The sequence below is a fragment of the Veillonella sp. genome, assembly GCF_018364065.1.
Classification (GTDB): Bacteria; Bacillota; Negativicutes; order Veillonellales; family Veillonellaceae; genus Veillonella_A.
This window is the reverse complement of record NZ_JAGZMO010000003.1, coordinates 230,686-288,356: the sequence shown is the minus strand read 5'-3', so window position 1 is coordinate 288,356 and position 57,671 is coordinate 230,686. Positions and strand designations below refer to the sequence as shown.

Sequence of the window (57,671 nt, the reverse complement as noted above, 5' to 3'; positions counted from 1 at the left end):
TTCATGTGAATCCCTCCCAAAAGCGAATTTCTTTTCGCAATGATTTCTTCTATAGTTAGGTATTCTCTATAGACCCGAAAAAATCCTTTTTTTATTTTATAAATTTAATTATTTTTCATAAAATTTACAGGTGCTCCGTTTCTCAAAAGCCGTTGCCCCTCATTTGATTTTTCCGATACATCTATTATAGAGTAATTGCCCCCGTTTGTACAATTCCCTGGTGTTGAATGCGGACGCCTTCCACTAGTTTCAACAACTCTTCTGTGCTCACATCCATGCCGGCCGGTGCTAATACACGTGCCACCACGACTTCGCCTTTATCAGTCAAAGTAACGTAGGCACCGAACTTCGTACCTTCTCCGGATGCGCTATTCAAAAGACCGCCTACAAGAACGCCCGTATTATGGTTGTCGATCAATGTACGATATACATCTAATTTAGCGCCGTAGTTTTTAACCAGCTCTTCCACATAGTAGTCGCCCATTTGCTGGCGTGCCGCCATCGTTGGATAGGACATGCCGCGTTCAATCGGAACCGATTGTTTCATCGGGAATAGGCCCACTTCAATGCGCATATGATCCTTCGTCAACACAGCCCCGGTGGTAGCGCGAGTGACAACTTTAAAACCGCTTGGTTTGATAAAGCTGATGTCTTCGCTAATTTCCAAATTACCCTTCGCTTTATATTTATCCTTCGTCAAGGTAAACGAAGGAACCAACGTTTTTACAACGCCTTCGCTCATAAAGTTCTGGTACTTGGTCGGATACATCATCGTCAATGTGTAACGATGGGTCGGATCTTCCTTCATGATAAACTCCGCATCAAAGAATGTGGATCCTGTCGCATTGTCGCCGCCTTCACGAACGAAGGAATCCCAGCGAGCTGTCGTAGCGCCCTTGAAGTCGAACAAGTCGCCGTCCAATGTATAACCGTTCAAGTCAGGACGATTTTGACGCCACAAGCTTACATACTCTTCTTTCGTCATGTTCGTAACGGATTTGTTATACCAAGTGGTATTCCACTCTTCCAGGGACACATTGCCCTCTACCGGATTGTCTCGTTTCGTAAAGGAAATGAGGAACGGTTCCGCAATGGAGCTTTCCGCCACGTTGAAATAGTAACCGCTTTCTTTCGTGCTGTCTTCCTTTTCCTGTGTAGTGTAACGACCATTAGTTAAACGCCATGGAATCACGATGGAATAGCCTTCGTGATTGTCGCGAATTTCCGTATCCATAATAGTGGCATAGGATTTATATGCAGCCGGCAAGGAGTTTTCTTCGTGAGCGCCCCGGGCTTCAAATACCTGCGACTCCAAAGCGGCCTTGCTCGTATCATACGTTGGCAGGCTGCGGGCCGAACTAAAGGACATAACACTTGTTAGCGCCACGGCCGCCAATGCTGCCGCACCTATTTTCCAGGATTGTTTCATCGGTTTTCCTCCATACACAAAAAGCGCTCACTTATAATAAGCAAGCGCCTCTTTATTCAATAAGATGCTTTGCCTTTTTTCTCTATGTTATAAATTATTATATCATATAAACATTATAACAGGGATTGAAAAAGGCTTTTATACATTTATAGCATAGCTTTCAAATTCAAGTTATACAAAACATCCTACCTTCATCACGCTTGCATGTATGCTCGCGTATATTTTACAGCATCGATTCCAAGAAGGCTTTCGTGCGGTCTGATTTCGGATTGCCGAATACTTCTTCCGGCGTTCCTTCTTCCTGGATAACACCGTCGGCCATGAAAATGATGCGGTCCGCCACTTCGCGGGCAAACGCCATTTCATGAGTTACGATAATCATGGTCATTTTTTCTTCCGCCAACTGTTTAATAGTGCGGAGAACTTCGCCGGTCAATTCCGGATCCAGCGCCGATGTAGGTTCGTCGAATAACATGATGCTCGGATTCATGGCCAAGGCGCGGGCAATGGCCACACGTTGCTTCTGACCGCCCGATAATTTAGCAGGGTACACATCTTTCTTTTCCCACAGACCTACTTTTTTCAGCAAGGCTTCTGCAATCGGTGCAATCTCCGCCACCTTCATGTTTTTTACCATTTGCGGTGCGATTAAAAAATTGTCCCATACAGTCATGTGCGGGAACAAGTTGAAAGACTGGAACACCATGCCCATTTGAAGGAGCAGTTTCTGCAACGTTTTCTTGTCCGCGTACACTGCGTTGCCGTCACCTTCCGTAGACGCCATGATTGTTCCGTTTACTTCAATGGTGCCGCGGTCAATCACTTCCAATTGACCCAAGCAGCGAAGGAAGGTAGATTTACCGGAACCGGACGGACCGATAATCGCCACCACTTCCCCTTTATCCATGGAGAGGGACACGTTTTTAAGAACAGATAAGCCTTCAAAGCTTTTTTCAATATTTTCCATGCGTATAAAGCTCATTGTAAGCCTCCTATTCGTCATAAACGGCATAGCGTTTTTCTAAGTAATTAAAGATGTTGGTCAATACGAATGTCATAACCAGGTAGAACACGGCAGCTACGATAAATGCGGACGTATCAAAGTCGCGTTGTACGATGCTGCGGGTAATACGAAGTACGTCGTTCATAGCTAAAATATATACTAAGGATGTATCTTTGAGCAAGTTGATTGTTTCATTGGCCAATGGAGGGAGCACGCGTTTGATCACCTGAGGAAGGATAATTTTACGCATTGTCTGTACATACGTGAAGCCTAATACCTTAGCCCCTTCATATTGCCCCTTCGGAATGGATTGGATGCCGCCGCGGAAGATTTCACATAAGTAGGCCGCATAGTTAAGCACGAAGGAAATGAGTGCCGCTGACGTGTCATCTAACTGAACGCCGATATAAGGAATGAATGGCAAGCCGTAGTAAATAAATAAGATCTGAAGCATTAATGGCGTGCCACGCATAACATATACGTAAAGGGACATGATCTTACGCACAATCCCGATTGGGGAAAGGCGCAAGAGAGCCGCTAAAATGCCGAATGGTACGGATAGTACGAGTACTACCGAAAACAATGACAAGGTTACACCCAACCCGTTGGCAATAACAGGCGTAATCTTCAATAAATAGTCCATGAAACTGACTCCTTTCAAAGAAAGAAAGGAGGTAGGATACCTCCCTTCTCAAGCTGTTTATTTACGTCCCCGCAAATTGGTTACAGCGTGTACGCCGTAGTATTACGAGTTTGCTTATTTAAAAGCATCTTTATTAAGCATAGTTGTTGTGCCGAACCATTTTTGTGCAATCTTATCGGCTGTACCGTCATTCATCATTTCTTTGAGAATGCCGTTGAATTTATCTCTTAATGCAGTGTCTTCCAAACGGAAACCAACGCCTACTTTGTCGTCGCTGTATGTGCCGTTAGCTACGCGGAACTTACCGGCGTTCTTAGTCATTGTGTACTGGCCTACGATAGCGTCAACTACGAGTGCATCGATACGGCCCAATTCCAAGTCCATGAAGGCATTTACGAAGTCGCCATATTTCTTAACTTCTTTGATACCGCGTTCTTGCGCATCTTTTTCAAGGATTGGTTCTACGCTGCTGCCCTGCTGAGTACCTACGACTTTACCTTTTAAATCATCTTTTCCTTGAATAGCGGAGTCGTTACGAACGATGATGATTTGTTGATCCAATAAGTATGGAGTGGAGAACAAGATGTTCTTTTCACGATCCGGAGTAATTGTTACGCCGTTCCAAAGAGCATCGATACGTTTGCTCTTAAGTTCAGCTTCTTTGCTGTCCCAGTCAATCGGTTTGAATTCCACTTCCATGCCTGCACGCTTCGCCGCTTCTTTCGCCAAGTCGATGTCGAAGCCTACCAACTCACCTTTGTCATCACGGAAGCCCATTGGCGGGAAGTTGTCATCTAAGCCGATAACAATTTTCTTCGGCAGCTCGCCGCCACCGTTACTGCTTGTATTAGAACCGCATCCTGCGGTAAATGCTACTACTGCGATTGTTGCTAAACCCATTGCTAACCATTTTTTTAATTTCATGATGTTCTTTCCTTTCTCAATTTCACAGTGTACCTTACTTGGTACCCACTGTCTACACTAAAATGTCGCTCTTACATTACATCTCGTTTTGCATACATACAAAGGCATGCATATATTGTTGTAAATCTTCATGTATTCCCCAATGATGATGGTCTACCATATGCCTCACCGCCTTCTTTCTGTACACTCACTATCATTAGAAATGGTTTGCAAACGGTAATAAAAAAATAGGTCCATTTGCTTATGGACCTATTGTACTTTATTTCGCTAAAGTTGTAAAGCGCTAAAATGACATTTTTTCACTTTTATTGCGTCTTTATGAGAATATGTTATATGCACTTCGCTCATAACTCTGATATCTTTCAAGAGTCACCACTTCAAGCATGTTTTCAATCGCTGCTGCGTCAGCCACAGCCTCAACTATCGCCGATATAATGATTGTTACATCAGCCACTTTATTTAATCGTCGCTACCGCTCACATGACTACGCTCATCGATAATCTCCAGGAGTTTCATCTTATCGCTGTATTTCATAAACTGCAGATCAACCACTACGATTAAAATCCCTCCCTGTTCGGTCACCATATGGATTTCCTCCCAGTTGGCCGTAAAACCGATGATACGTTCGTAAGGAATGTACGTGTAGTAATCATCACCGTGCCAGAGCATATCAATACGCTCCCACACGTTGGCGGGACGACGACGGATGACCAGTCCCTTGGCGGCCACGTACGCCAGCGGTCTGCGCTGACGGCTCATGCGCCAAATGCAGAAAAATATAATAATATAATCCATCGTTATGTGCGACCACGTACCACCGCGCTGTGCATTCCACAGCGACCAGGTGGCAAGTCCCCCAAAGATTAACCACATGACCCAGGATACTACGATATAATCGCTAAAAGAAGTTTCCACTTCGCCGCAGGGATAGCGGTGCGACACTTCATCCATATCCATAGTTTCCTCCTTCCGCCAACTATAAATGCACGCTTATACTTGACGCTTTAAATATATTTTTTGTTTCACATACACAAATCAATCCACTAACACTCATTTATGTATATAAAAAATCCACTAACATGCTTATTATGTGCATAAATCAACTCATAAATACTTTATATATATTATACGCCTTTTGAGGTGTATATTCCTTCTTATAAAGTATATAAAATTATTCAATCTGACAAACAAGCCGATATATATGTAATATATCGGCTCGTTCATTATAGTCATATGTATTTTTGTATAAGTTTAAAATAGCTGTGCTTCAAGCAAAGTACAAACATCTTATTATTTGCGGTGTAAGCCCATAGCCAATTCCACTTCGCGGTATGTTTTGCTTGCCTTTTCGCGCGCTTTAAGAGCACCTTCGTCCAAGATAACATCCAGTTCAGGGCTGTTGATGAGTTCGTTATAACGTTCATGAATTGGACGTAATGTATCAACTAACAGCTCAGCTACATCTTTCTTGAATGTGCCATAACCCTGGCCGGCATAGCGGGATTCGATCGTTTCATAGGAATCTTTCGTAATGGCCGCATAGATGCCCATCAAGTTGGAAATGCCCGGTTTATTTTCTTTGTCATAGTGAACGGAGTTGTCCGAGTCAGTCTGGGCCCGTTTAATTTTCTTAACAATTGTTTTTTCATCATCCAAGAGGCGAATAGTAGCCATCTGATTGTCATCAGATTTACTCATTTTCTTGGTTGGTTCCTGCAAGCTCATAACGCGGGCACCGCCAATGCCAAGCTTAATTTCAGGAATGGTGAACACTTCGCCGTATACACGGTTGAAGCGCTGCGCCAAGTCGCGAGTCAATTCCATGTGCTGCTTCTGGTCTTCCCCTACAGGCACATAGTTAGTTTGATACAGCAAAATGTCTGCCGCCATGAGCGGAGGATAGGTCAAGAGGCCGGCCGGAATGGAATCGCCCCGTTTTTGCGATTTATCTTTGTACTGGGTCATACGTTCCAATTCGCCTACATAGCTGATGGTGGTCATAATCCAACCCAAACGTACATGTTCAGGCACTTCGGACTGCACGAACAAGGTTACTTTTTTAGGGTCCAGGCCTACTGCCAAGTATAAAGCCGCCAAACGACGGGTGTTGGCAAATAATTCTTTCGGATCTTGAGGTACCGTAATCGCATGCTGGTTAACGATGCAATAGTAGCATTCATCCGAATCCTGAAAATCTAAAAAGTTACGAAGAGCGCCCAAATAGTTACCTAATGTCAACTCACCGCTTGGTTGAATCCCTGAAAATATTACCGCCATAATAATCCTCCTGTTATAAATAAAAGTGGCCGCACGAGTCGGCCACTTTCATACGCTCGGCAGTCAATGCCGTATATTACTACTCAAAGTATCAGCAATACAGTATAGGTGACCTGCTGCAACTCACATGTGCACGGTTCATTATATATACTATATCACATTCTGACTTATTCTACTGTTACAGATTTAGCCAAGTTTCTTGGTTTATCTACATCGGCACCGCGAGTAATGGCTGCGTAGTATGCCAATAACTGCAATGGCACAACGGCCAAGATTGGTGCAGTGTATTTGTCGGAACGTGGAACGAAAATCGTGTGATCCACATATTTTTCCAATTCTGTATCGCCTGCAAGACCTAAGCCGATAACAACAGCGTCACGAGCTTTTACTTCTTTGATGTTGCTCATCATCTTTTCGCGAACGTCTTCCTGTGTAGCCAAGGCAATTACAGGTACGCCTTCTTCGATAAGAGCCAAAGTACCGTGTTTCAATTCGCCGCCTGCATACGCTTCCGCATGGATGTAGGAAATTTCTTTCAATTTCAAGGAACCTTCCATAGCTACCGCGTAGTCAATGGAGCGGCCCAAGAAGAATGCATCTTCACGGAAACCGTAGTTTTTAGCGAACGCTTTAATATCGTCAACGGTTTCGAAAATTTCATTGCACAATGTTGGCAATTCATGTAAATCCGTTAAGATTTTTTCACGAAGTGCTTCGTCAAGTTTGCCGTTTAATTGGCCCAAGTATACTGCCAACAACAAGAGTGCCACTAACTGAGTGGTGTACGCTTTTGTAGATGCTACAGCGATTTCAGGGCCGGCCCAGGTGTAAACTACCTGATCCGCTTCACGGGCAATGGAAGAACCTACTACGTTAGTTACTGCCAAGGAACGGGCACCACGGCGTTTAGCCTCTTTTAAAGCGGCCAAGGTGTCGCTGGTTTCACCGGACTGGCTGATTACGATAGCCAAGGTGTTCTTATCAGTCAATGGATCGCGGTAACGGTATTCGGACGCAATATCCACTTCTACCGGAATGCGAGCCAACTGCTCGATGTAGTATTTAGCTACTAAGCCTGCATGGTACGCAGTACCGCAAGCAGTAATCAGAATGCGGTTGATGGATGCCACATCGGCAGGTTCCCAACCGAGTTCTTTATAAATAACTTCTTTATTATCTTTAGAGATACGACCGGTCAAGGTGTCGCGTATAGCCTTAGGTTGTTCGTAGATTTCTTTCAACATGAAATGTTCGAAACCGCCTTTTTCAGCTGCTTCCGCGTTCCAAGTTACATGGAATACCTTTTTGTTGATCGGATTGCCTTCGCGGTCAGTTACTTTTACAAAATCTTTACCAACGATAGCAATTTCACCGTCATTCATGATGTATGTTTCACGAGTGCGGTTGATGATAGCAGGAATATCGGATGCGATGAAGTTTTCACCTTTACCGAGACCAATTACCAACGGATTATCCTTCTTAGTACAGATGATGCGGCTTGGATCGTCTGCACATAAAATAACGAGAGAGTATGACCCATCGATGCGTTTAAGCATACGACGTACAGTCCCTTCGAAGTCTCCGTCATATAAGTCGACTAATAAGTGAGCTACCACTTCTGTATCAGTTTCGGATTTGAAATGATATCCTTTTTTCAAAAGTTCTTCTTTAATCGGCAAGTAGTTTTCTACGATACCGTTGTGAACAACTGCAAAAAGACCTTTTTCATCTGTATGAGGGTGAGCGTTCATATCAGATGGGCGACCGTGAGTAGCCCAACGAGTATGACCAATCCCTACATGCCCCAGATTAGGATCCGCTTTAACAATAGATTGCAAATTAGCCAAGCGGCCAACTTTTTTCTGCACTTTAATTACATTATTTGCACCGATAACAGCAATACCTGCAGAGTCATATCCGCGGTATTCAAGCTTTGATAAACCATCCATCATGAACGTCGAAGCGTCCTCAAAGCCAATATATCCAACAATACCACACATGGTTGTTTTCCTCCTTAAAAATAGACAAGAATGTGCTTCCTGCAAGCTCTTTGTTCCTTTGTCACCAAAAGGACTTTGCTTCTTGCATGACGACTGAAGCATGCCGAGAGGCATCCGCTGATCTTCGATACTCCTCTTCCTCGTCTACTGATTGAGCTGTCTCTCATCAGTGCCTGCGCTATTCGCCTTTACGAATTTGGTAACCTCCTTTTCTTATGTTTCGACAGTCTAGTGTACCTCCATTGCTATATCAACGACTCACCGGCTAATTAATACCTGTTTCATCGCATGATATGCGGCGGGATTTATCTATCCCGGGTGGGGCACTCCTATATTATAACGGATATGTCAATATATTGTAAAGAAGGGGCCCGAAAGCCCCTTCCCCACTGTATTTATATGCTATTATTCGTCAGCCAAGCCCTGTTCGCGGCCGATTGTTTCCGCAATGGTGTGGCATAAGCGTTCCAGCTGTTCCTGTTCAGGACCTTCCGCCATTACGCGAATAAGAGGTTCTGTACCGGATGGACGCACCAAAATGCGGCCGTCCTCGCCAAGTTCGCGAATCGCTTCGGAGATTTCCGCCTGAATGAGCGGATTTTCTTCCCAACCTGTCTTAGTCACAACGCGCACGTTGATGAGAAGTTGCGGATATTTCACCATGATGCCGGCCAACTCGGACATGGTTTTGCCGGATTCTTTCAACACGCTCAACAACTGTACGGCTGTCAACAAACCGTCACCGGTTGTATTGTAATCAAGGAAAATAACGTGGCCGGACTGTTCGCCACCGATGGAGTAACCGCCTTCACGCATTTTTTCCAACACGTAGCGATCGCCCACTGCTGTGGAGTAGGTCTGCATACCCATTTCCTTAGCCGCCTTATGGAAGCCGATGTTACTCATTACGGTGCCAACAATCATATTGTCGTGCAATTTATTCTGCTCTTTCAAATGTTTAGCGCAGAGGAGCATAATCTGGTCGCCGTCCAAGGTATTCCCTTTTTCGTCGATGAAGAGACAACGGTCCGCATCACCGTCATTAGCCACCCCAACGTCAGCACCGTGAGCGAGTACCGCTTCACGAAGGCCTTCCATATGAGTGGAGCCTGCATTTTCGTTAATATTAACGCCGTCAGGAGTTACATTGATAGCGATAACTTTAGCACCGAGGCGCTGTAAAATTTCAGGGCCTACAGTAGCTGCCGCACCGTTGGCGCCGTCATACACAACAGTTAAACCTTCAAGAGATACGTCGATTGTGGACTGTACGAAGTCTTCGTATTCACGAGCCAATTCCTGAGCCTGAATAATACGGCCGATGTCGCCGCCGATAGGGCGTGGTAATTCGTTTTCACCACTCTTACGACATAATTCTTCCAACTCATCTTCCACAGCGTCCTGCAATTTGTAGCCTTCGCCGTCGAAGAACTTAATACCGTTGTCAGGGAATTTATTGTGAGATGCAGAAATAACTACACCGGCATCCCATCCGTGCTTGCGCACCAAGTACGCCACAGCCGGTGTTGGAATAACGCCGGCAATTACTACATCGCCACCAACGGAGCAAATGCCTGCAGCCAATGCATTTTCCAACATAGCCCCTGAAATACGGGTATCACGGCCGATTAAAAATTTCGGTCTCTTTTTTGAACGACTAAAGTAAGACGCTGCCGCCCGTCCCAAATGATACGCTAGCTCCGGCGTCAGAAATTCATTCACCACGCCGCGTACACCATCAGTTCCAAACAATCTAGCCATTACTTATTCTCCTTCCATTGCCTTTAAAGGCTTGTATTCAGCCATAATACCAATTGCGGTTTCGGCTCCGTCTAATGCGGCACTCATAATGCCGCCTGCATAACCGGCCCCTTCGCCCATAGGATAAAATCCCTTTGCGGAAGGCGACTCGCGGTCTTCATCACGAACAATACGCAATGGCGACGACGTACGCGTTTCCACGCCGGTCATACATACATCAGGATTATCAAAGCCTTTAATGCGCCGTCCGAAATACGGCAAGGCCCGTTCCATAACGTCCGTTACATAGGTTGGCAAACATTCATGTAAGTCCGCCGGTACTACATCAGGGCGATACGAATAGGCTTCCGCCTTCGGCATCGTCCCGGATTGACCGGTCAAGAAATCGCCTACAGTCTGCGCCGGCGCCTTATAGGTACGTCCGCCCAGCACATAGGCTTTCGATTCCCATTCACGCTGGAAAGCTACGCCTGCCAACGGATGTTCGCCGAAGTCTTTCGGTCCTACTGTAACTACAATGGCGCTATTTGCACGACCGCTGTCGCGGGCATACAAACTCATGCCGTTTGTTACCACATGTTCTTCTTCCGAAGCGGACGCTACCACTTCGCCGCCCGGGCACATACAGAAGCTGTACGCCGTGCGATCTGTCTCTTTATCGTGATATACGAGAGAATATTCTGCGGCGCCCAGTCCCAGCTCTGCCGGTTCTACCCCATATTGCGACAAATCGATGAGCGACTGATCATGCTCAATGCGCACACCGATGGCAAAGGGCTTGCTCTCCATAGAAACGCCTTTTTTATATAGCATTTCATAGGTATCGCGCGCACTGTGACCTACGCCGGCCAATACTATGGAAGTTTCTATAATTTCAGAGCCGTTTACTTCTACGGCTGTCACATGATTATCTTTCAGTATTACATCTGTTACTTTCGCTCCGAAGCGCACCGTGCCGCCCCAAGCGATAATCTGTTGGCGCATAGCCTTTACCATGCCGCGCAGCACATCGGTACCCACATGCGGTTTATGTTTATACAAAATCTCTTCCGGTGCACCGAATTGCACGAAGTACGTGGCAATTTCATGGAGTCGCGGATGTGTAACACGAGTCGTCAACTTCCCGTCGGAGAACGTGCCCGCACCGCCTTCGCCGAACTGTACGTTCGACTCCGCCTTAAACGTACCGTCCTTCCAGAACGCTTCCACATCCTCGGAGCGTTGGTCCACATCCTGACCGCGTTCCAACACGATTGGACAGTATCCTTCGCGGGCCAGGTAAAATGCCGCCAACATGCCGGCCGGGCCAAAGCCCACTACAACCGGACGATGCGAAAGTGCTTGCAGTCCGTGAACAATCGGATCCGGTAATTTCGGCTCCATTACACTTATATTTTTGTCACGATGAAGCTTTTTCATAACTAACGCTTCATCCTGCACTTCCAGGAATAAAGTATATACAAAGGAAATATGCGGTTTCTTCCGCGCGTCTACGGCGCGGCGCACCACGTGGATGCGCTCCAGCTTTCCTTTAAGCACAGGATACTTATGAGAGATCAATTCCTCCAGTGTCGCTTTTTCCTTTACATCGATACGAAAATTAATCAGTCTTAACATCAGTATCTCCTAAATATTTTTTCATAATTTCTACTACTACATGAACTCTTGCCGGATTGGCGTTGTACATATCGCCGGACAATACATCGTAGTCGCCCTCGATAGTATTTGTCTGGTTAGCCAATGAAATCGGCACAGTTTTCACATCCGTAAGGCCTTTAATGCTGCTTTCCTTACCGCTGATAACTACCTGCTGCGGTTCAACGGATACGCTCTTAACTACGTAACCGTCAGGCACGGAGCCTACAAAATTAGGTGTTACTTTCAAGTTCTTTTCAAAACGGATCTGTTCCAACGTAATTTGAGCCTGTCCCTGATGTGGTGTGACTGTTACGCCTTCCACCTCATGGCCTACTGCATCGACAGCCACCAAGTTGCCGGACGCTGTAAAGTTAGCTCTCCGATCGGCCATCTTAACGCGTAATACCACATGGGCCACTTTGTCCACCCGATCCTTGGCACCGCTAATGGATAACACTTTAGGCACTGTATCTATGCTCTTAATGGCAATATCATCAGGCACTTTACCCGTCTGCTGCACTTCTAGCGGCATTTCACGCACGTGGTACTCGTCAATAGTAACAACGGCGGAGTCCGGCGTAATGCTTACCACATTCACACCGCCCGGTGGAACGAATTCAATCGACAGGTTCACCTGGCCCGGCGATATGTCACTCACATCTACATAGGCCTTCAAGGCGCTTTGGTTAACGGCCAAAATGCTGTTTCGAGGTCCCTGTAAATGCACCTTTACTTCTTTCGGCATATTTTCAATTACATAGTCGGAGCTGAGTCCCTGTACTTCTACAGGCACGGTGTAGGTAATATCTACAATCGGATTTTGTTCTTTCATAACGAAGAACCAAAGGAGAATCGCCCCGAGGAGCGATAAAATCTTGGCCACCCAGTGGCCCTGTATTCCTTGAATAAATCGCATCATTTTGAAATCCTCCATTTCCGCAAGAAGGATAACGTCGATTTTGGACGGTCCATAAAGGCGCGCAACGATTCACGGAGTTGTTCTTCCGGTAAATGACGGTAAATGTGTCCGCCATAGGTATAGGAAATTTTACCCGTTTCTTCGCTGACTACTAAAATAACGGCGTCCGCCTGTTCACTCAAGCCGATAGCGGCGCGGTGACGCGTCCCCAACTCTGTGCTGAGCGAGCGGTCCTGTGTGAGCGGCAATAAACAGCTGGCCGCCATAACACGGCTGTTGCGAATCACTACGGCCCCGTCATGAAGAGGTGTATTCGGAATAAATATGTTATTTAAAAGTTCACGCGATACTTTCCCATCGATTTCAATGCCCGTGTCGATAATTTCACCGAGGCCCACTTCTCGTTCAAAAACGATGAGCGCACCGATGCGTTCACGGGACATAACCTTTGCAGCCGCAATGACTTCGTTCAAAGTCTTGTCGATTTCCTCTTCACTTACATTCTGTGATTTGGAGAATAATCGGCCACGGCCTAATCGTTCCAAGGCGCGGCGCAATTCCGGCTGGAACACAACCGGCAAAGCAACCAGGAGTACGGTCATCCCTTGTTGGAGAATCCAGCTGATTACATGTAAATCGAAGAAACGACTTACGATATTAATTACGGCCAATACGATAAGCCCTTTCAAGAGCGCCATCGCACGGGTATCACGAATTTGTTTATATACATAGTATAAAAGAACCGCCACGGCAATAATGTCGACTAAGTCTCCGAAGCGGAATGTATCAATTAAGCCTTGAAGCTGTAATGCCATTTAAAACAACTCCTTAGAAGTTTTTACAAAATAAATAAGGGTACTGCGCCTCTGCACATGTACCCTTATATTTTACCTTATTTTGTTTTTACTGTAAAACTGTAAAACCGTAAAGCACGCTGTTTGTATTGTCCGTGTAAAACCGGAAAACACACGTGCTTGTTTTACTTTACACATTCTGCGTCTCAATCCATACATCCAGATTGCCGCCGCAGACCATGCCTTCTTTAACGGCCACATCATCGTTCAAATCAACCATAATGCGGCGATGATGTTCTTTATTATTCAATGCATCCAAGGCTGCAAGACGAATCTCATTTTCCGCCCGGCCTCCGCCGATAGTACCGAAAATACCACCGTCCGGATGCACAATCATAGTTGTTCCCGCCTTGCGCGGTGTCGATCCTTTGGTCTGTAAAATCGTAGCAATGGCCAAGGTTTCTTTTTCATGACCGCGCAAATAATTTACAAACTCTCTTTTCATCGGCTATAACCTCCTCGCGATAAAAATCCGCCACTCTTGCCGCGCGTAACCGCCAAAAATTCGCTCACAATAGATAAGGCGATTTCTTCCGGCGTTTCCGCCCCCAGTTCCAAACCGATAGGCCCGTAAAGGAGATCCAACTCTTCCTGGGTCCAGCCTTCCTCCTTCAGTACTTCAAAGGCATGGAAAATTCGTTTGTGACTACCCATCAAGCCCATGTAGGTAGTTCCCACATAGTCGCGCAGCTGATGGAGACAAATACTGTCATATTCGTGTGCCCGCGTAACGATAATAATACCTTTATAGGTAGATAAAGGCAATTCACCTTGTAAATTTCTGAAGTCGATGCACATGCGTTTTACACGTTCATCGAAGAAATCGGCGCGTACGTACTCCGGACGGTCATCAACAACAGTTACATGACAGCCGATAAATAACAACATATCCGCAATGCACCGGCTTACGTGACCGGCGCCCAATACCAATACTTCCGGATCCTTCTCAACAGGCTGTATGAAACATTCCATAGAGCCTATGTTGAGTATTTCATTACGCTGCTTCGGCACAATGCACAAACCATCAATACCATTGCCGTAAACGACTTCGCCGGTAGGGCTGTATAACACCTTTTCCCCTTCGCGTTCGCCGGACAAAATTGTCACCATAACGGATGGTTCTTCACGCTCCAAACGCTGTTCAATAAGCTCATATAAATTCATACATACCTCTCTTTCGACTCAACCGTGTGATTCCTGAGCCCACATAAAGGTTTCAATCGCTTCCATCACACCGCCGGCTACAGCCAGAGATTTATCGGAAATGGAATAACAATGCGCCTCTTCACAACGCGCATCAATATCCGCCAATTTGAATCCTTTCGTTACCATAAGGCCCGTTTTTAAAACGCCTCGTAAAATACCCGGAATTTTTGCAATGACCGGAGTTTCATCTACAAAGCCGATAATTTCACCGGCTTCCACAGTTTCGCCGATGTGGCGCCGCGCTGTAAACAGCCCTTCCGCCGGCGCGTGGATAACGCGTTCCTTCGTGAAGCCTCCTACACTGCCCGGCACGCCGGTGTTAGGCAAGGCGGACCCTTCGTAAATACAGCGGCCCAAGGTGTGTCCGCGCATGGTTTCAATCACCACGTCCACATCCTGGCCGGCCGTAAATCCCGGACCGCAGGCAATCACTAAATCCGCATCATCATTTTTCGTACCCAAATTGCGTTTCGCCAAAATGGCATCCACCACAATGGTCGGTTTCACTTTTTCAAGCACCGTGGCGTACGATTCCGTAACGACCGGAATAATCGCTTCACCCGATACTAAAATGCGCTGTGCTTCAGTAAGGCTCACAAAGCGCGCCACTAAACGTTCCAAAATAATTTCCCCCTGATGCACCGCACTGCCGTAGCACACTTTGCGGCGAATCATGGTAGGAATGGCAATCTCATTGACAATAACAGGGTAGCCGGCTCGACGTAATCGATAGATACAGCCTGACGCTATATCGCCACCACCGCGAACTAAAACTATTGGTTTCATTCGTACCCCCACGTATTATACAACTCTTTATATTCATCCGGCGTATCCACATCTGTGCCGGCATTCATTTCAAAATCAATATACGCTACATGAGGTGCTCCGGGCCCCTTTAAAATCTGACGTCCCCCCGTATCGCCGGTAAGTTCGGCTAACAACGGCCGCCAGTACGGTCCGAATACAACAGGATTCCCCCGCTCTTTACTGTGGCCGTAGCGCGGGCAGAGAATCAGCTTTGAAGCACAGTCCGATTGGGCGGACTTAGCCTCATAGGCATCACATATAGTACGTACAATCTCGTCATTAATGAGCGGCTGATCCACCACGGCGCACAGGACAGCCCCGCTCGCGCCAAGTCGGTCTAATTCAGCCAGCCCCAAGCGCAGGGATTCACTCTGTCCTCGTTCCGGATACTCATTAATAACACTCTGAAAGCCATAGGGCGACACTACATCAGCGGCCGCCTCTACGGCTTTGTTAAGAACAACTAACTTTCGGCCCGTCACATGCCCGTAAGCACGGCAGGCATTTTCAAGCAACGTCTTGCCGCGCCAGGGCAACAGCGGTTTCACCTGTCCCATGCGCGACGATAGACCTGCAGCTAATAAAATTACATGGATTTTATTCATCATCAGTTACATATTATGTTTTCACATAGATAATTAATTTTGCCACTGAATCACGCGAGCGATTTCACAGCTGGCTTTGTACCCGTCGGCCAAGACAACCATGGATAAGTTGCTGTGGGACAGGGAGTCTAAGAAGGCGTCAATTATACGATGCTGTACGGTGTCATAGCCGGTACAGAACAAAATACGGCGTCCCTTACTATACTGAAATAATCCTTGCGGATGCAACACGAGCTTGGCTAGCATGGTGGACGTAACGACCGCCCCTTCCGGACGGTCCATAATGGCCGCCACTTCGCTCAAATTGTGAACGTGTTTATCATCCATCGTAGTGCCCAGCATCTGCAGATTGACAACACCGATGGTGGTTGTTGTCTTGCCGGGAATTACCGGTTCCGTTTCTTTCGGTGCTTTCAGCCATTTTTCTTTCGCCCCGTCAGCTTCCACGAGAATTTGCCAGCCCGGATGGACCATGTGCATCTCATCAATTGCCTTCGAGGAAAGAGCTGTTACCTTAGTTCCGTCCACACCGCTGAACCACGACGCGCAGCGCCCCCGCTGCATTGCCTTTTGACAGGCTGTTTCGGCTTCATTAAAATCATCCCCGTAATACGGATTCCACGCGGCTACCTGCGACTCATATAATTTAGTCGTTGTAGTCACCATGGTAGGCATCCCTACAAGACCGCCGTACTCTACCAATTTCGATAGGACCGTCGTCTTGCCACCTGCACCGACAATGGCGGTAATCCCGGGGCTGATTAATTTGCTCCAATGTTTCGATTGCATCGTATAGCCTCCTTTGTGTATACGCCTTTTACACCCTATACTCACTATACATATACTCTTTCGCCACGGAGACATTAAATACCTTTTCTTTTTTTCATAAAATAAATTCAATTAAGTCATAGGTGCAAACATGCGCTGCTCCCGATGCATTGATTCACCTTATTCAAAAATCTTATTGTTTTTTCTATATTCTATTTCTTTTGCATTCTACTTTTTTACATGCTATGTCTACTGCAGCTTATTTCTTTTGCATTAGCAGTAAGACTATTTAGGAAATCTTCTTCCTATTTCTTCTGCATCGCCTTGAAAACTGTTTCGGAAATCATCGGCAATGTGTTGACGTCCGCTTCACAGGCGTTCAAAATCGCCCCCTGCACGGCCGGACACGATGTGTTGATAACAACTTCCCCGATGGATTTAACGCCGAAAGCCCCTGTCGGTTCATGGGATTCCACGAAATCCACGTGGATACGGCCCGTATCCTGACGTGTCGGAATTTTATAAGTCATAAAATTGTTCGTTTCCAAACGACCGTTTTCGGAGTAGCGAATTTCTTCATAGAGCGCCATGCCGAGGCCCTGTACAATGCCACCTTCCGCCTGCACTTTCGCCAATGTAGGGTTCACGATGGTGCCGCAATCCACTACGCCGTAGAAATCGAGCGGTTCCACCTGGCCTGTTTCCATATCCACGGACACTTCCGCAATGCCTACCATGAATGGCGGCGGCGATGTATGACTGCCCCAAGTGGCAAAGCCTATGAGCTGCTGCGGCTGATGGTTCAAGTTTACGATTAACTTCGGCGCTAATTCCGCCGTAGTCATCTGCTTGTTGGAGCCGTCAGTAGTGCGCGCCGTTACGCCGTCAAAGTCGATAGCATCCTCCGCCACTTCCATGTAGGTGGCAAAAGTTTTCACAATCTTGCTGCGCAAATCTTCCGCAGCCATTTTAGCGGCTGTACCGGTTACATAGGTCGTACTGGACGCATAGGAACCCGGATCAAACGGCACTACATCGGTGTCCGCTTCGTAGCAGGTCATGTGCGATAAGGGACAGCCCAGCACTTCGCAGGCCATCTGCATAAGAATCGTATTGGAACCGGTGCCCATATCGGTGGAGCCCGTGTATAAGGTGTAATTGCCGTCATCCTGCAACTTAATTTCAACAGAAGCTACGTCAAACTTCGCTACGCCGGACCCCTGGAACGCCAAAGCCACACCTAAGCCGCCTCGATGTGTTTCATCAATTTGCCAGCTGTGCGGACGTTCATCCCAGCGCGCCATCTTCTTCGCTTTTGCAATGGCTTCCTTTAAAAGACCTGACTCGAGCACTTCGCCCGGTTCATACACCAAGGACGTTTCGCCCACATTGATGAGGTTTTTCAGGCGCAGTTCAATTTCGTCCATGCCCATTTTCTTAGCGAGCTTCGTCACCGCACACTCCAACGGCCACAGCGCTTCCGTTGCGCCATATCCGCGGAATGCACCGCCGGCCATATGATTCGTGTACACCACGTTGGACGCATAGCGCACCGCTTTGCCCTTATTGTATAAAGGCACCGACTTGTGTTCACCGGCCGTAAACGTTGTGAATGCATGCGTACCGTAAGCCCCCGCATCAGACAATGCCACCATGTCGATCACCTGTATGATACCGTCCTTCGTAGCGCCTAAGCGAATATTCCACTCGCGTGCATGACGACTCGTAGAACAGTTATTCGCTTCATGACGCGTATAAATAAGGACTGCGGGCTTTTTCAATTTCCAGGTTACAAAAGCACAGAGCATTTCAGAACAAGCAGTCTGCTTGGACCCGAAACCGCCACCGATGCGCGGTTTAATCACGCGAATACGCGTAGCGGGAATGTCCAAAGCGCGCGCCAAGTGACGGCGCAAATGGAACGGAATCTGCGTTGAGCTGGTACAAACCAATCGGTCGAACTGATCAATGTAGCAGTAGGTGCGGAACGTTTCCATGGCGGACTGAATGGTAGCCTGGTCGAAGTACGTACCTTCCACCACATAGTCACAGGCCTTCAGTTCCGCTTCAATATCTCCTACCACGCGGCTATAGGAACACGCAATATTGCGCTTTGGGTCGCCTCCTACGGGGAAGTTATAGGTTAAGTTATCTTCCGGATGCACTACTGTCGGATGGTCAATGGCTGTGTGAATATCCAACACCGGTTCCATCACTTCGTATTGCACCTTGATAACGTCGCGGGCCTGCATGGCTGTGCGTTCATCTTTAGCCACGATGATGGCTACCGCATCACCTACGTAGCGTACGATTTGATCTAAAATGAGCGAATCGTAGGCGGACGGTTCCGGATAGGTTTGCCCGGCCAATGTAAAGCGATTCTGCGGCACATCTTTATAGGTGAAAACTGCTTCCACGCCCGGAATTTTCAAGGCCGCGCTATAGTTAATGTCTACAATCTTCGCCATCGCATGAGGGCTGCGCAAAATCTTAATGACCAGCGCATTAGACGGCACGAAGTCCTCCGTATACGCCGCACGGCCGCTCAAAATCGTTTTCGCGTCTACCTTTTTATACGACTTGCCTACATGCTTCATGGTGCCACCTCTTCTTTCATGATAGCCAAGTATTTTTTAATTCCTCGTAAATGCGATTCGTAACCGGTGCAACGGCATAGGTTGCCCACTAAAAAGTCGCGAATCTGATCATCTGTAGGATTTTCATACTTGCGGCGCACCGCCATGGCACTCATCATCATGCCCGTTGTACAGTAACCGCACTGGTCCGCCCCTTCCGAAGCGAGCGCATCGCCAAGAACGGCCGCTTCATCAGCCAGCCCTTCCAAAGTCGTAATCTCATGACCTACGGCGCGGAATGTAGGATAAGAGCAGGACAAAATTGTGTCGCCGTCAAGCCACACCGTACAAAGTCCGCAGTTCATCGTATCGCAGCCGCAACGCACACTGTAATAGCCTTCGCGGCGCAATGTTTTAAGAAGCATCTCATCCGGTTCGATGGTGAGCTTCGTCATTTTCCCATTTATTTTTAATTGCACGTCCACCGGGATACCTCCTGTAACAATCGTTTTACCATAACCTTTGTCATCGCCTGACGATACTCGGCGGAGCTGTGAGAGTTCGTCTGGAACTTCAATTCTTCAGCCGCCATATTTGCACACTCCTCAAGTGCATCGAGGCCTTTTTCAGTAAACATACGGCCCGCTTGCACCGCTTCCTTGGCGCGGGACGGACGGCCGCCGATGTAAATGTGACAACCCGATTCATTAATGCTCACCGCACCGGTCAAATACGGGAAGTCCGATACGGATTTTCTGAACGCCAACGCCGCCACAGGCTGCTCTTTTTTAGGCACAATGACTTCCACTAAAATCGCTTTTTCCCTATAGTTTAAATAATCGCTCAAAGGCATGCGCCCTTTGCCGAATAACTCCACTTCCGCATCCAATGCCAATAAAGTGGGAATAATATCGGAAAAGCCGAACCGTGCCGCTACTGAACCGCCAATGGTTGCCATATTGCGGAACTGAACGCCTAAAATCGTATGCACAGCCTTAGGCAAAATGCCGTTGCCGAATGTTTGAAATGGTGCGAACTGCTCCACATCGCCCTGCGTCGCCATGGCGCCAATATGAAATGCATCCGCTTCTTCCCGAATATAACGGAGTCCTAATTTAGATAAATCGATTACGGCCGGGAATTTTCTGGTACCCAAACCGAGCCAGCAACCGCCGGCCAACAAAGGGGCCCATTTATTCTTCGCCATCATCCCTTGCGCCTCTTCCAGCGTGGTCGGCTCCAACACCTGTCGGTACATTAACATATACGGTCCTCCTCTATACCTGAAATCTTACACTTCTAAAAGCTCTGTAATCCCAAAAGTTCCGAGAATCCTGAAAATTCTTAAAATGTTGTATAATATTGTTACTATGGCCACCGTTCAACTTATTGCGCGGCGTCCCTTGTAACATTTCTATACTTGATTACATTGCCGACTAAATTATTTAGTCCTTATTAACTAATCGGTTTAATCCTTATCAACTAATTTATTTAGCACTTTATTATACTAAAAATCATGATAACTCGAAACCATATCAAAAAATTAACTGAACAACTAAATATCCCTGCCTTCGGCATTGCCCAATGGCCTTTGCCCGAATCGGCGCGAGACTTTATACATACAGATAACCCGTGCCCCTTCATTAACGGCACCTTGGAAGAACGGCTCACAGGCAACACGGCCATCAACGCCAAAAGCGCCATCGTCTGTCTCTTTCCTTACTATGTGCCGCCCAAACTAGTTATCCCCAACTTGCCCAAATATGCTTGGGCCAACGACTACCACCTGGTGGTGCGCGACTATCTGACGCGATTGGGTGAATCACTGCAGGCTTTAGACAACCGTGTGGTGTTCGAAGTGCACTGCGACACGTCGCCTTTAGCCGATCGCTACATGGCCTACTTGGCAGGACTAGGTGTGTTCGGGAAAAATCGTGCCCTCATCAATCCGACCTGGGGCTCCTACACGAATATCGGCACCTTGCTGACCAATCTTGATTTACCTGTAGACAGCCCGATGGAAGGAACCTGCCTGGGTTGCAACCGCTGCGTTAAAAGTTGCCCCGGCCAGTCCTTGGGCGGCAAAGAGTTTCGCTACGAAACCTGTAAGAGCTATTTAACCCAGAAAAAAGGGGCGTTGCCGGACGATGAAGTTTCCATCATTCAAAAGTCCCCTCTCGTATGGGGCTGCGATATTTGTCAAGACGTGTGCCCTCACAACCGCAATGTGCCGCTCACGCCGATTAAGGAGTTTCAGCGTATTGAGCCACGCATAGATCCGACCGTATTGGAACCTATGACCAATCGCCAATTCAAAGAAGCCTTCGGTCATCGCGCATTTGCATGGCGCGGCAAAGCCACCTTGTGGCGAAATTGCCAAATCATCGAAGCGGGCATGAAAGACCAAGGGGCAGATAAAGAGGCAAATCACTCAGATACCCCTTCAAACCCTTAGAACACGTTAAGCCCATCTTATATTCGGAACTAAAAAGTTGATCCTTTTTCATGTTCCAAGGAATAATTTAATACATCCAATGACTGTCCCATGGAATCAATGTATAAGTCCAGGAACTGCTCCACCGCCCGTAACTCGTAGCGGTGGAGTTTTTTTAATATACTTTCATAGGCTTCATTAAACTCACCGTTGCCGGCCTGTCGTTCCAGTACACACTTCATAAAAGCGGCCATTGTATCGGCCGCTTTTAATAGCTTCGCTTCTTCATCACTCATATTACCTAAGAGTAAATCTTCGTAATGCGTTTGCAAAGACTCAGGCAAGGTGTACAGTAACTTCTTCTGAGCCAGTTGTTCCACTTCGCCATATAAATGACGCAGCGTAGGATGAAAATATTTAATTGGGGTCGGCATATCGCCGGTGAAAATTTCACTTACATCGTGATACATGGCCAATACAGCCAAGCGGTTAACATCTACGTTACCGCCGTTCAAATTATGCAACAGCCCTAAATTATGAGCGATGAACGCCACATCAAGACTGTGTTCCTGATTATTTTCCACTTCCACATTGCGCATCAATCCCCAGCGTCGAATAAAACGCAAACGCCGTAAAAATGCAAAAAACGGACTTTTTTTCATACCGTACCTGACTCTCTGATTACTAATACTCTAAACTACTAACACAAAACTAACTTAAACTTACTAACTGCTAACACAAATTAACAACGTAAAACGATAAGCAGAAACCGCCCCTACAAATTGCTAATTTGCATCAATTATTCTATTACGATTCTGTATCTAACAAGGCAAATCCATAATCCAGCAACGCCGGTGCATCAGTCCAGCGTTCATCGTCATTGAGGAGCACCACAATCAACGTATGACCGTTGCGCGTTGCCGATGCAATGAGGCAGTCGCCGGCCGCTTCAGTGTAACCGGTTTTAAGACCGTTAGCTCCGGGATAACCGCTACGGACAAAATGGTTCGTCGTCCGCACTGTTACAGGCGCCCGATTTTGGTAATTTACCTTATAATAATCATAGCCCACCATGTCGCGGAACATAGGAATGCGCATGCCATAGGCGGCAATGCGCGCCAAATCCAGCGCCGTGCTGTAGTGGCCGGCCTGTGTCAATCCATGAGGATTTAAAAAATGACTGTTCGTCGCCCCTGCCTGCTTCGCCACTTCATTCATAGCCAGCGAAAAACGATATACAGAGCCGCTCACCGCTTCCGCCACAACAACGGCCGCATCATTACCGCTGGCCACCATCATGCCTTCCGCCACGGCCTGCAGCGGCAGCTGATCGCCCAGTTTTACACCCAGATTGGATTCTTCCATGGATGTGGCATATGGCGAAATTGTAGCCAATTCGTCTAATCGCGTGCCTCGTTCCTGTAACGCCGTCAACAGCGTTACCATCTTGGTCGTACTGGCCGGATTCATGCGCTTTTCTTCATTGCGCGCCACGAAAATCCGCCCCGTTTCGGCTTCCATAAGGACAGCCGCTTCCGCGCTGTACGTGGGCACCTTCAATTCCCCGGCCCCATACACCGGTGTGCTTACGCCGGTCAACAAAATACCGCCCAACACTAAGGCACTGCACAGAGTCCCTCGAAGACTCTTCCAATTCAAACGCACAAACTCACCTCTTATACATGCTTACTTTCAACTCTGTTTCCAATCACAGACGCAACTACTTTTGCAATCTCCCTTGGCAGCCCTTATTTTACATATTGACTCACATCGCCAAGCGGAGACTTGCTTTCATCCAAACCGCCGCGAATATGTTCCACATGAACCACACGTTGTGGGTAAGGGATGTCGATATTATTTTCGTCAAATTTATCTTTTACAGCAGACATGGTGTCATAAAATACGCCTAAGTAATCGCCGTTTTGAACAATTGGATACGCCGCAATGCGTACAGAGTTATCACCGAATTCGGAAATCCCGATTTCAACAGTTTCACGATTAACTACGCGTTCGTCATTTTCGAAAATCTCACGAAGCACGGCAATGGCCTGATGATGGTCATTGTTATAACCTACGTCGAATACAAACGGTACGATACGAGTATCATTGTATGTGCTGTTCGTAACCTGCTGAGATGTAAGCATGGAGTTAGGAATAAACACAGTGCGCAACTCTTTCGTTACGATCATGGTGTTCATAAAATGGATGCTTTTTACAATACCGGTCACGGAACCTACAGTAATATTATCCCCTGCACGGAATGGTTTGAAAATTAAAATCAAAAGACCGGATGCAAAGTTTGCCAGGTTGCTCTGCAAGGAAAGGCCGATAGCCAAACCTAACGCACCAAAGGCAGCCAATAAGGATGTAGTTGGGAATCCGGCAGAGTTAAGCGCCGTTAAGAGCACTATCGCCATGAGGCCATAGTACACGATCTGACTCACAAAGGATATAACCGTGTGATCATAGCTGGCGCGGTTCATAACACGAATGGAAAAGTCACGGAAGAACCGGGCAATATAGGTACCGATAAAGAATATAATCAAGGCCATTAAAATAGCCGGTCCATGTTCAATGGCGAAATTAATAAATTTGTCTACATAGGAAGCTCCGTTAGCTACCTGCGACTCAACTGTCGATGTTACCGAGTTGGCACTTACACTTGCAATTAACATACTTCGTCTCCTTTTCTTTTTAACTCAAATAATGCATTGAAACTCAATCATTCAAATAATACTTTGAAACTCAATCATAAAGATAATGACAATTTTAGAAAAATTATTTAATATAGAGAACATATGATACTTTTAACAAATATGTATAAAGCATATATGAAGATACCTTTATTTTAAACGATTCTGCCAGATATTTACAGGAGATTCACATGACACAAACCAATCATACAAATGACTCCGGTCATTTTCAATCTCATAATAATACAATTCCCACAAATCCATATAAAGCACCGGCTCAACTGGCTGTAGGCGGTTACGTAAACTGTACAAAATCGGCTTTGGTTGTGGCCTTTGACGATGTGCATTACAGCTTGAGCACCAGTCCTTTTAACGGTGGTTTCCACCATACCTTGGCACTGCGCAATCAGCAGCTCAACTTTTTCGTCAATACGGAAAAAGAATTGCCCGGCGGCTCAGTGGCTGAATATTTAAGCCTTGAATTTGAACAGGAAGATTATCCGCTCAATTTCTGCACCGGCCTCATCACCAGCGCCTCCATGGAATGGCACGCTTATGCGGCTGTTACTTCCGACGACATCATCGTAGAGGTTATCGCCACGGCCGGTTATGACCAAACGGCCCACCGTGCCGGTGACGGTTTCTATTACAAAGAATCGGACGGCCAGTTCCGCGAACCTCACACCATTAACCTGCTCGTCTTTACGAATCAGGCATTAACGGACGGAGCCATGACAAAGGCCCTCATTACCATTACGGAAGCGAAAACCATCGCGCTCTGGGAAAACAACATTTTAAATCAGGCCGGCACGCATCCTGCATCAGGCACCGCTACGGACGGCATTATTTTTACCATCGACACAAACGGTCCTATTTTAACCGATGCAGGTACATTCTCACAATTCGGCGACACCTTGGCCAAAACCGTTCGCCTCGCTATGAATCGCGCGTTGGAAAACAATCGCACATGCAAAGCCTTGCAAGAAAAATAGCTAGTTAATTCATCAAATATCGGAAGCATCAGTCTTCCGGTATTTTTTTGTCCATATGTAGCAAACTACCGGAGGGCGGCTCCCCTACCTCTAGATCCTGCACCTCTTCTTTTATAATAATATATCTAACAGTTCCTGCCTTCAGTTCCTGTGTTTTTTATATTAATACGTATAAAACAGTTCCTGCAGTTCTTCTTTCTTATCGGTCTGTGTGAGGCCTAGCATCAAAAGAATGCGCGCTTTCTGCGGCGATAAGGTGTCACTCACGAGGAATTTCGGACTTGCACTTTGACTGACGGACACCATGCCGCTGCCCGTACGGGACGCTCTTACAACGGGAATGTCCAAGTTACTCACCCAATTTTCAATGGATTGCGGCATATTGCCATGACCGAGGCCGCCAAGGACCACTCCTTTCGGTTTCAGCTCCAACACCTTGCGAAGCAAATCGCCCGGAATATCCGCATAAAGTGTCAGGGAAACAACCAATGGCAATTCGGAAATACTCAGCGGTGCAAAACGGCTGTGCCATGTGTGAGCGCGAAGTGGTTTATAGTAAAAACGCGCCACCCCTTCCTGCACAAAGCCGATATGCCCGAAGTAAGGACTTTCGAAGGTTTCCACCGCTGTTGTGTGCGCCTTGTGCACCTCACGGGCGCCATTAATAGCGCCGTTTAATACAACAAGTACGCCCATCTGCCCCGCCTCTTCGGAACGGGCGGTCTGCGCCGCCTGCAATAGATTGAGCGGTCCTTCCGCACTGATAGCCGATGCAGGTCGCATGGCCCCGGTCAGAACAACCGGCTTGTCTGTTTTTACAGTAAGCTGAAGGAAATACGCTGTTTCTTCCATCGTATCCGTGCCATGCGTAATCAACACGGCGCCCACATCATCGCGGTCTACATAAGACTGCACACAGCGAGACAAGCCGAGCCAGTGTTCCTCGGTCAAGGACGAACTGTCTATGTTACAAAATTGATAACTCTCAAAAGGTCCGTACTGATCCAAACCCGGTACGGATGCCACCAGCGTCTCCACTGACAGCTCCCCGGCGTGATATCCGGTCAAATCCTGGGCGGCTGTACTCTGCCCGGCAATGGTGCCACCGGTGCCGATAATCACTAATTTTGTTGAATACATAATAGCCTCCTCTGATATCTTACTCTATCCATCATCCAGTTATTTTCTAATTTCAATTTTTTCAATAAATCCTAATAAAATTATAACAAACAAATCCTCTTTTTCACAAATCAATACAAATATGTTAGTATAGGTGTAGAGCGTTTTTATAGAGTATTTCATCACAATAAGAATTTATTAAATGAGGTGCTGGTATGAGCAACAACAAAACAATTACGTATTTTGAACAAATGAATCAAATCCCTCGCGGTTCCGGTAATGAAAAAGCTGTCAGCGACTGGCTGGTAAGCTTTGCAAAAGAACGGAACCTGGATGTACAACAAGACGAGGCCCTCAATGTTATTATAAAAAAACCGGCTACCCCCGGTTATGAAGACCGTCCTGCTATTATTTTACAAGGCCATATGGATATGGTTTGTGAAAAGAGCGACGCATCCACTCACGATTTTACAAAAGATCCGATTGAACATATTATCAACGGCGATTGGCTCCATGCCAACGAAACAACCCTCGGCGCCGACAACGGCATTGCTGTGGCTATGTCTTTGGCGATTTTAGATGATCCAACTGTAGTTCACGGCCCTATGACATGCCTCTTCACTACATCCGAAGAAACCGGCATGGATGGTGCGTTAGCTATTAAAGAAGGCCAAATCGAAGGCAAATACCTCCTCAACATCGATACCGAAGAAGAAGGGGAATTCGTAGTAAGTTGCGCCGGCGGTTGCCGTGTAACAGTAGAAATTCCACGCCTCCGCGACAATGTGGACACTCGTTTCAATCATGCCCTTACCTTAACCATCAACGGTTTCTTGGGCGGTCATTCCGGCATTGAAATCAAAAAAGAACGTGCTAACGGCAACCAAATTTTAGGTCGTTTGCTTTATGAATTAGCCGGTCAGTACAACTTCCAATTAGCCAACTTCGAAGGCGGTACCAAACACAACGCCATTCCACGCGTAGGTTCCGCTACTATTTTAGTAAATGAAGCTGACGTAACACCGGTAACAAACTGGATTCATTCCAAAATTAAAGCATACCGTCACGAATACACTCCACAAGATGAAAACATCGATATTCTAATCAGCGACGGCACTATGCCTGACACTGTATATGGCGGCGACACTGCTGAATCTTTATTGACATTCTTATACTTGGCTCCTAACGGCGTATTCGCTATGAACCATGCCTTAACAGGCCTTGTAGAAACAAGTAACAACATTGCCATCATTAAAGAAACAGAACACACCATCAACATTTCCGTGTCCATTCGCAGCATGTCCGCCAGTTCCATGGATTTCCTTGTTCGCAAATTCCAATTATTGGCAAGCACCTTAGGATTGCCAATTAAAGTGGACGGCTCCTACCCTGCTTGGGAATACGAAGCCGGCAGTGCCTTGGAAGAACAGTCCGTAGCCATCTACGAACAAGTTACCGGCCAAAAACCATTAGTAACAGCTATCCATGCAGGCCTCGAATGCGGTCTTTTGAAAGCCGTTATGCCTAACACTGAAATGATCAGCTTTGGCCCAACTATCACTCATGCACATACGCCGCAAGAACGCGTAAGTCTTTCTTCTGTAGATCGGATTTACACTTACCTTGTTGCATTATTGAAAGATTTAAAATAATCGCTAATTTATAAACCAAAGGTCCAATACCTTTAAGATTACCAAGGTACTCTTAAGTTTTGAGCGTAATTCGAAATTTTTAATCATATAAATAAAAAAGCTTATACCTTCCTTGCACCCAGCTGTCAAGCAGCAAAAGGGATGCTTCAGAAGGTATAAGCCTTTTTTATATTTGTATTTTTAATACTGGCAACATTCGGATTACGCCAAAACTTTTAAGTATTCCTCTATAATCTCACACAAAGCATTGGACCTTTTCCGGATTACGCACTACTTATTTTAAACTATCCGGTCCTCCACAAGGAAATGCTTACTCCCTCCGAACTACAGATGAAAGTCGCGTTCAAAAGGGACGTCTGTGATGAGCGATTAGCTGAAAGGCCTAGTGGGGCGTTTTATTTTATACCCTCTAGGGCCTGTTTCTTGCTTTCTTTCCCGAAGCTTAGTACTACCAGTGAAATGATGACAAAGACGGAGGCGAAGAGGTAAAAAATAGCGTCCATGTGCATTTGATGGGATAGGAGGACACCTACCAGCATAGGTGCGATGATACCACCGATACGACCGACGCCGGCTGCCCAACCGGATCCAAGGCCTCGAATTTCTGTAGGATACAATTCCGGTGTGTATGTATAAATAACGCCCCAGGCGCCCAAATTAAAAAATGACATACAAATGCCCGAAGCCAGTAACATTATTTCAGATCCCGCATGTCCAAAGAAATAGCTGCTGATGCCGCTGCACAGAAGATAGAGCGACAACGTATAGCGGCGTCCGATTTTGTCGACCAAGTAAGCCGCTGAAATATAGCCGGGGAACTGTGCCAAGGTCATAATCAACAGATACTCAAATGATTTTATAATGGTAAAACCTTGTTGGTAAATTAAGGACGGGAGCCACATGAAAATCCCGTAGTAACTGAAAACAATACCGAACCAGGTAATCCACAGCATGCAGGTACGCAGGGCATACTGTTTGCTCCAAAGCGTGCTCAGGCCTGTGCGGGCAGAGTCGGACGTTAAGGCCTGTAATTCCTCTTCGGTGCATCGTGTGAGTGGCACCTGAGTCGCTGTTTCAATTTGACCGATAGTTGCATTTAGCTGGTCCAGTTTTTTCTGCTTAATTAAATAGCGTAAGGATTCCGGCATATGGGATCGAATGACACCGGTATAGAGAGCCGGCAATGCCCCGATGGCCAAGCCGATACGCCAGCCGTAGTGAGGAATGATGAGATAGGCGATAAGGGCTGCCAAAAGCCAGCCGATGGCCCAGAAGCTTTCCAACATTACGATGAAACGGCCGCGGGAGTCCTGCGGCGAATATTCAGTAATTAACGTGGCCACTACAGGGAGTTCACCGCCCAATCCAAGACCGACCAATAAACGGCAGAACAACAAAAAATCGTAGTTCGGTGCCACCGCTGACAAAGCCGTAGCAACCCCATAAAGCAACATGGTCCACGTAATGATTTTTTTACGCCCCAGATGATCGGCTAAGGCTCCGCCCAATATGGCACCGATGGCCATACCTAAAAGTCCTATGCTGCCAAGCATGCCGATTTCCGTACCGGTGAGTTGCCATTCCTTGGTCAATACGGGCATGATAAAAGAAATAATGCCCGTATCCATAGCGTCAAACGCCCAGCCGATTCCGGCAATGAGCAACAATTTGTAGTGGAAACGATTCGGTTTCATCCTGTTTAATTCATCAATAATCATCAAGTCATCCCCTATAGTTCTATACCCGTCAAAAGTATACAGTTATTTAATGTGTATACTTTTCTTAATATACAGCAAGAAACGGCAGATAGCAAGGTGTTTTTGAAATCTTAAAAAGGATTCGGGCAAATAAAAACACCGGACTGTTATTCGTCCGGTGCTATTACTATATGTAGTTCTTGTAATGTTTTAATAATACGCTCCATAGCCTCCAAGGTAGGCGCTTCAATTAGATGTGTATGCAGTCCGTTATTTAATTTGGATAACAAACCGCTGGCGGAATTTTTTTGTTTATTTAAAAAGCCTTCTATATCCGCCTCTGTTTTTATAGGTAACGGCGCGGTCAAATTGCCATATACGTCATGGGTCACTGATACATTGTGAACCATCCCGCCCAATTCAATAATCGTATGCAATTCCGTCAGTGTATCTTCCGGTGTATGACGGCAGGTTATAGTTCGCAAAATCCCTTCCGTTGAAACTTTGCTGATTTCATAACCTTTTACCGTTGATTGAATGGGATACCCCGCATCACGGAGCGCGGCCATATCATTTACAATAACTTGACGGGTCACTCCATAACTCTGAGCCAACACTTCACCGGTCAGCGGTGTTGTAGTTTGACTTAATATAGACAGCAGTCCTTGGCGTCGTTTTTCCTTCTTATTCATACGCGTTCTTACCTTACTATGAGGATAATAAAATAGTCATTTTAAAATAGTCACTATAAATGTAATCGTTAAAACATAATAGTTAAAGCATAATAGTTAAAGCATAATAGTTAAAAAATAATAGTTTAAATATAGGCGTTGAATTATAATCGTTTAAATATAATCGGTGAATTATAAATGTTAACGCCTAATATTTACTATTATGCATCATTTTAACCTATTTTAAAAGTCCGCGCATCATTAGTCGAGAAAACAATATATCCGATTCCATCAACTACACTCAGTCTTTTACAAGAACCTTCTTTATTTCCCCAATGTACATGGTGTGAAAATCTCGTTCCGGATAGTTTTCCGTAATCAAGGATTGATCCAAGAAGCCTTCTTCAACGAGTGGAGCTTTATAAATTTTGCGGCACACCAGTACTAAATCAGCTTCTTTAAAGTACGTTGTATTTCCGTCGAATACCGGTTCCAATCCCACTTTAGCTACTTTATCTTCATCCCGTCCGGAATGCGTGCCGAGATAAGCCAGTTGGCGTTTATACTCATTTCCAAAGAAAGACAATGTAAAATACTCTTCCCGTTCTACAAATTCTTTCGTGAATCGGGACGGGCGAATATATACTGTCGCTGTTGGCAGGCCTTTGTTCGTGCCCCAAATGGCGCCCATATGGCCCCAGCTGGCGGTCATTGTGTTAAAGCCGTTCCCTTCATTCCCCGCCGTAATCAACATCCAACCGTCTGAGATTAGCGTCATAGGGTTCAATTGCAATTCTTTTACATTAATTTCTTTCATACATAACATCCTTTCCGTCAAAAAAACAAATTATTGCTTGTCAAACACTAACGAATCATCGCTTAATTCCACAGCATCACCTGTGTGGCTGTTTCGTCGTGCCTTAGCTTCGGACACTACGAAGCCAAAGGTAAGCACCACGCTTAGTCCTACCATGAAGGCTGCGGCTAACGCAGTATATTCGAGGCCGGCCCAATCAATGACAAAGCCGCCTAAAATAGCACCCAACATAATGCCGCCACTGAAACCGGCAATATTTAACGAAGACGCCAAGTCTACAGCATTCGGTACGTATCGTTTCGCCAGCAACATAATATTGGCCTGCAACATAGGAACACTCATAAAGGCCAGAAGTCCCATACCTGCTACAGTAATAATAGCTGGCACTGCCGAACCGGCTGTAAAATAGAACGCCAATAAAATAAGCCCTTGTACAATAAATGTATATAACAATGCCTTAAGCGGGTCATTATTTCCAAAGCGTCCGCCCAAATAATTTCCAATGGCTATCATTACACCATACATGATAAGCACAAGGCTGACCGTAGACGCACTGATTTTCGTAATGTCTTGTAAAATGGGAGATAAATAAGTGAATGTAGCAAAGGTTCCGCCATAGCCTAGCACCGTAATCACTAAGGACAAAACAATCTGTGGAGTTGTAACCAACTTCCATTGATCGCGCCAACTTGGCGTACTTCCTCCATGGTCCGCAATACTCGCATTGCCTACGCGCCCTGCAGTCCCTGTGTCCTCCGCATTTCCTGCTTCTCCTGCACTTCCTACATTCCCTATATGCCCCGCATCATTCGGAATGTATCGCCAATTGAGCCATAACGTAAAGATAGATACGGCCACTACGCCCCAGAAGGGAAGGCGCCAACTGAAAAAGGCACTAAGATAAGTTCCCAGTGGCACGGCAAAGGCTGTGGCAATAGTGAATCCGCTAAAAATAAAGGCAATCGCACCGGCACTCTTTGTTGGTGGCACTAAACTGACTGCCACAGATGAGGCGATAGCGAAGAAGAGCCCGTGAGCTGCTGCCGCCATGATGCGGCCGGCTAACAACCATGCAAATGATTGGGCCATAGCCATTACGATATGGCCGAGCAAGAACAACGCAACGCCGCCTACCAAGATTCGCTTACGATTTATCTGTGCAGTCAATGACGTTAAAATCACGCCGCCAACAGCAACACCAAAAGCATAGAGCGAAACCGTGGAGCCCGCCTCCGATAAACTGACACCAAATTCCTGTGAAAACATTGGCAAGAGCCCTACGGGAATAAACTCCGTAATGCCTGTGCCGAAAAACATCATCGCCAGCGCAATGAGCGCCAATTTCGTTTTATCCATTCTATATCAATTCCTCCAGTTACTATTTATACGCTAACATGTATCTATAAAATTATATTTTAAAAACTGATCCTGTAACCGTGTCACTTTACTTACAGGTCTTGTAACAATTGCCATTATAGAACATGGCTTTATGACTGAAAAGACAGCACTTTTTTGTACTATAGGAACAAAAATGTTACAATTTAGGTATATTCAATATTTTGGAGGTGAAAAATTTTTGCGAAATTTATATCATTTAGCCATTGAGGCTACCTTAGAAGCCATCACAGGCAAATGGAAATTATCCATTCTTTGCCATTTAGGTCATGGTACCTTGCGCACCGGCGAACTCAGACGATTGATGCCCGGTATATCGCAACGCGTACTCACCCTCCAACTTCGCGAACTGGAAGATGCGGGCATTATTACACGCACCGTGTATAACGAAGTACCGCCCCGTGTAGAATATAGCTTGAGCGAACGAGGCCAGAGCCTCCGTCATATATTAGGCCAAATGTCCGATTGGGGCGCCGATTTGATCGAATCACGCCGTGCGGCGGGGGAGATTGTGGAAGTAACGGCAGACGAAGATGAAGGACTAAGAATTTAAAGTATTGGGCGTAACCCACAGTATATTTAAAAGAGCCTATTCCTTCTCTGAATCAAAGTAATTCATACTATTTTGATGTAAGCTGTAGCCTCTAATTACATAACCAAAAAGGTCCTATACCTTCCTTGCACCCAGCTGTCAAGCAGCAAAAGGGATGCTACAGAAGGTATAGGACCTTTCTATATAGTTCGGTATATTAAATCAACCGCCAACTTACTTCAAAACCTAAAAACTAAGATAACATAGAAGATATAGGCTCTTTTATAATCCATTGTGCATCATAGCAATATCCGTGTTACAAGCCCAATACTTTAAACAACGACCGGGGAAGAAAAATATCTCTCCCCCTCCCCAGCGTTAAAAATTTTCTCGTTTCAGCACAGGGGCTCTCAAAAATGTATGGCAGAAAATAGGTTGCTGTATGATGATAAAAAGACAAAAAGATAGCTCCACAGGAGTGCTTCATTATTAAACAATGGCGCTATGAAAGGAGTCTTTTCCTCCTCCCTCCTCAGCGTTAAAAATATTCTATTTGCAATGTCCGTTTAAAGCTAGTGTTGTAATGCACAGGTTAGTATATGTTTCTTATGCAAAAAAATTCCCCACAGGAGTGCTTCATTGTAACACAATGGCGCTACGTGGGGAAATTTTTGGCATTACGTCATAATACGTTGTGGCTGCAACACTAGCTTATTAGTCGATATTGTGAAAGAATATTTTTAACGCTGACTCGCTTTCCAGTCATCAACGAGCTGCTGTGTATGTGCATTGCAGTCTTTATACACCACATCGATTTTATGGTTCAGGAGTTCCAAGCAGGAGTTAATTTCTTCCAGTTTCTCCAACAGGTTGTCGCGTGTTTCCACGAGGATTTCGCGGCGAGCCGGTTCTGTGCCCGTACCTTGCAATGCCAATTTCACATATTCTACGATGCCTTCTAACGGAACACCGGCTTTTTTGAAGCATAGGGCAAATTCTACCCATTTGATAGTTACTTCGTCAAAGTCGCGAATACCCGATGCTGTGCGCGGTACTTCCGGAATCAAACCGATGCGTTCGTAGTAACGCAATGTATCCGTAGAAATATCAAATTTTTCAGCTACTTCTTTTATGGTCATAGTATCACCTCTGTTATAACAAATTAACGTTTACTCTTTAAAATAAGTTTCTTTATAATGCTGTATTACTTTATTTTTACATTAGATATATTTTACTGATACTAGTATACGACTTTGAGCTAACTTCAAGTCAAGTCTTTGTAAGTTTTTTTTACAAAACACTTTGTGTATAGTAGCTATACAGTTGTATAATTACTATACACTATTCGTTAAATCAATATATGGGCGTCTATTAAAGCGGGTGATTTTTGTGGAACATTTAATTTCTATTAGTGAAATGGCCAAGCTTCACGGCATTTCCCGGCAAACTCTTATACATTACGATCGAATCGGCTTGTTCAAACCAAATTATACCGATTCCCGCGGCTATCGCTATTACAGCCGAAAGCAGATTCCTTTTTTACGAAAAATCTGCTTTTTAAAAGCCATGGGTATAAGTCTGAAGGATATTACGGACTACATTTATAAGACGAATATAGAAGACGGCCTCGAGCTCCTTCGCCGACGCAAGCAGGAAATCATCGATGAAATTGCGGAACTTAACACGATGCGAAAACGCCTGCAACAACAAATCAGTCTGTTCGAAGAGACCTTGGACGTAAGCCGCATGAACATGCAGGAGCCGTTTATTATGGAGCGCGCAGAGCGTCAAATTATCTATCAACCTTATGTGCAGCCCATCAGTAAGGAAAATCTGCATCTTACCTTAATGACGTTATGGCGCGATATTTTCGCCCATAAGCTGTTACCTTCCGCCGGCTTCGGTTCCTTTTTCACCATGGAATCCGTCAAAGCGGGCCGCCCTTTAGAAGGTGCCTACAGCTGCATCTTTGTACCCGTTATGCCTTTATCCGACACGCCTTACACCTTGCTCCCCGCCGGTGAATACGCCTGTCTCTACAAGTACGGCATGCCTTACGAAACAAAATATATTGAACAACTCATGGCCTGGATTGACGAACACGATTACGAGATCTGCAGCGACGTAGTCGATACATGCCTCCTTGACACCACTCTTTACCAAAAGGACCAGGATGTAGATTTCTGCCTTTTAGAAATTCCAATTCAGCCAAAACACGAAGTCCATGAGGCAAAAAAATAATTAAACATATTAAGAATCCCCCCCATACAAAACATAGTAAGAATAAGCCATGCAAAGTTAATATATAGATAGAAAGTCACACATACTAACCTTCGAAATGATGCAAGTTATGTAAACGAATTAAATTACGCTCAAAATAAAAGACATTATTCAATTCACACCAATTGAATAGTGTCTTTTTATTTACATATTTTACAATTTTTACAAATTTTGAAAATATTTCTTGACTGTATAGTTGCTATGCAGATTACGCTATAACTGTGATCACAAGCACTTATATATTACCTATTCCCCTGGCAGATGCAGTTTCAAGAATTATGCCTGCCTCGTTGAATAAGCGTATTGTAACAGTTGGTATAAGGAGGTTTTTCTTATGAGTAATGGTGTTATTGACTTACGTTCCGCGTTAGATTTACTCAGAACACTACCTAATCAATTAGTAGAGACTGATGTAGAAGTTGATCCATCAGCCGAATTGGCCGGTGTTTACCGCCACGTAGGTGCTGCCGGCACAGTAGCCCGCCCTACACAACTTGGCCCTGCCATGATGTTCAACAATGTAAAAGGTCATCCTGATGCAAAGGTTGTTATCGGAGTTTTGTCCGATCGTGCCCGCGTAGCCGCTTTATTGGGTACAACCCCTGATAAACTCGGTTTCTTACTACGCGATTCCGTTAAAAATCCGATTCAACCGATCACTATCGACAACAGCAAGGCAAAATGCCAGGAAGTAGTTTATAAAGCAACAGATCCGGGCTTCGATATTCGCAAAATCGTTCCGGCTCCAACAAATACACCGGAAGATGCAGGCCCTTACATCACGTTGGGTATGTGCTACGCATCCGACACTGAAACCGGCGAATCTGACGTAACCATCCATCGTCTTTGCTTACAGTCAAAAGACGAAATCACCATGTTCTTCACTCCAGGTGCCCGTCACCTTGGCGCATTCCGTGAAAAAGCGGAAGCTTTGGGCAAACCATTGCCAATTTCCATCAGCATCGGCGTTGACCCTGCTATCGAAATCGGCGCCTGCTTCGAACCACCTACAACACCAATCGGATACAACGAATTGGCTGTTGCCGGCGCTATCCGCGGCCAGGCTGTAGAACTTACACCTTGCCTCACCATCGATGAAAAATGTATTGCCAATGCGGAATACGTTATTGAAGGTGAATTAGTCGTTGACCAACGCATGCGCGAAGATATCAACAGCAATACCGGCAAAGCTATGCCTGAATTCCCGGGCTACACCGGTCCTGCCAATCCGGCCGTTCCTGTTATCAAGGTAAAATGCGTAACAACTCGCAAACACCCAATCATGCAAACTTGTATCGGACCATCCGAAGAACATGTTAACATGGCCGGTATTCCTACTGAAGCATCCATTATCGACATGGTTGAAAAAGCTATGCCTGGTCGTCTTCAAAACGTATACGCAGCTCGTCCTGGCGGCGGCAAATTCCTCGCTATCATGCAGTTCAAGAAAACCGTTCCATCCGATGAAGGTCGTCAACGTCAGGCCGCTCTGTTAGCTTTCTCCGCCTTCTCCGAATTGAAACAGGTTATCCTTGTTGACGAAGACGTAGATATTTTCGACTTGAGCGACGTAATGTGGGCCATGATTACCCGCATGCAAGGTGATATTGATATCATCAACATTCCGGGCGTTCGTTGCCATCCATTGGATCCATCCAACGACCCTTCCTGCAGCTACACCATTCGCGATCACGGCATTGCATGTAAAACCATTTTCGATGCCACCATTCCATTCAATGAAAAAGCCCGTTTCCATCGTGCAAAATTCATGGATGTAGATCCTGCTAAATGGTTACCTGATTTCTTCAACAAATAATTAATTTTGATCAGTGACCGGAATCCCATCGGCACCTTAGCCAAACTACTTAGAAGGATCCCGGTCACGGTCTTTATTACCATACTTAGGAGTGATTACATGAAACAACATAAACGGTTAATCGGGCTAATCACCGGCCTCTTACTGGGCCTCATTGTTTACTTTATTCCTATTTCCAATTTGGAAGCGCCCGGCCACATTTGTCTTGCACTATCCTTGATGACCGTTGTCTTCTGGGCATTCGGGGTAGCGCAACCGGGGTATATTTCTGGCCTTTATCTGGTACTGTTGGCCGTATTTAACGTAGCCCCTAAAACATTGATTTTCTCCACCTGGAATACATCCATGATGTACCTCATCATCGGTGCCTATTTAATCGCTACGGCGGTAAAAGAATCAGGACTGGGCGAACGTATCGCGTATTGGTACATTTCAAAATATGTAACCAACTTCAACAGCATTATTATTTCCATCTTCGCCCTTACCTTCATCTTGTCCCTCTTGATTCCACATCCATGGCCTCGCGCATTCCTCATTATGTCCGTTATGGCTGTCGTTATTAAGAGTGCCAACATGCCTAAGGAAGATGCTATTAAAATCGGTTTCACCGTATTTACCGCATCCATTCCTGTATCCATGATTTTCTTAACCGGTGATGCTTCCATCAATCCGTTGGCGGCTCAATATGCACAACCTGTAGAAGTGGGTTGGCTCATGTGGTTAAAAGTTATGGGCGTGCCTATGATTTTAACCAGTATCGTAACCATGCTCATGATTATGGTTATTTTCAAACCGACACAACAGGTTCAAATTAACCAGGATGATATTGCGAAAAAGAGAGCGGAAATCGGTCCTATGAAAGGCGTTGAAAAACGCACCGCCTTCTGGGTTATTTTAGCGATTATTTTATGGATGACCGACTCCATTCACGGCGTAGACATCGGCTGGGTTACCTTATTCATCGCGGTTATGATGGCCTTGCCAAAAATCGGCGACGTACTGACTCCGGCCAGCTGGAGCGCTGTTCCGGTACAAACCTTGCTCTTCCTTACTGCCGCCGTTGCTATCGGCCGCGTAGGCGCACAAACAGGTATGAACGCCTGGTTGGCTTCCACATTATTGCCTTCCTTCGTACCTGAAAATATCTTTGTACTGGCCGCCTTCGTTACATTAATCGCAATTGTGATTCATCTTTGCTTCGGCAGCGTTATCGCCGTTATGGGTATCGTAATTCCGGCTATGCTCGCCTTTACAGAAGCATTGGGCATCAATCCGTTCATCCCTGTTATGGTTGCTTATACAGCCATTAACGCTCACTTTATTTTACCGTTCCACAACCTGGCCATCCTCGTCGGTGCCGGTGAAGAAAACGGTATGTACAGCGAAAAAGAATGTATTAAATTCGGTTTACCATACACATTGGTTCTCTTCCTTATTACCTGTGTATTCGAGATTCCTTGGTGGAAAGTTATCGGTTTGTGGTAATACACATCTCCGTCGTATTCGATTCATTATATGTTATGTAACATTGTACGTATTCAAGAAGGAGTTTATTATGCGTCTTATTGTCGGTATCTCAGGAGCCAGCGGCGTTATCTTAGGTTATTACATGTTAAAAGCCTTGCGCCAAATTCCAAATGTAGAAACGCATGCCATTATCACTGAAGGAGCGGCTTTAAACTTTTCCTGTGAAACAAACCTGACCTTAGAGGAAGTAATGGCACAAGCAGATGTTGTTCATGCCAATACCAATCTGGGGGCCACGATCTCCAGCGGGTCCTTCAAAACAGACGGCATGATTATTATCCCTTGCAGCATGAAAAGCTTATCCGGTATTGCCAACGGCTACGCGGACAATTTATTAAATCGTGCCGCTGATGTTTGCCTGAAAGAAAATCGTAAAATTGTTGTCGTACCTCGTGAAATGCCTTTCAATCGGGTACATTTAAAAAACATGAGTCAGCTTGCCGAATATGGAGTTTCCATCATTCCGCCTCTCCTCACCTTTTACAACAATTCCAACTCCGTGGAAAAGCAAATTCAACATATTATCGGCAAAGTGCTTATGCAATTTGACATCGATTACAAAGAATTTGTGCCTTGGGAAGGCATGTAAAAGCGGAAAAGGAAGAGTGAATGTTATGCTTATTAATAAAGAGTTTATCGAAGGTACCGCCCCCTATTACATCTATGCGCAAGTAATTCTTTTGGGAACGGATCTTGCCGTAATGCTGGGCGGTGGCACGGCGCCACACATCGGTGCCGTCGCCGTTGCACAAGCTTGTGAAAGCTGGGTACCCGGAAAAGTTCGCACAGCTACAGCCTCCGTACTGTGCGTGCCCGGCCACAAGGAATACGAATTTGCCCGAAACGCGGCCAACACATTGGCCACTGCACTAAACACTACTGTAACCGTTTCCGTGGGCATTCACGTAGACAATGCATCGCTTCAGGAGATTGAAACCCTCAGTCATAACTTTGACGCCTTAATTGATCAAATTGCTTCCTGGGCCTTGTCATTACCTCAGTTTCCTACAAATAAACCATTGATTCCCTAATCTATTTACCTATACAAGTTTAATTGTAGAAACTTATATAATACAATCTTGCGTAATCGTATAACTAACCAGTTACGCAAACAACTTCTATAAAATTTTCCTAACATTGCAAATTAATGAGTTCATGTAAAAAGCTGCAGTCACCTGATGGAAACATCTCGGTGCTGCAGCTTTTTACTGTTTGAAGATAATTTATGTGTGGAGCAAGAGCTCCGTGGACAATAAACCAATCTTTACATATATACTTTTTATATATGCACATGTACGCCTATATATGTGCTCTTCTTTTATATGTGCGCATATACTTTTTTATATCTGCACATATACTCTTTACTTATATAAAGTCCGGTACTCTAGACAAAACTCTGGAGAGATTTCTGCGTGGCCTAAAGCCCGGACTTTAATAGCAATTTGGTTATACCCAATCTAACGTAATTTTCTTATACGCGATCTAATGCTTGGGATAAGTCGTCAATGAGGTCATCAACGTTTTCAATACCAACGGAGATACGAATGGTATCCGGTGTAACGCCGGCAGCTCGTTGTTCTTCTTCATTGAGCTGTGCATGCGTTGTGCTGGCCGGATGGATTACCAAGGATTTCGCATCGCCCACATTGGCCAAGTTGGAGAAAATTTCAAGGGCATCTACGAATTTAATGCCTTCTTCTACGCCACCTTTAATGCCGAATGTGAAGATGGAGCCTACACCCTTTGGATAGTATTTATCAGCCAATGCTTTGTATTTGCTGTCTTTCAATTCAGGATAGTTTACCCAAGCCACTTTTGGATGATTTACAAGGAAGTCAATGATGCGGCGAGTGTTTTCCACATGACGTTCTACGCGAAGGGACAAAGTCTCTACACCTTGTAAAATGAGCCATGCCGCCAACGGTGTTAACGCAGCGCCTGTATCACGTAATAACTGGGCTCTTACTTTTACAGTGAATGGAATTGGCAAATCGCCATATACAAGGCCGTTGTAATGGATGTCGCCTTCTACGAAGCCAGGGTAACGACCACTTGCTTTATAGTCGAATTTACCGCTTTCCACGATAACACCGGCAATGGTAGTGCCATGACCGCCCAAGAATTTTGTAGCCGAATGTACTACTACGTCAGCGCCATGTTCAAATGGACGAATTAAGTATGGTGTACCGAAGGTGTTGTCCACGATAAGGATTAAACCGTGAGCATGGGCAATGTCAGCTACTGCCTGGATATCGATAAGGTTGATGTTCGGATTACCGATGGATTCGATATAAATCGCTTTTGTATTGTCGTCAATAGCTTGTTCAAATGCCTGTAAATCATCAGGATTTACGAACTTGGTAGTAATGCCGAAGCGAGGCAATGTAGCGCTGAACAAGTTGTATGTACCACCGTATAAAGTGGACGCTGCTACGATGTTGTCACCGGCACCGGCCACGTTCTGGATAGCGTAAGCGATAGCTGCAGAACCGGAACCTACAGACAAGGCACCTGCACCGCCTTCAAGAGCGGCTACGCGTTTTTCCAACACGTCGTTAGTCGGTGTACCCAAGCGAGAGTAAATAGCACCCGGATCGCGCAATGCGAAGCGATCAGCCGCCTGTTGTGCATCTTTAAATACATAGCTTGTAGTTTGGTGAATTGGCACGGCACGTGCGCCTGTTTCGTCGATAACTTGACCTTCGTGTAATTGGATAGTTTCAAATTTATATTGTTTGCTCATAATGTAATCTCTCCTTTTTTCTCATGCGGTTTCTCACGCCGCGTCTTATACTCAGCTTTCTCAAGGCTGTTCCGATATGTATGAAGGTTCTCAAGGCCTCCATTTGATTAACTTACTCTTCCCTTTTTATTAGTAATGTTCTCTCTGTTTCGTCAGCTCATTCTCTCATTGAGCTGTCCGTAACTCTATGCTTCTCTAATTTCTCTTTTATTTTTTTAGAAACTCTTTTTTTTAATTTTCTTTTTCTAAAATTCTCTTTATTTTCTCTCGCTTTTCATGCGTTTGATTTGTTCAATTATATACGGTGTTTCCTGATATACATAATAGTTCAACCAATTTGTGAATAACAATGTTCCTGTGGAGCGCCATCGCACGATAGGCTCTTTCTTCGGATCATCACCGGGATAGTAATTTTCAGGAACGTCTATGGGCAACCCCAATGCCACATCTCGTTCATATTCCCGCTGCAAGGTATCTCTATCGTATTCAGCATGTCCGAATACAAATATATGTTTATTATCTAAGCTGCGAACAATGGACGCCCCCGTCGCTTGTGAATCAGCCAGAATTTCCAGAGCCTTATTGGCTCTAATTTTTTCTTCGGGTACTGTTGTATGCCTCGAGTGAGGCATATAGAACACCTCATCCATGCCCCTCAGGAGCATCGGCTTACTGTTGTGTATTTCATTTTCAAATACACCGAAGAGTTTTTGCGGAAGTAACTCTTTGTTAATGCCGAAGTGATGATAAATTCCCGCTTGAGCACCCCAGCAAATATATAAGGTGGAGTATACATGCGTCTGACTCCAGTCCATAATCTCTACCAGTTCATTCCAATAACTGACTTCTTCAAAGTCCATCAATTCTACCGGAGCGCCTGTAATAATCATTCCGTCGAAGAACTGATCTTTTATGTCATCGAAGGTCCTGTAAAAAGAAGTTAAATGTTCTTCCGATGTGTTGGTCGCTTTATACGTTGCTGTGTGTAGCAGCGTGAGCTCCAGCTGCAACGGCGTATTACTTAGAGCTCTCAAGAGCTGTGTTTCCGTCGTTTCCTTCGTAGGCATCAAATTCACTATGAGAATCTTCAGTGGTCGTATATCCTGCGACTCGGCTCTTACAGAATCCATGACGAAGATATTTTCCTGTGCCAACTTGGCTATGGCCGGTAAATCTTTAACTACTGTAATCGGCATCGTATCACCTCCTGCCTTTATAAAATCACGTAACCCCTTACGTTAACTTATTCCCCTAAACTCTGCCACGTTCGTTTCGAACTGTTGCACTTTTTAAACTTGCTTCGTTCTCTCTGAACTGTTGCATTCTCTTCTTTCTCAATGTTCGTTTACCTTATTACCTAATGTATCATCCTCCTGTATCAAAAAACGCCCTCGCTCACTTTCGTGAACAAGGACGTTATATAACGTGTTACCACCTTGATTCGAACGTATCTCACAATACATTCCTCAGCCAGTACGTCTCATTTTGTTTAGCTGTTATATGTTAAGGCTAATATATTTTATTAGTGTATGTTAGTGTATGTTAGTGTATGTTTATTGACTAGCCATAACATTCAACAAGTATGAGATTATACTGTGGCACTATAACGGTTGCATCCGCCGAGACTAAAGCTTGCGCATTCCACCCCGGTTACTCCAAGACCATTTTCGTTGCATTCCTCTGTATCCCCTTTCACCTTACGGGACTCTCTGTAACATTCCCCTGCAATTACTTATCTCTTCATCGTTAGTTCTGTATGTGATTGTTTCGATGAAGTAACTATACCAAAGGCAGAAAAGAGTGTCAACGACGAATTTATAAACGTCTTTTCAGTGCGCACATAAAAACTGCAAATGACAAAGCCCTTAAAACAGCCCTAAAAATGCAAAAACAGCTTATATGTACTGGTATATAATGGCTATTAATTCATTACATCGGCTAATGTATGTTTTTGTTATAGCCTCACCCTATAGCGAAACATCAATAACACTTATAGTTGCGTCCCTTGCATACGGACTTCTCAAAGGTTTACATGAACTAATATATGCCGCATCCGTTCTAAAAACCTTATATAGGCACAGAAACTTTATATGGGCTCTAAAACTTTATATGGGCTCTAAAACTTTATATGTACTCAGCAAAAAAGGACTGCCATAGGCAGTCCTCTTTATACGCTCATACAACCTTTTCAATTCTTTACAGAATTATGAGGTTATATTGTTATCTGTATTTGCTTTTTACTTCAATACGTAACATGGCGCGTTGTAACGCTAATCGAGCACGTTCAAAGTCTATTTCGTCGCGTTTACTTTGAAGGCGTTCTTCCGCTCTTTGTTTAGCGCGTTCAGCACGTTCGCCATCGATTTTAGCAGGTAATTCGCAGTTAGGTGTTACGATATTGATTTCTTCAGGGGTTACATCCATGAAACCACCGAAGTTGGCAAAGTGAAGTGATTCACCTTCCAACGGATCAATACGCAATACACCCATTTCCAATACGGCCACAAGGCGCGCATGGCGTGGCAAAATACCTAACTCACCTTCCGGAGTACGTACCACTACAAATTTAGCATCGCCGGAGAAAACGGTACTATCAGGAGTAATCACATTTACACGGATTTTGCTTTCGCTACTCATGAATTATTCCCCCTTCTCCATCAATTCCTTTCCTTTAGCAACCGCTTCATCGATTGTACCTACCATGTAGAAGGCATTTTCAGGTAAATCATCATGTTTACCTTCAAGGATTTCTTTGAAGCCACGTAAAGTTTCTTTCAATGGTACGTATTTACCAGGAGAACCTGTAAATACTTCCGCTACGAAGAATGGTTGACTTAAGAAACGCTGAATCTTACGAGCACGGGCAACTGTCAATTTATCATCTTCAGACAATTCTTCCATACCTAAGATGGCAATGATATCTTGTAAGTCTTTGTATTTTTGAAGTACTTCCTGAACGCCGCGGGCAACACGATAGTGTTCTTCGCCCAATACGAGCGGATCAAGAATACGGCTTGTGGAGTCCAATGGATCCACGGCCGGATAGATACCGATTTCCGCGATGGAACGGGACAATACGGTAGTTGCATCCAAGTGAGCGAATGTCGCTGCAGGAGCCGGGTCAGTCAAGTCATCGGCAGGTACGTATACGGCCTGTACGGATGTGATAGACCCTTCTTTAGTGGATGTAATACGTTCTTGAAGTGCCCCTACGTCATTGGCCAAAGTAGGTTGGTAACCTACGGCGGATGGCATACGACCTAAGAGGGCGGATACTTCAGAACCGGCCTGAATGAAACGGAAAATGTTGTCGACGAATAAAAGTACGTCCTGTTTCTGCACGTCACGGAAATATTCCGCCATAGTCAAACCTGTTAAGGCAACGCGCATACGAGCTCCAGGCGGTTCGTTCATCTGACCATATACCAAGGCAGTTTTAGAAATAACGCCGGATTCCTTCATTTCGTTCCAAAGGTCATTCCCTTCACGCGTACGTTCACCAACGCCGGAGAATACGGAATAACCGCCATGTTCTGTAGCGATATTATGAATCAATTCCATGATCAATACAGTTTTACCTACACCGGCACCACCGAACAGACCGATTTTACCACCTTTTACATAAGGGGCAATCAAGTCTACGACTTTAATCCCTGTTTCAAGGATAGTCGTTTCCGGAGCCAAGTCGTCAAACTTAGGCGCGGAGCGGTGAATTGGCCAGTTTTCAGTAGCCTCTACAGGCGTATCGTCATGGTCAACTGTTTCGCCAAGTACGTTGAAAATACGGCCAAGTACGCCATCGCCTACAGGAACAGAAATAGCTGCGCCTGTATCAACAGCTTCCATACCACGAGTCAAGCCGTCAGTGGAGCTCATTGCTACCGCACGAACAGTGTCATCACCCAAGTGCTGCATAACTTCAACTATAATGACATCTTCTTTACCCTGGTCATCGACTTTTTTAATGTGAATTGCGTTGTAGATCGCCGGTAAATTCCCTGCCGTAAAGAGAATATCTACTACCGGACCGATAACCTGTACAACTTTACCAATATTATTACTCATTTAAGAGGTCTCTCCTCCTTTATAGGTTTACCTATTGCAAGGCATTAGCGCCACCGACAATTTCAGAAAGTTCATTCGTAATGCCGGCCTGTCGTAATTTATTGTATTCCAAATTAAGTGTACTAATCAGTTCACCTGCATTATCCGTTGCGGAGGTCATCGCCGTCATACGAGCACCAAGCTCACTAGCGGAAGCCTGCAACAATGCATTGTATACAGTAATCTCCAAATATTTTGGCAAGAGTTCACTATAAATCTCCTTTGCACTCGGTTCATAATAGTAAAGTTCCTGCATAGTTGTTTCATCTTGTTCCGGACTTGAAATCGGAAGCAAAGTCAAACTCTGCACAGTCTGTGTCAAAGAGTTTACGAAGTGTGTATACACCATGATAACCTGATCCACAGTACCGTCCAAGAAACGTTTTGTCGCATCTGCTACAAGACGTTGTGCATGGCTGTATTCCGGTTTATCGGAGAAACCGTGGTACGCCTCAGTCACCGGGAATTTATGATGATTCAAATATTCCATCGGCTTGCGGCCTACCGCGATTGTTTCATATTCAGCCTGCTCATGACCGCGTGTGAGCTGCGTAAAATATTTAATTAGATTACTAGTATATGCACCAGCCAGGCCTTTATCAGCACCGATAAGAATGTAGAGAGTACGGTTAACTTCGCGCACTTCCATCAGTGGATACGCGGTAAGATCCGCCGCATCCATGCTGTTGGCTACATTATTAAGGATTTGACCCAACTTTTCTGCGTAGGGCTCCGTAGATTTTGCTTTTGTTTGTGCACGGCGCAATCGGGCAGAGGCTACCATTTTCATGGCTTTAGTAATCTGCTGCGTATTTCTAACACTTTTTATACGCTTACGTAAATCCTGTGCACTGCCCATTTACCTACGCCTCCTCTGAAATCAAGTGATGAGTATTACCGAATGCTTCGATACATTCAGTAATTGCCTTTTTCAATGTTTCTTCTGTGGCCGGTTCCAATTTCTTGGACGTTGCAATGTCAGTAAGAATTTCATTGTAATTACCGCGGATAAAGTGCAATAATTCTTCTTGGAATTTTGGTACATCAGCTACTTCAATAGTTGCTAAGTAACCATTAATACCTGCGTATAAGGAAACAACTTGTTCTTCAACTTTTAAAGGAGAATACTGTGGCTGTTTCAACATTTCTGTTAAACGTTCACCACGGTCAAGTTGTGCTTTTGTAGATTTATCAAGGTCGGAACCGAACTGAGCGAACGCAGCCAATTCACGATACTGAGCAAGGTCAAGACGAAGCTTGCCGGCTACTTGTTTCATCGCTTTAATCTGCGCACTACCACCTACACGGGATACGGAAAGACCAACGTCAACAGCCGGACGAATACCGGAGTAGAACATATCAGTACCCAAGAAGATCTGACCGTCTGTAATGGAAATTACGTTAGTCGGAATGTAAGCGGATACGTCGCCGGCCTGTGTTTCGATAATAGGAAGAGCAGTAATAGAACCGCCACCTAATTCATCGGACAATTTAGCCGCACGTTCCAATAAGCGGGAATGTAAGTAGAATACGTCCCCCGGATAAGCTTCACGTCCTGGTGGACGACGAAGCAACAGACTCATTGCACGGTATGCAGCAGCCTGTTTAGTTAAGTCATCATATACGCAAAGTACATGTTTACCTTGGTACATGAAGTGTTCGCCCATAGCAACACCGGAATATGGTGCCAAGTATTGCATTGGCGCACCTTCGGAAGCACCGGCGGATACAACGATAGTATAATCCATAGCACCGGCTTCTTCTATTTTTTGTACTACGCGGGCTACGGTAGATTCTTTCTGACCGATAGCTACATAGATACAGATTACATCCTGACCTTTTTGGTTCAAGATAGTATCGATAGCGATAGCAGATTTACCGGTACCGCGGTCACCGATGATAAGTTCACGTTGACCACGTCCGATAGGTACCATCGCGTCAATAGCTTTCAAACCGGTTTGAAGCGGTTCAAATACAGATTTGCGGTCCGCAATCCCCGGAGCAGGGAATTCAACCGGACGGTAACCTTCAGCTTTAATATCGCCTTTGCCGTCGATTGGCTGACCCAATGCGTTTACAACGCGGCCGATAAGTTCATTACCTACCGGTACCTGCATGATACGACCGGTACGGCGTACCTGATCGCCTTCTTTAATTAAGAAGTCATCACCTAAAAGTACGGCCCCTACGTTGTCTAATTCAAGGTTAAGGACCATACCATATACACCATGTGGCAATTCCAATAATTCGCCGGCCATGGCTTTTTCAAGACCGTAAATGTGTGCGATACCGTCCCCAACTTCGAGAACTTTGCCCACATCATCAACGTTAAGTTCCACATTATAGTCCTGAATCTGCTGTTTGATTATGGCAGTTATTTCTTCAGGCTTCATTTTCATACTTAACCATTCACCCCAATCTCAGTTGCACCTGTTTTGAGCAAATATTTCTTCAAATCATCTAAGCGGCGAGTTACGCTCGCATCAATGCGAGTGTCGCCTATTTGAATAATAATGCCACCTACAATCGTAGGATCTACTTTAATATCAAAGATGTATTGCTTGCCTGTGACAGCTTTTAACTTGTCTGCTAAGCTACTATAAATTTCATCAGGCATTGGTTCGCTGACTGTAACTGTGGCAGCGAAAATGCCGCGAGCTTCACGTGCTTTTATGATAAATTGCTTAATAGTAGACACAATATAGCGCATACGACCACGGTTTACCATAACTAGTAGGAAGTTAAGTGCCAAGGTGCTAATAGCTTGACCGAAAATTTTGGTCAACACATCACATTTTGCCTGTGTTTCTAAGGCTGGGTACAATAATAGCGTGCCGAGTTCCGGCTGCGTATCCATAACATCCTTTACATAGGAGAGATCTGTTTCCATTTCCTCCAGAATGTTGCCTTCCTGTGCCAATTCAAAGATAGCGGTACTGTATTTATCTGTTATAATGTCTACACTCATACCATCACCCTATCGCTTTACTATCAAGCTTATCAATCGCTTCTTTAATCAAATCCATATTAGCTTGACTATCAATATTTTTGGCTACAATTTTACCAGCAACAGCTACGGAAAGTGTAATCATATCTTCACGTATCTGCTGTAAAGCTTTTTCGCGTTCCCGTTCAATGTCACGGCGCGCTTCTTCTTTTTCACGTACTAGCTGTTCTCTTAATTCTTTAATTTGAGCTTGCGTATTGCTTTCAGCTTTTTTAGCCGCATTTTCAACAATAGCTTGTGCTTCTTTACGAGCATTAGCCAAGTGTTCTTCATACTCTTTTTTTGTTGCTTCTGCTGACTCTAAAGCAGCTTGTGCATTAGCAAGGTCGCCTTCAATTTTATTGCGGCGTGCTTCCATTACCTTTTGCAATGGTTTGAAAGCAAATTTCGCTAAAATCGCAACCAAAATAAAGAAGTTGATAAATTGAACAATCAAAGTACCGTTTATTTCTACCAACGGCGTAACCCCCTCTTAAAATTGGATTAAACTTGATTATTTTCAGTGTTCAATTTCAATCTTTAAATTATAATTTACCGGCAACAACGTCAGTGAATACAAGTACGATAGCGATAACGATTGCGATGATTGGAATAGATTCGATCAAACCGATGGAGATGAAAAGATTAGTCATGATTTTACCGGCCATTTCAGGTTGACGAGTCATACCTTCGAAAGCTTTACGAACTGCCAAAGCATCACCAAATGCTGCGGCTAATGCAGCTAAACCTGCTACTAAACATGCACTGAATACACTTACTGACAACAAGATTGCTTTTTCCATAATAAAAATCCTCCTAAATGTTACAAATTAATGTACTAAGATTGTCTTTAATAAATACTATGATGATTAATGTTCATCTGCAATTGCCATTCCTAAATAGGATGTAACTAAAATTGTGAATACGAACGCTTGAACAATACCAACAACAAAACTAAATGCAATCCAAATAATTGGTGTTAAATAAGGCGCTAACCCATTTAACAGTTCCAATACAATTTCCCCGGCGATAATATTACCGAATAGACGGAAACTAAGCGTAACTGGTTTGGATACTTCTTCCATTAAGTGGAAGATAACAAACACGGCAAATGGTTGGAAAAAATGTTTCAGGTAACCAATACCTTTCATTTTTAAACCAATGAGCCAAATACTTACTGAGCTGGCTAACGCTAGGCCCAACGTCGTATTCAAGTCACTTGTCGGCGAGACTAAGATATGCGGGCTTGGTAACAATCCCAGTTCATTACTTATAAAAATAAAGAAAAAGAACGTAAAGAGTAAGGAGCTCAACTTGTTAAAGTGCTCGCCCAGTGAGCCTCTTAACTGACTGCCTAAAACCTCAAGCACCATTTCCACGCCATTTTGCATACCGGTAGGAATCATCTTGCGCTGTCTTGTTGCAAAATAAGCCAACACAATTATAATCCCGAAAGTAAGCCAGGTCATATAAAGGGTGTCCATGTTAAAGGCCATGCCCCACATATGTACAACTGTATGGCTCCCAGCATGTAATTCCATAAGGTTCACCTCCTTCCGTCAGTATTTGTTCGTCTGTCACTCTATCTGAAGGTAAAAACATTCATTAACCGTGTAAAGGTTTATGAACATGTCTTTAAAAGCTGCAGGGGAGCTTCCAAAGACATGTTCATACACCGGCACGCACATTTTCATGGACAGACCATGTTTTTACAAAAAGTTCCACTATTTATAACATGCCATATTATGAAGGTAGTGTCCATGATATGGCATGCTATGAAATAAGATATTCTCTATTGGTTGTGAATATCACCATATTAACCTCTATTGAAAAATATGCTTTTCTTCGTTCATGCAGCTGCGAATGTGCTCATAGAATGAGAACGGCTGCCAAATAAACAATCCTCCTATATAGGCAATATAATGAAACTCGATAAATAATACGTCCGCCAACAGTGTTAACAGGGCAATGATACCGAATCGGATAAACATACCCACTTTACTGGCGCTCACCGCGGCATTGGTACTACGTTGCGCCGCACGGAACACTAACACGCCTAACACCACCATATAAACGATGTTGGCAAAACATCCCCAAACCCAGCCAATAATGCACTCTTTTAACCCAACAATCTCTAACAATAATGTTACTACCAGAGTAGCCACCAACATATGGATGACCATTCGCTTCACAAACGCCAAAAATTGTTCGAAGATAATGACCTCCCTAAGTCACTTCACGACGCGGAGATATAAAGAATAAAGACCTCCTATCCCCCCTGCTATGCCGCCTAACACGGTAAATAGCGGTGATGTACCCAGGACGCGATCAAGGCCTACCCCAATGGCCAAGCACCCTAATATAGACACCAGCAGACTAAAACCTGCCGACATTGCTACATTCAGTGCCTTTAGCGTCGTCCGATCTATGGGTTTCATAAAGATCACCTGCTCTTTAACTAATTAAATCGGCAACAAAAGGTATAAGAAGCCACTTCTTTATAGAATAAATGCTACTTTAACAAAAGCATTGACTATAAATCTATCTAAATTATATCATCTTTTATACTCATTACGCCAATGCAGCTAAAGCATGCATACTTAGGTCTTGAATTATCTACATTAATTTAACCGATAGAAAATCGACACTTGTCAATCTACTACGGACATGGCTTACAAGGTGATTATACAAAATTTTTTTCCACTTTACAACACTTTTTGCGAGGTGGCGACAAACGCCAGTCATGCGCCAGATGCATAACATTTATGACTATTCCGTCCCTATGTGAACATAATTTGTCCATCCAAAATCACATGGCGGAGCCAGTCATGGCAGGCGGTTTATCTGCACCGATTCACTGCCGGGACTCATATCCCCCGCTTTAACATATTGGCTATGAAACTATTTTATTATTTATTTGATAGAATCAACCCGATTAATAGCCGAAGCGGCTTGGTTTCTTGCCGCTATGCAAGAACTCAAAGCGCAATGCTTCGATGATACGCTGTGCAGCCACACCGTCACCGTAAGGGTTTACGGAATTGGCCATGGTGTCGTACACTTCGCGATCCGCCAAGAGACGATACGCTGTTTCATATACAGTGTTTTCATCGGTGCCTACAAGTCGTACTGTACCGGCTGTTACCGCTTCAGGACGTTCTGTTGTATTGCGCAATACAAGTACCGGTTTACCCAATGCAGGCGCTTCTTCCTGAATCCCGCCGGAGTCAGTCATAAGCAAGTAGGAGCGTGCCATCAAGTTGGCAAACGGTTCGTAATCCAACGGATTAATCAAATGAACGCGGTCCACGTCGCCCAATTCTTCTTTTACAATCTGGCGAACTTGTGGATTGCGGTGTACAGGGAACACCACTTCAATATCGTCAAATGCTTCTACCAAGCGATGAATGGCGCGATACACATGGCGCATCGGTTCGCCGAGATTTTCACGGCGATGTGTGGTTACCAATACGACACGGCGGTTTTCATAGTCCAGCTCATTTAACAATGTTTCTTCAAATTCATACTCTTTCTGCACTGTAGTCTGCAATGCATCGATAACTGTATTACCGGTTACATACAAGTGCGCCGAGCTGATATTTTCCTTCATCAAGTTCTTTTCCGCACTGGATGTTGGTGCGAAATGATACGTCGCCAAAGAACCTGTAAGCTTGCGATTCATTTCTTCAGGGAACGGCGAGTAAATATTACCTGTACGCAGGCCTGCTTCCACATGCCCTACAGGAACTTCCTGGTAAAATGCCGCTAATGCGCCGGCAAATGTAGTAGTCGTGTCACCATGAACCAACACTACATCCGGTTTTGCATCGGCAATTACGTCGCGGAGCCCCATAAGTGCCTTTGAAGTTACATCGTATAATGTCTGGCCCTGACACATAATATTCAAATCATAGTGAGGTGTAATGTGAAATAAATTCAACACCTGATCCAACATTTCACGATGTTGCGCTGTAACTGTTACAATCGCTTCCATATCGGGAGCCGCTTCCAGAGCCTTCACTACAGGCGCCATTTTAATGGCTTCCGGTCTCGTCCCGAAAATCGTCATTACCTTTAACATAAAATCCTCCCAAGCCTACTTTATTAGCACGGACTACGCATCATGTTGATTTGACGGCGCTGTCTTTTCCTTGTTGATGTCTTCATCTTTGGCAATCATGCCCAATTTAGTCGCTATAAATACGCATACGCATAAAATAGCTGCCACCAAGGCCACGCCGACCAACCAATTTACTTTTGCCAGCAATATGGCTACATAGCCCAATGCGGCTGTTACGGCATACATCAAGAGTACCGCCTGTTTCTGAGATAAACCCAACGCAAGCAGACGATGATGCACATGCCCTTTATCCGGCTTGAACACAGGGCGTCCATTAATCTTTCGTCGAATAATGGCAAATGTAGTATCCAGAATCGGCAATCCCAACACTACAATAGGCACAACCAGAGAGATAGTGGCCGCTGTTTTTACGGCCCCCATTACGGAAATGGTGGCCATTGTATACCCCAGGAGCATACTGCCCGTGTCACCCATGAAAATCTTTGCCGGATTAAAATTATATTTTAAAAACCCGCCGGCTGCACCGGCCAAGGCAAGTGCTATACAGGCTAAATCGACTTGCCCCATCTGCAACAACAGCGTAAAAATTGCCAAGCAGGAAATCAGGGAAATCCCTGCTGCCAGACCGTCAAGTCCGTCAATTAAGTTTACAATATTGGTAAATCCTACAATCCAGAAGATTGTAAGCGGTACGCCTAAATAGCCCAGGTACCATAAGTGGCCCCATGGATTTGTAATAAACTCTACCTGATTTCCAAAAAGTACTACAATAACTGCCGCTATAATCTGGCCGGTGAGTTTAGTTTTCGGGCCGATCTGTTTCACATCGTCCCAAATCCCCACGCCTACTAGCACAATGGATCCAAGTACTAATCCTAAGATCGACTTTACATCTTGTACAGTATAAAGGACAGACGCCATATAACCGATAAAAATGGCCAAGCCGCCCAAACGAGGCATCATGCCGTGATGCACCTTACGCGCATCCGGTTTATCGACCGCCCCGATTTGTATCGCCAACCGTTTAATCAGCGGTGTAATCGCAAAGGTAATAGCAAACGCTATCACAAATGCCCACACGTACACCGTCATTCTCGCACCTCCTCGTGCTGGTTCTTAGTTTGTCAGACTGCGGATTGGAGCCGGAATTCGGCCTCCACGTTTAATAAATTCTTCCGCGCTGAACGGACTTACTTCAATAATCGGACAATATCCCAGTAAACCGCCGAATTCTACCATTTCCCCTACGGTTTTACCCGGTACAGGAATAAGGCGAACCGCCGTCGTTTTGTTATTAATCATGCCGATAGCCGCTTCATCGGCAATGATTGCTGAAATGGTTGCCGCCGAAGTATCGCCGGGCACTGCAATCATATCAAGACCTACGGAACATACGCAAGTCATGGCTTCTAACTTATCAAGGCTTAAGCTGCCAACCGATACGGCATCAATCATGCCGCGGTCTTCGCTGACAGGAATAAACGCGCCACTCAGGCCGCCTACGTGAGACGAAGCCATAAGGCCGCCTTTCTTAACCGCATCATTGAGTAATGCCAATGCGGCCGTCGTGCCATGTGCACCACAGGACGTAATGCCCATTTCTTCCAATACGTGCGCCACAGAGTCGCCCACGGCCGGAGTCGGTGCCAAGGATAAATCAATAATACCGAATTTTTTATTCAGACGGCGCGATGCTTCCTGCGCCACTAACTGACCTACACGGGTAATCTTGAACGCGGTCCGTTTAATGGTTTCCGCCACTTCATCGAAGGACTTACCGCGCACCGCTTCCAATGCATGTTTCACTACGCCCGGTCCGCTGACACCTACGCTAATCGTAGTATCGCCTTCCGTAACGCCGTGGAACGCACCGGCCATGAACGGATTATCTTCTACAGGATTACAGAAAATAACCAGCTTTGCACAACCTAAGGCATCCTGATCAGCTGTAAGATCCGCCGTCGCTTTAACGATTTCGCCCATCTGTGCTACTGCATCCATATTGATGCCCGCTTTGGTAGAGCCGATGCCTACGGAGCTGCACACAATATCTGTAGTCGCTAACGCTTCAGGAATAGACGCAATGAGGCGTCGGTCCCCTTCCGTATAGCCTTTACTTACTAACGCGGAAAAACCGCCGATAAAGTTTACGCCAATCGTTTTGGCCGCCCGGTCCAAGGCTTTCGCCACCGGTACATAGTCAGTCAAATCGCTGCCTGCCGCCACGAGAGAAATTGGAGTTACAGCGACGCGTTTATTAATAATCGGTACGCCGAATTCCTTTTCAATCGCTTCGCCGGTAGACACCAAATGTTCCGCTTCCTTCGTAATGTGATCATAAATGCGGTCACATAATGTGTTGCCGTCGGTTGCGGTACAACCCAACAAGCTGATGCCCATCGTAATGGTACGCACGTCCAGCTTATTGTCGTGGATCATACGATTCGTTTCTAAAATATTATCAATACTTAACATATGATCACCTACCCTATGCGGTGCATGCTCACGAAAATATCTGCATGCTGTGCCTGAATCTGAACGCCTAGGGATTCTCCTTCCTTAGCCAATTCCTGTTGTACAGTAGCTAACGAATTCTGATCATCCGTTTCACACATCATAATCATATTAAACATGCCATCTAAAATCGTCTGATTAATAGACACAATATTCACTTCATTTTTAGCCAACACAGCGGCTACTCGTGCGATAATGCCCACACGGTCTACCCCGACTACCGTCACTACAATTTTCATATTCTTCACCTTTTTCTCTCTTACCTATCCCGAATTTAAGAAGGTTATTAAATAATAAAATATTATAGCATTTTTAGCCTACGACTGTCTATTTACCTATGGCTTTATTTACCTATGGCTTTATTTACCTATGGCTTCATTTACAATTTGCTGTCCCTGTTCAATCAGTTCATCCAAGGCATCTTCGCCGTTAAACGTTTCTGCATAGATTTTGTACAGGTCTTCCGTACCGGACGGACGGGCTACTAAGAAGCCGGACTTCGTGCCGATACGTACGCCGCCGATGGCAAGGTCATTATAAAGGGATGTCGTACGTACAGATTCCACTTCTTCACCGCCCAGCACTTTCGCTTTCACGTCCGCCGCAGACAAGCGGCTGAGACGTTCCTTGCTTTCCTTGGAACACGGTGCATCGACGCGTTTAAACTGAGGCGCACCATACTGTTCGGTCAGCAAATTATAATGATCCACCGGGCTCTTTCCTGTGGACGCCATAATTTCCATGGCCAAGAGAGCCATAACCATACCGTCTTTGTCCGTAGTCCATACGGTGCCGTTCTTCATAAGGAAGGACGCGCCGGCACTTTCTTCGCCGCCAATGCCGATACGGCCATCAAATAATAATTCCGAGAAATACTTAAATCCAACCGGTACTTCGTATACCGGCAAATCATGGTCTGCACAATATCTATCCACCAAGGCCGTTACAACCGCTGTCTTGCCGAAGCCTTTGTCGGACCATCCGCGTGTTTCAAACAAATACGCACCTGCTACGGTCAGGAAATGATTCGGTGGAATCAACCCTTCCGCTGTTACAATGCCGTAACGGTCGTAGTCAGGATCATTGCCCACAGCCAAATCATAGGCGCCAATCTGACGAATTACATCAGCCATGGCATAAGGAGACGAGCAGTCCATACGGATAACTCCGTCATGGTCATAGGTCATAAAGCTGAATGTAGGATCAAACTCGCTATTAATAATAGTAAAACCTAAATCATACCGTTCATTGATGGCCTTCCAGTAGTTGGCACCACTGCCGCCCAAGGCGTTTACCAATACTTTCAGCTTAGCCTGCTGAATCGCTTCAATATTAATTACCTGGGACAATTCATTTACATATTGGCCCTTGAAATCATAGGCCCATTGTAAATGTTTATCTATAGTATTAAAATCCTGCCGTTTAATGCCTGCACCGCCGTTAGCGATGTATTCATTAGCCTTATTTTCAATCCACTTCGTAATATTCGTGTCCGCCGGGCCGCCATTTACTGCATTGTACTTAATGCCTCCCTGATCCGGCGGATTGTGAGACGGTGTAATTACAATGCCGTCCGCATAGCCTTTGCCCACACGTTTTTTCAAGTCATCGCTTACATCAGGATTACTCAACTCCCGGTCGATAATTTGATTGTAGCGAATGATAGCACGGGATACGCTCGGTGTAGGGACAAAATCTTCCCCTTCGTCAATCGCTGCCACTACCTGGTTGGCCGCCAATACTTCCAACACTGTTTTGCGGGCCGGAATAGACAACGCGTGTGTATCATGACCAACAAAGCATACGCCGGTGGCGCCAAACTCACGACGGCCGTCACAAATAGCCTGTGCAATGGCCGCCACATGTAAATCATTAAAACTGCGAGCCAAAGATTTGCCGCGGTGACCTGATGTACCGAACGAAATTCGTTCCCCTTTATTTTCATAGGAAGGCACCAAGTTATAATAGGCTTCCTCTAAAATTCCAACTTGTACGCAATCCTCCGGACGCACCTTCAATCCTGCCAACTCACTAATCATCTACTTACCTCCTTCAGATTATAAGCGTTGCCTCAAACCTCTTCTAGTACTGAGATTATGAGCCTCGCCTCAAACTCTCTCTCCACCTAACATTATAACTACTCGCGGCTTAAAATTATAAGCTGCGCACTAACTAACAGTTTAAGCTACACACTGTTTTCGTGACGCT

At 45.2% G+C, this 57,671-nt stretch carries 55 protein-coding genes and 1 other annotated feature (1 of these 56 running past the window's edge); of the genes, 9 read left to right on the top strand and 46 right to left on the bottom strand.

Going from position 1 to position 57,671, the window contains the following annotated elements:
* The 20 genes from KHZ77_RS04690 to KHZ77_RS04595 form a co-directional block, all read right to left on the bottom strand.
* Window positions 1–5: the beginning of a universal stress protein gene (locus tag KHZ77_RS04690; RefSeq protein ID WP_295196202.1), read on the bottom strand. It extends 445 nt beyond the left edge of the window; 5 of the gene's 450 nt are visible here — the first part of the coding sequence; the start codon lies at window positions 3–5; its stop codon lies off the left edge, out of view.
* 179 nt (window positions 6–184) lie between these two features.
* Window positions 185–1,429 (bottom strand): hypothetical protein, encoded by a 1,245-nt coding sequence (locus KHZ77_RS04685; RefSeq protein ID WP_295196200.1) that lies wholly within the window; start codon window positions 1,427–1,429, stop codon window positions 185–187.
* A gap of 223 nt (window positions 1,430–1,652) precedes the next feature.
* On the bottom strand, window positions 1,653–2,411 hold the full coding sequence (locus KHZ77_RS04680) for an amino acid ABC transporter ATP-binding protein (RefSeq protein WP_295196199.1): 759 nt from the start codon (window positions 2,409–2,411) through the stop codon (window positions 1,653–1,655).
* A gap of 10 nt (window positions 2,412–2,421) precedes the next feature.
* Window positions 2,422–3,075, bottom strand: coding sequence for an amino acid ABC transporter permease (locus KHZ77_RS04675; protein ID WP_295196197.1), 654 nt, complete (start codon window positions 3,073–3,075; stop codon window positions 2,422–2,424).
* A 114-nt stretch (window positions 3,076–3,189) separates the two neighbouring features.
* A complete protein-coding gene (locus tag KHZ77_RS04670; protein ID WP_295196195.1) occupies window positions 3,190–3,999 on the bottom strand; it encodes an amino acid ABC transporter substrate-binding protein in 810 nt (269 codons plus the stop codon).
* Between the two features lie 459 nt (window positions 4,000–4,458).
* On the bottom strand, window positions 4,459–4,956 hold the full coding sequence (locus KHZ77_RS04665) for a hypothetical protein (protein WP_295196193.1): 498 nt from the start codon (window positions 4,954–4,956) through the stop codon (window positions 4,459–4,461).
* Between the two features lie 333 nt (window positions 4,957–5,289).
* Window positions 5,290–6,276 carry a tryptophan--tRNA ligase gene (trpS, locus tag KHZ77_RS04660; RefSeq protein ID WP_295196191.1) on the bottom strand — a complete coding sequence of 329 codons (987 nt, stop codon included), beginning with the start codon at window positions 6,274–6,276 and terminating at the stop codon, window positions 5,290–5,292.
* A 167-nt stretch (window positions 6,277–6,443) separates the two neighbouring features.
* Window positions 6,444–8,276: a glutamine--fructose-6-phosphate transaminase (isomerizing) gene (gene glmS / locus KHZ77_RS04655; protein ID WP_295196189.1), complete on the bottom strand. Its 1,833-nt coding sequence runs from the start codon at window positions 8,274–8,276 to the stop codon at window positions 6,444–6,446.
* 405 nt (window positions 8,277–8,681) lie between these two features.
* Entirely contained in the window at window positions 8,682–10,037 is a 1,356-nt protein-coding gene (gene glmM, locus KHZ77_RS04650; RefSeq protein ID WP_295196188.1) for a phosphoglucosamine mutase, read from the bottom strand.
* Window positions 10,038–10,040: 3 nt separating this feature from the next.
* Window positions 10,041–11,654 carry an FAD-dependent protein gene (locus KHZ77_RS04645; RefSeq protein WP_295196187.1) on the bottom strand — a complete coding sequence of 538 codons (1,614 nt, stop codon included), beginning with the start codon at window positions 11,652–11,654 and terminating at the stop codon, window positions 10,041–10,043.
* Window positions 11,638–12,594 (bottom strand): CdaR family protein, encoded by a 957-nt coding sequence (locus KHZ77_RS04640; protein ID WP_295196185.1) that lies wholly within the window; start codon window positions 12,592–12,594, stop codon window positions 11,638–11,640. Before KHZ77_RS04640 ends, KHZ77_RS04645 begins: the two co-directional genes overlap by 17 nt.
* Window positions 12,591–13,409, bottom strand: coding sequence for a diadenylate cyclase CdaA (cdaA, locus tag KHZ77_RS04635; protein ID WP_295196183.1), 819 nt, complete (start codon window positions 13,407–13,409; stop codon window positions 12,591–12,593). Before cdaA ends, KHZ77_RS04640 begins: the two co-directional genes overlap by 4 nt.
* Window positions 13,410–13,578: 169 nt before the next feature.
* Complete coding sequence (locus KHZ77_RS04630; RefSeq protein ID WP_295196181.1) at window positions 13,579–13,893, bottom strand: XdhC family protein; 315 nt, start codon at window positions 13,891–13,893, stop codon at window positions 13,579–13,581.
* A complete protein-coding gene (locus KHZ77_RS04625; RefSeq protein ID WP_295196179.1) occupies window positions 13,890–14,612 on the bottom strand; it encodes an XdhC family protein in 723 nt (240 codons plus the stop codon). The genes KHZ77_RS04630 and KHZ77_RS04625 overlap by 4 nt, the downstream gene beginning before the upstream one ends.
* A gap of 18 nt (window positions 14,613–14,630) precedes the next feature.
* Window positions 14,631–15,440: a selenium-dependent molybdenum cofactor biosynthesis protein YqeB gene (gene yqeB, locus KHZ77_RS04620; protein WP_295196177.1), complete on the bottom strand. Its 810-nt coding sequence runs from the start codon at window positions 15,438–15,440 to the stop codon at window positions 14,631–14,633.
* Window positions 15,437–16,069, bottom strand: coding sequence for a nucleotidyltransferase family protein (locus KHZ77_RS04615; RefSeq protein ID WP_295196175.1), 633 nt, complete (start codon window positions 16,067–16,069; stop codon window positions 15,437–15,439). Before KHZ77_RS04615 ends, yqeB begins: the two co-directional genes overlap by 4 nt.
* A gap of 30 nt (window positions 16,070–16,099) precedes the next feature.
* A complete protein-coding gene (yqeC, locus tag KHZ77_RS04610) occupies window positions 16,100–16,855 on the bottom strand; it encodes a selenium cofactor biosynthesis protein YqeC (protein ID WP_295196174.1) in 756 nt (251 codons plus the stop codon).
* Between the two features lie 284 nt (window positions 16,856–17,139).
* Entirely contained in the window at window positions 17,140–19,431 is a 2,292-nt protein-coding gene (locus KHZ77_RS04605) for a molybdopterin cofactor-binding domain-containing protein (protein ID WP_295196173.1), read from the bottom strand.
* Window positions 19,428–19,895: a 2Fe-2S iron-sulfur cluster-binding protein gene (locus tag KHZ77_RS04600; protein WP_295196171.1), complete on the bottom strand. Its 468-nt coding sequence runs from the start codon at window positions 19,893–19,895 to the stop codon at window positions 19,428–19,430. The genes KHZ77_RS04605 and KHZ77_RS04600 overlap by 4 nt, the downstream gene beginning before the upstream one ends.
* Window positions 19,880–20,674: an FAD binding domain-containing protein gene (locus KHZ77_RS04595; RefSeq protein ID WP_295196170.1), complete on the bottom strand. Its 795-nt coding sequence runs from the start codon at window positions 20,672–20,674 to the stop codon at window positions 19,880–19,882. The genes KHZ77_RS04600 and KHZ77_RS04595 overlap by 16 nt, the downstream gene beginning before the upstream one ends.
* Window positions 20,675–20,926: 252 nt before the next feature.
* Here KHZ77_RS04595 and KHZ77_RS04590 point away from each other — a divergent pair, with 252 nt between their 5' ends.
* Window positions 20,927–21,865 carry a QueG-associated DUF1730 domain-containing protein gene (locus KHZ77_RS04590; protein WP_295196168.1) on the top strand — a complete coding sequence of 313 codons (939 nt, stop codon included), beginning with the start codon at window positions 20,927–20,929 and terminating at the stop codon, window positions 21,863–21,865.
* Window positions 21,866–21,894: 29 nt separating this feature from the next.
* Here the strand turns inward: KHZ77_RS04590 and yfbR are convergent, their stop codons facing one another.
* The 3 genes from yfbR to KHZ77_RS04575 form a co-directional block, all read right to left on the bottom strand.
* Entirely contained in the window at window positions 21,895–22,506 is a 612-nt protein-coding gene (gene yfbR, locus KHZ77_RS04585) for a 5'-deoxynucleotidase (protein WP_295196166.1), read from the bottom strand.
* A 145-nt stretch (window positions 22,507–22,651) separates the two neighbouring features.
* The gene (locus tag KHZ77_RS04580) at window positions 22,652–23,509 is read right to left on the bottom strand and encodes a serine hydrolase (protein WP_295196165.1); all 858 of its coding nucleotides are present in this window, start codon (window positions 23,507–23,509) and stop codon (window positions 22,652–22,654) included.
* 83 nt (window positions 23,510–23,592) lie between these two features.
* Entirely contained in the window at window positions 23,593–24,519 is a 927-nt protein-coding gene (locus KHZ77_RS04575; RefSeq protein ID WP_295196164.1) for a mechanosensitive ion channel domain-containing protein, read from the bottom strand.
* A gap of 266 nt (window positions 24,520–24,785) precedes the next feature.
* Here KHZ77_RS04575 and KHZ77_RS04570 point away from each other — a divergent pair, with 266 nt between their 5' ends.
* On the top strand, window positions 24,786–25,529 hold the full coding sequence (locus KHZ77_RS04570) for an adenosylcobinamide amidohydrolase (RefSeq protein WP_295196308.1): 744 nt from the start codon (window positions 24,786–24,788) through the stop codon (window positions 25,527–25,529).
* 162 nt (window positions 25,530–25,691) lie between these two features.
* Here KHZ77_RS04570 and KHZ77_RS04565 read toward each other — a convergent pair whose 3' ends face one another.
* On the bottom strand, window positions 25,692–26,669 hold the full coding sequence (locus KHZ77_RS04565; protein WP_295196162.1) for an asparaginase: 978 nt from the start codon (window positions 26,667–26,669) through the stop codon (window positions 25,692–25,694).
* A 194-nt stretch (window positions 26,670–26,863) separates the two neighbouring features.
* Here KHZ77_RS04565 and KHZ77_RS04560 point away from each other — a divergent pair, with 194 nt between their 5' ends.
* Window positions 26,864–28,300, top strand: coding sequence for an aminoacyl-histidine dipeptidase (locus tag KHZ77_RS04560; protein ID WP_295196160.1), 1,437 nt, complete (start codon window positions 26,864–26,866; stop codon window positions 28,298–28,300).
* Between the two features lie 395 nt (window positions 28,301–28,695).
* Here KHZ77_RS04560 and KHZ77_RS04555 read toward each other — a convergent pair whose 3' ends face one another.
* The 4 genes from KHZ77_RS04555 to KHZ77_RS04540 form a co-directional block, all read right to left on the bottom strand.
* On the bottom strand, window positions 28,696–30,018 hold the full coding sequence (locus tag KHZ77_RS04555) for an MFS transporter (RefSeq protein ID WP_295196158.1): 1,323 nt from the start codon (window positions 30,016–30,018) through the stop codon (window positions 28,696–28,698).
* Between the two features lie 146 nt (window positions 30,019–30,164).
* Window positions 30,165–30,689 (bottom strand): transcription repressor NadR, encoded by a 525-nt coding sequence (locus KHZ77_RS04550; RefSeq protein WP_295196157.1) that lies wholly within the window; start codon window positions 30,687–30,689, stop codon window positions 30,165–30,167.
* A gap of 280 nt (window positions 30,690–30,969) precedes the next feature.
* The gene (locus KHZ77_RS04545; protein ID WP_295196155.1) at window positions 30,970–31,485 is read right to left on the bottom strand and encodes a flavin reductase; all 516 of its coding nucleotides are present in this window, start codon (window positions 31,483–31,485) and stop codon (window positions 30,970–30,972) included.
* A 30-nt stretch (window positions 31,486–31,515) separates the two neighbouring features.
* Window positions 31,516–32,841 carry an MFS transporter gene (locus tag KHZ77_RS04540; protein WP_295196154.1) on the bottom strand — a complete coding sequence of 442 codons (1,326 nt, stop codon included), beginning with the start codon at window positions 32,839–32,841 and terminating at the stop codon, window positions 31,516–31,518.
* 220 nt (window positions 32,842–33,061) lie between these two features.
* On the opposite strand from KHZ77_RS04540, the gene KHZ77_RS04535 reads away from it, so the two are divergent.
* Window positions 33,062–33,433, top strand: coding sequence for a helix-turn-helix domain-containing protein (locus tag KHZ77_RS04535; RefSeq protein WP_295196152.1), 372 nt, complete (start codon window positions 33,062–33,064; stop codon window positions 33,431–33,433).
* 719 nt (window positions 33,434–34,152) lie between these two features.
* Here KHZ77_RS04535 and KHZ77_RS04530 read toward each other — a convergent pair.
* Window positions 34,153–34,551, bottom strand: coding sequence for a MerR family transcriptional regulator (locus tag KHZ77_RS04530; RefSeq protein WP_295196150.1), 399 nt, complete (start codon window positions 34,549–34,551; stop codon window positions 34,153–34,155).
* Between the two features lie 250 nt (window positions 34,552–34,801).
* On the opposite strand from KHZ77_RS04530, the gene KHZ77_RS04525 reads away from it, so the two are divergent.
* From KHZ77_RS04525 to KHZ77_RS04505, 5 genes are all read left to right on the top strand, one after another.
* Window positions 34,802–35,653 carry a MerR family transcriptional regulator gene (locus KHZ77_RS04525; RefSeq protein WP_295196148.1) on the top strand — a complete coding sequence of 284 codons (852 nt, stop codon included), beginning with the start codon at window positions 34,802–34,804 and terminating at the stop codon, window positions 35,651–35,653.
* A 373-nt stretch (window positions 35,654–36,026) separates the two neighbouring features.
* Window positions 36,027–37,508, top strand: coding sequence for a UbiD family decarboxylase (locus KHZ77_RS04520; protein ID WP_295196146.1), 1,482 nt, complete (start codon window positions 36,027–36,029; stop codon window positions 37,506–37,508).
* A 99-nt stretch (window positions 37,509–37,607) separates the two neighbouring features.
* Entirely contained in the window at window positions 37,608–38,993 is a 1,386-nt protein-coding gene (locus KHZ77_RS04515; protein WP_295196144.1) for an SLC13 family permease, read from the top strand.
* Window positions 38,994–39,063: 70 nt separating this feature from the next.
* A complete protein-coding gene (locus tag KHZ77_RS04510; protein ID WP_295196142.1) occupies window positions 39,064–39,624 on the top strand; it encodes a UbiX family flavin prenyltransferase in 561 nt (186 codons plus the stop codon).
* A 25-nt stretch (window positions 39,625–39,649) separates the two neighbouring features.
* On the top strand, window positions 39,650–40,066 hold the full coding sequence (locus tag KHZ77_RS04505; protein ID WP_295196140.1) for a hypothetical protein: 417 nt from the start codon (window positions 39,650–39,652) through the stop codon (window positions 40,064–40,066).
* Between the two features lie 440 nt (window positions 40,067–40,506).
* On the opposite strand, the gene KHZ77_RS04500 is transcribed toward KHZ77_RS04505, so the two are convergent.
* The 17 genes from KHZ77_RS04500 to KHZ77_RS04425 form a co-directional block, all read right to left on the bottom strand.
* The gene (locus KHZ77_RS04500) at window positions 40,507–41,778 is read right to left on the bottom strand and encodes an O-acetylhomoserine aminocarboxypropyltransferase/cysteine synthase family protein (protein WP_295196138.1); all 1,272 of its coding nucleotides are present in this window, start codon (window positions 41,776–41,778) and stop codon (window positions 40,507–40,509) included.
* Between the two features lie 257 nt (window positions 41,779–42,035).
* The gene (metA, locus tag KHZ77_RS04495; protein WP_295196136.1) at window positions 42,036–42,974 is read right to left on the bottom strand and encodes a homoserine O-succinyltransferase; all 939 of its coding nucleotides are present in this window, start codon (window positions 42,972–42,974) and stop codon (window positions 42,036–42,038) included.
* A 210-nt stretch (window positions 42,975–43,184) separates the two neighbouring features.
* Window positions 43,185–43,531, bottom strand: a binding site (T-box leader).
* Between the two features lie 467 nt (window positions 43,532–43,998).
* The gene (gene atpC / locus KHZ77_RS04490) at window positions 43,999–44,415 is read right to left on the bottom strand and encodes an ATP synthase F1 subunit epsilon (protein WP_295196135.1); all 417 of its coding nucleotides are present in this window, start codon (window positions 44,413–44,415) and stop codon (window positions 43,999–44,001) included.
* Window positions 44,416–44,418: 3 nt separating this feature from the next.
* Window positions 44,419–45,843 carry a F0F1 ATP synthase subunit beta gene (gene atpD / locus KHZ77_RS04485; RefSeq protein WP_295196133.1) on the bottom strand — a complete coding sequence of 475 codons (1,425 nt, stop codon included), beginning with the start codon at window positions 45,841–45,843 and terminating at the stop codon, window positions 44,419–44,421.
* 31 nt (window positions 45,844–45,874) lie between these two features.
* Entirely contained in the window at window positions 45,875–46,741 is an 867-nt protein-coding gene (gene atpG, locus KHZ77_RS04480; protein ID WP_295196131.1) for an ATP synthase F1 subunit gamma, read from the bottom strand.
* 4 nt (window positions 46,742–46,745) lie between these two features.
* Window positions 46,746–48,281 carry a F0F1 ATP synthase subunit alpha gene (gene atpA, locus KHZ77_RS04475; protein ID WP_295196129.1) on the bottom strand — a complete coding sequence of 512 codons (1,536 nt, stop codon included), beginning with the start codon at window positions 48,279–48,281 and terminating at the stop codon, window positions 46,746–46,748.
* A gap of 2 nt (window positions 48,282–48,283) precedes the next feature.
* A complete protein-coding gene (atpH, locus tag KHZ77_RS04470) occupies window positions 48,284–48,850 on the bottom strand; it encodes an ATP synthase F1 subunit delta (RefSeq protein ID WP_295196127.1) in 567 nt (188 codons plus the stop codon).
* A gap of 4 nt (window positions 48,851–48,854) precedes the next feature.
* Window positions 48,855–49,346: a F0F1 ATP synthase subunit B gene (gene atpF, locus KHZ77_RS04465; RefSeq protein ID WP_295196125.1), complete on the bottom strand. Its 492-nt coding sequence runs from the start codon at window positions 49,344–49,346 to the stop codon at window positions 48,855–48,857.
* Between the two features lie 67 nt (window positions 49,347–49,413).
* Window positions 49,414–49,671 carry a F0F1 ATP synthase subunit C gene (atpE, locus tag KHZ77_RS04460; RefSeq protein ID WP_295196123.1) on the bottom strand — a complete coding sequence of 86 codons (258 nt, stop codon included), beginning with the start codon at window positions 49,669–49,671 and terminating at the stop codon, window positions 49,414–49,416.
* Between the two features lie 66 nt (window positions 49,672–49,737).
* Complete coding sequence (atpB, locus tag KHZ77_RS04455; RefSeq protein ID WP_295196121.1) at window positions 49,738–50,409, bottom strand: F0F1 ATP synthase subunit A; 672 nt, start codon at window positions 50,407–50,409, stop codon at window positions 49,738–49,740.
* 282 nt (window positions 50,410–50,691) lie between these two features.
* On the bottom strand, window positions 50,692–51,060 hold the full coding sequence (locus KHZ77_RS04450) for a hypothetical protein (protein WP_295196119.1): 369 nt from the start codon (window positions 51,058–51,060) through the stop codon (window positions 50,692–50,694).
* 39 nt (window positions 51,061–51,099) lie between these two features.
* Window positions 51,100–51,261 (bottom strand): AtpZ/AtpI family protein, encoded by a 162-nt coding sequence (locus KHZ77_RS09530; RefSeq protein ID WP_366664918.1) that lies wholly within the window; start codon window positions 51,259–51,261, stop codon window positions 51,100–51,102.
* Window positions 51,262–51,803: 542 nt separating this feature from the next.
* Entirely contained in the window at window positions 51,804–52,949 is a 1,146-nt protein-coding gene (gene wecB, locus KHZ77_RS04445) for a UDP-N-acetylglucosamine 2-epimerase (non-hydrolyzing) (RefSeq protein WP_295196117.1), read from the bottom strand.
* Window positions 52,950–52,982: 33 nt separating this feature from the next.
* The gene (locus KHZ77_RS04440; RefSeq protein ID WP_295196115.1) at window positions 52,983–54,041 is read right to left on the bottom strand and encodes a glycosyltransferase family 4 protein; all 1,059 of its coding nucleotides are present in this window, start codon (window positions 54,039–54,041) and stop codon (window positions 52,983–52,985) included.
* A 24-nt stretch (window positions 54,042–54,065) separates the two neighbouring features.
* Complete coding sequence (locus KHZ77_RS04435; RefSeq protein WP_295196114.1) at window positions 54,066–55,424, bottom strand: PFL family protein; 1,359 nt, start codon at window positions 55,422–55,424, stop codon at window positions 54,066–54,068.
* Between the two features lie 8 nt (window positions 55,425–55,432).
* The gene (locus tag KHZ77_RS04430; RefSeq protein WP_295196113.1) at window positions 55,433–55,702 is read right to left on the bottom strand and encodes an ACT domain-containing protein; all 270 of its coding nucleotides are present in this window, start codon (window positions 55,700–55,702) and stop codon (window positions 55,433–55,435) included.
* A gap of 120 nt (window positions 55,703–55,822) precedes the next feature.
* Window positions 55,823–57,502, bottom strand: coding sequence for a phosphoglucomutase (locus KHZ77_RS04425; RefSeq protein WP_295196111.1), 1,680 nt, complete (start codon window positions 57,500–57,502; stop codon window positions 55,823–55,825).
* Window positions 57,503–57,671 lie beyond the last annotated feature (169 nt).

Bases quoted from the DNA above. Each gene is read 5' to 3' on its own strand.
- KHZ77_RS04605 (WP_295196173.1), bottom strand. From the start codon at position 19,431: ATGAAGCATGTAGGCAAGTCGTATAAAAAGGTAGACGCGAAAACGATT.
- KHZ77_RS04430 (WP_295196113.1), bottom strand. From the start codon at position 55,702: ATGAAAATTGTAGTGACGGTAGTCGGGGTAGACCGTGTGGGCATTATC.
- KHZ77_RS04685 (WP_295196200.1), bottom strand. From the start codon at position 1,429: ATGAAACAATCCTGGAAAATAGGTGCGGCAGCATTGGCGGCCGTGGCG.
- KHZ77_RS04435 (WP_295196114.1), bottom strand. From the start codon at position 55,424: ATGTTAAGTATTGATAATATTTTAGAAACGAATCGTATGATCCACGAC.
- KHZ77_RS04625 (WP_295196179.1), bottom strand. From the start codon at position 14,612: ATGAATTTATATGAGCTTATTGAACAGCGTTTGGAGCGTGAAGAACCA.
- KHZ77_RS04615 (WP_295196175.1), bottom strand. From the start codon at position 16,069: ATGATGAATAAAATCCATGTAATTTTATTAGCTGCAGGTCTATCGTCG.
- KHZ77_RS04425 (WP_295196111.1), bottom strand. From the start codon at position 57,502: ATGATTAGTGAGTTGGCAGGATTGAAGGTGCGTCCGGAGGATTGCGTA.
- KHZ77_RS04520 (WP_295196146.1), top strand. From the start codon at position 36,027: ATGAGTAATGGTGTTATTGACTTACGTTCCGCGTTAGATTTACTCAGA.
- KHZ77_RS04640 (WP_295196185.1), bottom strand. From the start codon at position 12,594: ATGATGCGATTTATTCAAGGAATACAGGGCCACTGGGTGGCCAAGATT.
- yqeC (WP_295196174.1), bottom strand. From the start codon at position 16,855: ATGCAATCGAAACATTGGAGCAAATTAATCAGCCCCGGGATTACCGCC.
- KHZ77_RS04505 (WP_295196140.1), top strand. From the start codon at position 39,650: ATGCTTATTAATAAAGAGTTTATCGAAGGTACCGCCCCCTATTACATC.
- KHZ77_RS04550 (WP_295196157.1), bottom strand. From the start codon at position 30,689: ATGAATAAGAAGGAAAAACGACGCCAAGGACTGCTGTCTATATTAAGT.
- KHZ77_RS04530 (WP_295196150.1), bottom strand. From the start codon at position 34,551: ATGACCATAAAAGAAGTAGCTGAAAAATTTGATATTTCTACGGATACA.
- atpC (WP_295196135.1), bottom strand. From the start codon at position 44,415: ATGAGTAGCGAAAGCAAAATCCGTGTAAATGTGATTACTCCTGATAGT.
- wecB (WP_295196117.1), bottom strand. From the start codon at position 52,949: ATGTTAAAGGTAATGACGATTTTCGGGACGAGACCGGAAGCCATTAAA.
- KHZ77_RS04540 (WP_295196154.1), bottom strand. From the start codon at position 32,841: ATGGATAAAACGAAATTGGCGCTCATTGCGCTGGCGATGATGTTTTTC.
- atpB (WP_295196121.1), bottom strand. From the start codon at position 50,409: ATGGAATTACATGCTGGGAGCCATACAGTTGTACATATGTGGGGCATG.
- metA (WP_295196136.1), bottom strand. From the start codon at position 42,974: ATGCCGATTACAGTAGTTAAAGATTTACCGGCCATAGCCAAGTTGGCA.
- yqeB (WP_295196177.1), bottom strand. From the start codon at position 15,440: ATGAAACCAATAGTTTTAGTTCGCGGTGGTGGCGATATAGCGTCAGGC.
- glmS (WP_295196189.1), bottom strand. From the start codon at position 8,276: ATGTGTGGTATTGTTGGATATATTGGCTTTGAGGACGCTTCGACGTTC.
- glmM (WP_295196188.1), bottom strand. From the start codon at position 10,037: ATGGCTAGATTGTTTGGAACTGATGGTGTACGCGGCGTGGTGAATGAA.
- KHZ77_RS04590 (WP_295196168.1), top strand. From the start codon at position 20,927: ATGATAACTCGAAACCATATCAAAAAATTAACTGAACAACTAAATATC.
- KHZ77_RS04560 (WP_295196160.1), top strand. From the start codon at position 26,864: ATGAGCAACAACAAAACAATTACGTATTTTGAACAAATGAATCAAATC.
- KHZ77_RS04500 (WP_295196138.1), bottom strand. From the start codon at position 41,778: ATGAGCAAACAATATAAATTTGAAACTATCCAATTACACGAAGGTCAA.
- atpA (WP_295196129.1), bottom strand. From the start codon at position 48,281: ATGAAAATGAAGCCTGAAGAAATAACTGCCATAATCAAACAGCAGATT.
- KHZ77_RS04630 (WP_295196181.1), bottom strand. From the start codon at position 13,893: ATGAAAAGAGAGTTTGTAAATTATTTGCGCGGTCATGAAAAAGAAACC.
- KHZ77_RS04440 (WP_295196115.1), bottom strand. From the start codon at position 54,041: ATGACGGTGTACGTGTGGGCATTTGTGATAGCGTTTGCTATTACCTTT.
- KHZ77_RS04645 (WP_295196187.1), bottom strand. From the start codon at position 11,654: ATGTTAAGACTGATTAATTTTCGTATCGATGTAAAGGAAAAAGCGACA.
- yfbR (WP_295196166.1), bottom strand. From the start codon at position 22,506: ATGAAAAAAAGTCCGTTTTTTGCATTTTTACGGCGTTTGCGTTTTATT.
- KHZ77_RS04665 (WP_295196193.1), bottom strand. From the start codon at position 4,956: ATGGATATGGATGAAGTGTCGCACCGCTATCCCTGCGGCGAAGTGGAA.
- trpS (WP_295196191.1), bottom strand. From the start codon at position 6,276: ATGGCGGTAATATTTTCAGGGATTCAACCAAGCGGTGAGTTGACATTA.
- KHZ77_RS04670 (WP_295196195.1), bottom strand. From the start codon at position 3,999: ATGAAATTAAAAAAATGGTTAGCAATGGGTTTAGCAACAATCGCAGTA.
- KHZ77_RS04680 (WP_295196199.1), bottom strand. From the start codon at position 2,411: ATGAGCTTTATACGCATGGAAAATATTGAAAAAAGCTTTGAAGGCTTA.
- KHZ77_RS04595 (WP_295196170.1), bottom strand. From the start codon at position 20,674: ATGTTAATGTACCGACAGGTGTTGGAGCCGACCACGCTGGAAGAGGCG.
- KHZ77_RS04515 (WP_295196144.1), top strand. From the start codon at position 37,608: ATGAAACAACATAAACGGTTAATCGGGCTAATCACCGGCCTCTTACTG.
- KHZ77_RS04565 (WP_295196162.1), bottom strand. From the start codon at position 26,669: ATGTATTCAACAAAATTAGTGATTATCGGCACCGGTGGCACCATTGCC.
- atpE (WP_295196123.1), bottom strand. From the start codon at position 49,671: ATGGAAAAAGCAATCTTGTTGTCAGTAAGTGTATTCAGTGCATGTTTA.
- atpG (WP_295196131.1), bottom strand. From the start codon at position 46,741: ATGGGCAGTGCACAGGATTTACGTAAGCGTATAAAAAGTGTTAGAAAT.
- atpH (WP_295196127.1), bottom strand. From the start codon at position 48,850: ATGAGTGTAGACATTATAACAGATAAATACAGTACCGCTATCTTTGAA.
- cdaA (WP_295196183.1), bottom strand. From the start codon at position 13,409: ATGGCATTACAGCTTCAAGGCTTAATTGATACATTCCGCTTCGGAGAC.
- KHZ77_RS04675 (WP_295196197.1), bottom strand. From the start codon at position 3,075: ATGGACTATTTATTGAAGATTACGCCTGTTATTGCCAACGGGTTGGGT.
- KHZ77_RS04545 (WP_295196155.1), bottom strand. From the start codon at position 31,485: ATGAAAGAAATTAATGTAAAAGAATTGCAATTGAACCCTATGACGCTA.
- KHZ77_RS09530 (WP_366664918.1), bottom strand. From the start codon at position 51,261: ATGTCGGCAGGTTTTAGTCTGCTGGTGTCTATATTAGGGTGCTTGGCC.
- KHZ77_RS04575 (WP_295196164.1), bottom strand. From the start codon at position 24,519: ATGTTAATTGCAAGTGTAAGTGCCAACTCGGTAACATCGACAGTTGAG.
- atpD (WP_295196133.1), bottom strand. From the start codon at position 45,843: ATGAGTAATAATATTGGTAAAGTTGTACAGGTTATCGGTCCGGTAGTA.
- KHZ77_RS04510 (WP_295196142.1), top strand. From the start codon at position 39,064: ATGCGTCTTATTGTCGGTATCTCAGGAGCCAGCGGCGTTATCTTAGGT.
- KHZ77_RS04555 (WP_295196158.1), bottom strand. From the start codon at position 30,018: ATGATTATTGATGAATTAAACAGGATGAAACCGAATCGTTTCCACTAC.